Below are 54,391 nucleotides of genomic sequence, written 5' to 3' on the forward strand. Positions count from 1 at the left end.
CGCAGTAGCGCCAGTTCGGCCTGGATTGTTTCGTCGGCGGTGTCGCCGGCGATTATGGCAAGGCTGTCCAGAACGTCGCCGGTGTTTGCCTCGACGATGGTTATTGTCTGCACACCGTCGCCAATCGCACTGACCGGAACGTCAAAGGTCAGCCGCCAGGTGCCGTCGCCGGCGGGGCTGATGGACAGATCCTCGATCGATTTGTCGCGGAAGCGGGCGGCGATGCCGGGGCGGATGCCCTCGGGCACGTCCGAGATCACGCCTTCGTATCGGCCATTGTTCAGACGGGTGCGTGTCACCTTGAGAATGCTCATCGGGTCCTCCTGTCAGAATTCGGCGCGGGGGCAGCGGGCAAGGGTCAGGTCGCGCAGGGTGACCTGGTTCATCTCGGGGCCTTCAAAGATCAGGTCCAGCCAGGCGTTTTCCAGCCGGTCCTCGTTCAGGTCGGCATAGGCCAGGTCGAATTCGATCATGTTCTCCTCGGCCGGGGTGTGACCCGGGGCCGGGGCGTTGATCGGAAATTCGCGCACGATCTGTTCGGTGTTGGGCCCGTGCTTGATGTTGAGCCGGGCAAAGATTTCCAGCGGCTTTTCCAGTTCGACCCGCATGGTCAGGCGGATCAGGTGCGAAGCCTTCAGGCCCTGAAGCGCCTCGGGCGGCAGTTCCACCACCAGCGACAGGAAGGATCCGTCGAAGGCAAAGACATCCATGCGCAGCCCGAAGGGGGCCAGATCCTCGGCCCGGGTGTTGCGGATCTGGCGAAGGGACAGTTCCGACCGGATGCAATCGTGGTGCAACGTAATCTCGTGTCCCAGGCGCGATTTCGACGGGGCCGAGGCGATGCCATGTTCGGCGATCGGGCCGCGCCAGAGCTCGGGCCGCCAGGACCAGTCGGTGCCATGGGGCAGGGGAAAGACGTTGGAACCAATCACCGGCAGAGCCAGCCGGGATTCGGCGGCATGCAGCAGGTCGTCCAGCGGCTGGCGCAGGCTGCGGGCACGGGCGCGGGTGGCGCGCAGATCGGACAGCGGCATGGTGCGGGCCGCGCGGGCCGTGGTCTTCCAGCGGCGAAGCTCGGCCTGGGTGCGCCAGCGGTCCAGCAGAAGTTTGAGTGCGTTCACCATGGATGCCCGATGTACTGCCCGAGTTCGGTTTCCAGACCCCGCAAAAGGCCCGTGTCCCGTGTTCTTGATCCCTGTGACCCTTATAGGTGAATGGTTAACATCCGGCCACAGCTTTGCACGTCAGCCGCCGGGGGCGGTCTTGACCCCGTCTTTCACCCCGTCGCCCGTGGCCGCCAGCGCCCCGCTGTCGTTGCGGATGTTGCGGGCCAGGCGCAGCAGAAGGTTGCGCCCCTCCAGCCCCGCGCCGGATCCGTCCTGCATGGAATAGGCGGCAAGCCCGATGGCATGGCCGTTGGCATTCAGCACGCCGCGCCAGTGCACCGGGTCGGCCTGATCGGTGGCCGAGGTGCCGCCGGCGTTCAGCTGCACGATGCGGATGTCGTCGATCACGGCGGAATAAAGAACGGTGGCCGGGCCGAAGGTCTTGGCGATGCTCTCGGCCGAGGGCAGGGGCGCGTCGGCCTCGGCCCGGACGGCGGTCACCGTGATGAAGGCAAGCGAGGTGACGCCCGCCACCTCGTTCGACCGCAGCAGGTCGCATTGCGCCAGCAGGGCGAATTGCTTGGGCCCCCGGTCGCGCAGCGACGTGCCATCGACGCAATAGCCCGCAGGTCCCTTGATGCGGATCGACCCTTCGTCCAGCGTGGCGCTGTCCAGCACCGCGCCGGGGCGGGCACCGGGTGCCCCGAATGAATCGTCGCAGGCCGCCAGACCCAGAAGCGCCAGCGCCGCAAAAAGGGCCGGGGCGGTTCCTGCCCGCCCGGCCCCTTGCGATGTCGGGATGATACGATCAGAGATCGGCATAGATGTGTTTTTCGGCCTTGCCGCCGGGATGCGTCACGGCACCCAGGTAGGTCTTGCCGACCAGCTGGGCGTACTTCCACAGTGCACCGCTGGCATAGATCGTGTCGCGCGGGCCTTTCCAACTGGCCTTGCGGGTCGCCATCTCGTCCTCGCTCAGCGCGACCGAGATTTCGCCGCTGACCGCGTCGATGGTGATCATGTCGCCGTTTTCCAACAGGGCGATCGGGCCGCAATGGGCGGCCTCGGGTCCGACATGGCCAACGCAGAAGCCCCGTGTCGCGCCCGAGAACCGGCCATCGGTGATCAGCGCGACCTTCTTGCCCATGCCCTGACCGGACAGGGCCGCGGTGGTGGCCAGCATTTCGCGCATGCCGGGGCCGCCTGCGGGGCCTTCGTTGCGGATGACGATGACCTCGCCTTCCTTGTATTCGCGCTTTTGCACGGCGGCAAAGGCGTCTTCTTCGCATTCGAAGACGCGGGCGGGGCCGGTGAAGACCTGTTCTTCGGCCTTCATGCCGGCGACCTTCACGATGGCGCCTTCGGGGGCCAGGTTGCCCTTGAGGCCGACCACACCGCCGGTCTTGGTGATCGGCGTTTCGATCGGGTAGATGACCTTGCCGTCGGCCTTGCGGGTGACGGTGTCCAGCTCTTCCCCGATGGTCTTGCCAGAGGCGGTGATGCAGTCTTCGTGGATCAGGCCGGCCTTGCGCAGTTCGTTCATGACGACGGGAATGCCGCCCACGTCGAAGAGGTCCTTGGCGACGTGATCGCCGCCGGGCTTGAGGTTCACGAAATAGGGCGTGTCGCGGAAGATCTCGCAGACGTCATCCAGGTTGAAGTCGATGCCGGCCTCATGGGCGATGGCGGGCAGGTGCAGACCGGCGTTGGTCGAGCCGCCGGTGCAGGCCACGACGCGGGCGGCGTTTTCCAGCGATTTGCGGGTCACGACGTCACGGGCGCGGATGTTCTTTTCGATCAGGTTCATGACAGCGCGGCCCGAGGCCTCGCCATATTGGTCGCGGGATTCGTAGGGCGCGGGCATGCCGGACGAGTTCAGCAGCGCCAGGCCGATGGCTTCGGACACGCAGGCCATGGTGTTGGCGGTGAACTGGCCGCCGCAGGCCCCGGAGGACGGGCAGGCGACGCGTTCCAGGATGTCCAGCGCGGCGTCGGACATGGTGCCGTTCTGGTGGCGGCCGACCGCTTCGAACATGTCCTGCACGGTCAGGTCGCGGGTGCGGAAATCTTCCGGGATCTCGTCGATCTGGGGCGCTTTGCCCGGCAGGATCGACCCGCCATAGATGAAGACCGAAGGCACGTTCAGACGCACCATTGCCATCATCATGCCCGGCAGCGACTTGTCACAGCCCGCAAGGCCCACGATGGCGTCATAGCAATGGCCGCGCATGGTCAGTTCGACCGTATCAGCAATGGCTTCGCGCGAGGCCAGCGACGACCGCATGCCTTCGTGGCCCATGGCGATGCCGTCGGTCACGGTGATGGTGGTGAATTCGCGCGGCGTGCCGGACGCGGCTTTCACGCCCAGTTTCACGGCCTGGGCCTGACGGTTCAGCGCGATGTTGCAGGGGGCGGCTTCGTTCCAGCAGGTGGCCACGCCGATCAGCGGCTGGTGGATCTCTTCCTCGGAAATGCCCATGGCATAGAGGTAGGAGCGGTGCGGCGCGCGCTCTGGCCCTTCGGTGACGTATCGGCTTGGCAGCCGGGACTTGTCGAACTTGGTCATCTTTGCCCCCCCCGGGATGTCTGGCTGAATTGGGGATAAATGACGCGATCCGACCAGACAAGGCTGTTTGCTGGCGGTTCGTCTGGCGTGCGCATTTGCGCGCGGCCCGGCAGGGGTGAGGGGGCTTTCGTTGCGGTCGGTCGCGCGGGCATGATTGCGGGCGGCGGCGGCTGCCTATAGCAAGGAGCCATGACCTACGCGGCGCAGCAGACCCTTTCCGACCCCGCCCGCCCCCGGAGCGAGCTGTGGCGCACCCTGCTGGGGCTGGCGCTGATCACCGGGCTGAGCCTGGTGTTCGCGCTGATCTGGCTGCTTGGCCAGCAATGGGCGTCGCGCCACGTGGATCTGAGTTTTCTGCACCCGGCGGCTTCGCCCCAGGGGCTGATCTGGACGCTGTCGACCTTCCTGTGTCCGACCCTGGCGCTGTGGATCGTGATGCGGCGGCTGCATCGGCGCAGGGTCCGGTCGCTGATCGGGTCTTTTGCCCTGGCGCGGCATCAGTTCGTGCGGGTCATGGCGGTGCAGGCGGTGGTGGTCGCGCTGGCCATGCTGCTGCCCACACCGGGCGGGGAGGATCCGGTGCTGCATCTGTCACCGCTGGTCTGGCTGCGCTGGCTGCCGTTGGCGCTGGTCATGTTGGTCGTGCAGATCGGGATCGAGGAGCTGGTCTTTCGCGGCTATCTGCAATCGCAGCTGGCGGCGCGGTTCCGGTCGCCTGTGGTCTGGCTGACGGTGCCAGCGGTGATCTTTGCGCTGCTGCACCTTGATCCATCCATCGGCCCGAACCGGTGGCTGGTGATCGGCGTGACGCTGGCCTTTGCGCTGGCGGCGGGGGACATCACCGCGCGGGCGGGCACGCTTGGCCCGGCCATCGCGATGCACCTGGTGAACAACTTCACCTCTCTCTTTCTGGTGGGCGCGGCGGGGCAGATGGAGGGCATGGCGCTGTTCATCGTTGCCATCGACCTGTCGGACCCGACGATCTGGCCCGTCTTCCTGATTGAAGCGATGCTGATCCTGATCACCTGGCTGGGCGCACGGATCGTGCTGCGGGTCTGATCGTGAAATCCTACGCCCCCCATGATCTGCTGGCGGCCCCGGCGCTGCGCACGAAGTCGCTGTTCCTGACCCTGGTCGGCTTCATCGCGATCGAATTCATGTACCAGCTGGGCCGCGACCTGCTGGACTACCTTCTGGTGAACCTGGCCCCGGGCGTCGCCCCGGTGATCTTTGACGGCATCGCGCCGATTGCGGTGCTCTACGATCTGTTCGGCTTTGCCGTCCTGGGGCTGTTGGTGGTCTTCGTGGCGCGGCGCAATCACGATCGCGGGCTGCGAACCCTGGTCGGGCCATTCGGCCTTGCGAAAGAGGATTTCCGCCGCGCCGTCCTCGCCGCGGGGGTGATGCACCTGATGCTTCTGGCCATCGTGCCCTGGGGGCTGGACCAGGCCGACATGATCCCGCTGGATCACTGGCTGCGGGTGGCCCCGGTCGCCATCGTGGCGCTTCTGGTGCAGACCGGCGCGGAGGAGCTGTTCTATCGTGGCTACCTGCAACAGCAGCTGGCGGCGCGGTTCCGCAATCCGCTGATCTGGATGGTGCTGCCGAATATCGCCTTTGCCTGGGTGCATTGGTCCAATGGGGCGGATTTCACCGATTCCGTCTATTACGTCGGATGGGCCTTCATCTTCGGGCTTGCCGCCAGCGACCTGACCGCGCGCAGCGGATCGCTTGGCGCGGCCATCGGGTTCCACCTGATGAACAATGTCTTTGCCTTCATGGTCGCGGATGTGGCGGGTTTTCCGGGCAGCGGGCTTGCCCTGTTCCTTTTCCCGGGCGATCCCCTGCCGCTGTCGCCCGACGACGGTGCCGCGCTGGTGCCCGACCTGACCGACAGCTGGCTGATCTGGCAGATGGCCGTCGATCTGGCGGTGATCGGTGTGACCTGGCTGGCCGTGCGGGTCGCGATCCGCCGTTGATTGCAATTCACCGGCCAAGGCCCTATCTGGGGGCGAAGCCCAACGTCCCGGAAAGGTCCCGGAAAGCGATATGAACTGGATCACCAATTACGTTCGCCCGCGCATCAACTCGATCTTCTCGCGCCGCGAAGTGCCCGAGAATCTCTGGTCCAAGTGCAGCGAATGCGGCACGATGCTGTTCCACCGGGAACTGGCCGACAATCTGAACGTCTGCACCTCGTGCGGGCATCACATGGCGATCACGCCGCGTGACCGGTTCAAGGCGCTGTTCGACGGCGGCATCTTCGTCGAGGTGAAGGTGCCGGAACCCGTCACCGACCCGCTGCATTTCCGCGACCAGAAGAAATATCCCGACCGGATGAAGGCCGCGCAGAAGAACACCGGCGAACACGAGGCGATGCTGGTCGCCGAAGGCGAAATCGGCCAGACCCCGATCGTGGCCGCCGCGCAGGACTTTTCCTTCATGGGCGGGTCCATGGGAATGTACGTGGGCAATGCGATCATCGCCGCCGCGCAGCGCGCGGTGAAGCTGAAGCGCCCGCTGATCCTGTTCTCGGCCGCCGGTGGCGCGCGGATGCAGGAAGGCATCCTGTCGCTGATGCAGATGCCGCGCACCACCGTGGCCGTGCAGATGCTGAAAGAGGCCGGGCTGCCCTATATCGTCGTGCTGACCCATCCCACGACCGGCGGTGTCACCGCCTCCTACGCGATGCTGGGCGATGTGCAGATCGCCGAACCCAATGCGCTGATCTGTTTTGCCGGGCCGCGCGTGATCGAACAGACGATCCGCGAAAAGCTGCCCGAAGGGTTCCAGCGCGCAGAATACCTGCTGGATCACGGCATGCTGGACCGGGTGACCAAGCGCACCGACATGCGCGATGAGCTGATCCAGATCACCCGCATGCTGCTGGGCCTGCCGCCCGTGGTCGTGGGCAACCTGCCCGCGCCCGAACCGGCGGCCGAGGCCGTGGTGGATCCCGCCGCGCCCGAGCCCGCGAAGCCCGCCGCTGGCACCGAGGCAAAGCCCGGTTCCAAGAAGTGAGCGCAGGGTCCGACATCATCCTTGACCGGATGATGACGCTGCACCCGAAGGTCATGGACCTGGTCCTTGACCGGGTCTGGCGGCTGCTGGACGCGCTTGGCAATCCGCAGGACAACCTGCCGCCGGTGATCCATGTCGCGGGCACCAACGGCAAGGGATCGACCCAGGCGATGATCCGTGCGGGTCTGGAAGGGGCGGGCAAGCGCGTACATGCCTATACCTCGCCGCATCTGGCACGGTTCCACGAACGCATCCGCCTGGGGGGTGAGCTGATTTCCGAAGAGGCGCTGACCGCGCTGCTGGACGAATGCTATACCGCCAACAAGGGCGAACCGATCACCTATTTCGAGATCACGACCTGCGCGGCCATCCTGGCCTTTTCGCGGGCCCCTGCGGATTTCACCCTGCTCGAGGTCGGGCTGGGCGGGCGGCTGGATGCGACCAACGTGGTGGCCAATCCGGCGCTGACCCTCATCACGCCGGTGTCTCTGGATCACACCCAGTTCCTGGGCGACACGATTGAAGCAATCGCCGGTGAAAAGGCGGGGATCATCAAGCGGGGCGTTCCCTGCGTCGTCGGCCCGCAGGACGACAGGGCCGAACCCGTGATCGAAGCGCAGGCCGCCCGTCTGGGCGCGCCGCTGATCGCCCAGGGCCAGCACTGGCACGTCTGGGAAGAGGCCGGGCGGCTGGTCTTCCAGGACGAGGCCGGGCTGCTGGACCTGCCGCTGCCGGCGCTGCCCGGCGCGCATCAGATCGACAACGCCGGGGCCGCGATTGCTGCCCTGCGCGCGCTTGGCTTTGGTGAAAACGCGGCCGAGGCAGCGATGCGCAATGTCACCTGGCCCGCGCGGATGCAGCGCCTGCGCTCCGGGCCGCTGGTCGATCTGGCCGGCGGGGCCGAGCTGTGGCTGGACGGCGGGCACAATGCCGCTGCGGGTGAGGCGCTGGCGAAATACCTGGCCGGGCTGACGGACAAGCCGCTGCACCTGATCTGCGGGATGCTGAACACCAAGGACGTGCGCGGCTACATGCGGCCCCTGTCCGGGCTGGTCGGCAGCCTGACGGCCGTCTCGATCCCGGGAGAGGCCGCAACCCTGCCCGCGGATGAGACCGCACAGGCCGCCCGCGACGTTGGCATTCCGGCTTTTGAGGCGGGTAATGTGTCAGAAGCGCTGACCCGGATCGTGACGGAAACGCCACATGCGCGGGTGCTGATCTGCGGGTCGCTGTACCTTGCAGGGCAAATTTTGCGCGAAAACGGCTGATTTTCTTAACGCCAGCTTTAAGCAACCCCGCCCTGATCAAAATAAATGACCGATTCGGGATTTTCCGAATCAGCAGGCATTGACCGATTCGGTGTGATTCGCGTACGGTCGTGGCAGTTGTTGTACAGGCAATACAATCACCTTGGACCTCCGCCCTCCAGTCTTCAGATATGCGGCAGTCCGGACAGGGGTGGTACGCAGCTAAACCTCGGGCACAAGATGAGGGGACCGCTTCAACGGTCCCCCACTCGGGTGCCCGCCAGGTCGTTCAGCCTTCCGATTTTCCCCAATCCGCGTCCTGCATTTCGCGCAGGCGGCTGGCGGTGCGTTCGAATTCGAAGACGCCTTCGCCTTCGACATACAGCGATTCGGGCTGGTCGGCGGCAGAGCAGATCAGCCGCACCTTGGCCTCGTACAGGGCGTCGACCAGGGTGACAAAGCGCTTGGCCTCGTTGAAATTCGACCGGCCAAGGGTGGGGATGTTTTCTAGGATCAGCACGCGCAGCGCCTCGGCAATGGCCAGGAAGTCGCCCGGGCCCAGCATCTGGCCACATATGTCATGGAAGGACGCCCGCCCGACACCGTTGCGATAGGCGGGGATGGTGACCTTGCGGCCCTTCACGGTCAGCACCAGTTCTTCGCCCGTGCCGCCGGTGAGGTCGGTCCAGATTTCAGCGATGGCCGCGCGCGCCTCGGCGTTGACCGGGGTGAAATACACCTGGCTGCCGGACAGGCGGTTCTGGCGATAGTCCCGTGGGCTGGCCAGTTCATGCACCACCAGCCGATCCTTGATCAGTTCGATGAAGGGCAGGAACAGCTGCCGGTTCAGCCCGTGCTTGTACAGGTCGTCCGGCACCCGGTTCGAGGTGGTGACGATGACGATCCCACGCTTCATCAGTTCTTCGAACAGCCGGCCGACGATCATCGCATCGGCGATGTCGGTGATCTGCATTTCGTCAAAGGCCAGGACGCGCAGCCCTTCGGCGACCTTTTCGACAACGGGGGCCAGGCTGTCCTCGACCCCGGTCTTGCGGGCCTCGTGCAGGCCGTTCTGGATTTCCTGCATGAAGGCGTGGAAGTGCACCCGGCGCACCGGCACGTCCAGGCTTTCGACAAACAGGTCCATCAGCATCGACTTGCCGCGCCCGACACCGCCCCAGAGGTACAGGCCCTTCGGGGCCTCGGGGGTGGTTTTCTTGCGGAAGAAGCCGCGTTTCTGAGGGGCCTCGTTCAGGCCGGTCAGGATGCGGTCGAACTCCGGCAGGACGGTTTCCTGTGCCGGGTCTGGATGCAGGTCGCCGCTTTGCAGGCGTGCGGCGTAAAGGTCGCGCATGGTCTGGCTCATGCTGCCTGTTACCGCGCGGGCCCGACGGGGGAAAGAGCAGCGATGCAAATGCGCTACATCACAAACGGTGAATTGCGCCCGGGTCACATTTGCGCAGAATGCGGCGGACCAGAGAAAAGGCCAGATCCGACATGACCCCGAAGAACGCATTGCTGAACCCCGTCCTGATCGTGGGTTGTGTCATCATCCTTTTCGGCTTTGCCATTCGGGCGTCCTTTGGGGTGTTCCAGATCCCGATTTCGCAGGAATTCGGCTGGGCCCGGTCCGAATTTTCGCTGGCTATCGCGATTCAGAACCTGGCCTGGGGCATCGGGCAGCCGCTGTTCGGGGCCTTCGCCGAGAAGCTGGGCGACCGCAAGGCGATCCTGCTGGGCGGCGTGGCCTATGCCATCGGCCTGGTCCTGTCTTCGGTCGCGGTGACCCCGGCGCAGCACCAGCTGCTTGAGATCATCGTGGGCTTTGGCATCGCCGGCACCGGCTTTGGCGTGATCCTTGCGGTGGTGGGCCGGGCGGCCTCGGACGAGAACCGGTCGATGTCGCTGGCCATTGCCACCGCCGCCGGGTCTGCCGGTCAGGTCTTTGGCGCGCCGCTTGCGGAATACATGCTGGGCCTGATGCCCTGGCAGTCGGTCTTCCTGGTCTTTGCGGCCGCGATCCTTGCCGTGCTGGTGCTGCTGCCCCTGATGCGCGCGCCGGTTGCGGCGTCCAAGGCCGAGCTTGAGGAAAGCCTGGGTCAGATCCTGGTGCGCGCCGGCAAGGATCCGTCGTTTTCGCTGATCTTCATCGGGTTCTTTTCCTGCGGCTATCAGCTGGCCTTCATCACCGCGCATTTCCCCGCTTTCGTGACCGAGATGTGCGGCCCGATCATGCCCGGCGGCGTGCTGCATTCGCTTGGGATCACCACGACCTCGGCGCTTGGCGCGGTGGCGATTTCGCTGGTCGGCCTGGCCAATATCGGCGGCACGCTTCTGGCTGGCTGGCTGGGCAACCGCTATACCAAGAAATACCTGCTGGCGGGGATCTACACGCTGCGGACCATCGCGGCGGGGGCCTTCATCCTGATGCCGATCACGCCGATGTCGGTCATCGTCTTCTCGATCGTGATGGGATCGCTCTGGCTGGCCACGGTGCCGCTGACCAGCGGGCTGATCGCGCATATCTACGGACTGCGCTACATGGGCACGCTGTATGGGATCATCTTCTTCTCGCACCAGCTGGGCGGCTTCCTGGGCGTCTGGCTGGGGGGACGGCTGTACGACGTCTATGGCAACTACAACATGGTGTGGTGGATCGGCGTCGGTGTCGGTGCCCTGTCGGCGCTGGTGCATCTGCCGATCCGGGAAAAGCGCACGCCGATCGCGGTTCCGGCCTGACCGCAGCATCGCGGTATTGCGGCCTGTCGCGGGGCCGCGCAGGGTTCAAACCGGGATCAATCCGGGATCAATCTGCCGCGTCGGCAAAGGCGCGGCAGACCGCGTCGGGATGGGTCATGGGCAGAAGATGCGTCGCGCCTTCGACCTGAACCTGCACCGCGCGGCGGTTCCACTTGGTCAGGTTGCCCATGCCGGCTAGGGGGATGACCTCGTCCGCGGCGGCCCAGATCGAGATCACGTGCATCTCTTCCTTGAACAGCTTGCGGTGCTCGCGCTCCATCTCGTCGCGCAGGACATAGCGCAGCGAGGACAGGACACCGGGGATGAACCCCTGCCAGGTGACCTGGTCGGCCTGGGCCTGGGCGGCCTCGGCCAGATGGGGGTGTTTCTGCGCAAGGGCGTCACAGGCGGCGCGGTGCCTGCGCGGGAAAAGCGCATGGGCCAGGCGGTCGCCCAGGGCGGGATAGTCGCGGATCTGCTGCAGAAACCCCGTGGGAAAGCCGCCGAAGCCCGCGGGTGCCACAAGCACCAGCTGGCGCAGACGGTTGGGATGCTTGGCGGCAAAGCCCGAGGCAATGGCCCCGCCCATGGAATAGCCAAACAGCGTGATGTCATCGGCTACGGTCTGATCGGCCAGAAGATCTTCGAGCTGGCGAATGAAGAAGGCGTCGTTCTGCCGCCCCGGGGGACGGTCGGAATAGCCCCGGCCATAAAGGTCGTAGACCAGCACCCGGAACCCCTGACGGACCAGCCGCAGGGCAATCGCATCCCAGACGAATGACGGTGTCGTCAGCCCGTGCACACAGACCGCAACCGGCCCGCGATCGCCGCCATACCAGCGGTAATGGGTCGTGCCCTGCGACAGTTCGGCGAAATGCCCCGGCGCGTCCGAGCGGGCGGCGTCATTCATGACCTTGCGGCTGCGCTCGGCCAGGATCGGGAAGGCCCAGACAAGGACCGCGACCAGCACAAGCAGCCAGAAGATCATTTGGCATTCCTCCACGCGTTCAGAACATGGCGGGCCGTCATCAGGTCCAGATGTGCCCCGCCGCCGTTCTTGAACAGGGTAATGTCGTCAGGATCGCGGCGAAACTTCGACAGCTGGTAATAATCGGCAAGAATGTCACTTTCGCGGATCGCCCCGGTGTCCAGCGGAATGGCGATTTCGCCGATGTGGCCGATGGTCGTGTCGCGGCTGTCGACGAAGATCCGGGCGCGCTGAAGGGCGGTGTCGTCGGCCTCTCTCATGTCGGGGCGATAGGCCCCGATCAGATCGATATGCTGGCCCGGGCGCAGCCAGTCGCCGCGCAGGATCGGCGCGGTGCCGCTGGTCGAACAGGTGATGATATCCGCCTGCGCCACGGCCGCGCCCAGATCGCCTGCCACCTCGGTATCGGCAAAGTCGGCGGCCAGGGCCTTGGCCTTGTCAGGGGTGCGGTTCCAGATGGTGAAGCGCGCCTTGGGGAAGGCGGCACCATAGGCCTGACGCAGGGACCGCGCGACTGCGCCGGCCCCGACGATCAGGATGTGGTCGCTGTCGGGACGGGCCAGGCGACGGGCGGCCAGAAGGCTGTCGCCAGCGGTCTTCCACTTGGTCACCAGGTGAAAGTCGATCATCGCCTCAAGCGTGCCGTCACTGTCCGACAGCAGGCTCATCATGCCGTTGACGGTGCCCAGCCCGCGATCTGGATTGCCGGGAAAGATCGTTGCCGCCTTGATGGCCAGCCCCAGCCCGTCGATCCAGGCGGATCGGGTCAGCAGCGTGTCCTTGCCGCGATACAGGAAACTGTCCGCCACCTCGGCCTTGGGCAGGTCGTGCCCCCGGGCCAGGGCGTCGGTCAGGGCGATCCAATCCAGCACGGCCTCGCCAGCCTCGAATGAGATCGTCGGGATGGTCATGCGTCAGCCTTGTCTTGCGGAATGGGGGCCATCTGGTCGCGGGTCAGCAGGCCTTCGGCGATCAGCCGGTCGATCCAGCCTTCGGGGCCGTCGAACAGATGCGTCTGCCAGCCGCGTGCGGCGGCGGCAGCGATATTGTCGGCGCGGTCATCGGCGAACAGCAGCGCGCCGGGCGCTGTGCCGCTGTCGCTTTCAAGGATCTCGTAGATCCGGGCGTAGGGTTTGATTTCCCGCAGGTGGCCCGAGATATAGGGCCGGTCGAATTCGTGCAGGAAGTCGTAGACCTCTTGCGCCTGGGCAAAGGTTTCGACGCCGAAATTCGACAGGGCATAGACCGGCACGCCATTGGCACGCAGCGTGCGCAGGGCCTGGACCGATCGGTCTATGGCGGGTGAGGCCATCTCGATCCAGCGGTCGTGCCAAAGCCGGATGTGGTCGCCATGGTCCGGGTGGCTGTCGGCCGCGTGATAGATCGTCTGGCGGAAGTTCTCGCCCTGATCGACCCGTTCGTTGATCGCATGCAGGTCGACCGCATCGAACAGCGCGCGGCGGCGTTCGGGCCCGATTTCAGCGTCGTAGAACCGTTCGGGATTCCATTCGATCAAGACGTTTCCGATATCAAAAACAACCGCTTCGACTGCCATTCAGGTGCCTCATGTGTCTTTCTGCGCGCCGCGGATTTCGCCTTCCAGCGCATCCAGAAAACGAGAGCGGTCCGCCTTTGTAAACCCCTTGCCCGAGCCCTGGGTGAAGGGGTCGGCGGCACGGATATCGGCCATCAGGTCGCGCATCGCCAGCTGGGCGCCGATATTGGCCTGGGTCAGCTGTTCCCCATTGTGGCGCAGCACCCGCGCGCCGTTTTCCACACAGCGGGCGGCCAGCGGCATGTCGGATGTGACGACCACGTCCCCGGGGCCGGCATTGTCGGCGATCCACTTGTCGGCCTCGTCCGCGCCTTCGGCTACGATCACCAGCTCGACCAGAGGATTGGCGGGGGGCCGCAGCCCCCCGTTGCAGACCAGTTTCATCGGCACCTTGTTGCGGGTCGCGACCCGTTCGGCCTCGGCCTTCACGGGGCAGGCGTCGGCGTCGATGTAAAGAACCGTCACGCGTAGAGCGCCTCGGCGTGGAAGGCGACGTGGTCTTCCATGAAGCTCGAGACGAAGAAATAGCTGTGGTCATAGCCCGGCTGCATGCGGAACTGGATCTGCTGACGGCGCTTGGCGGCAGCCGCGGCCAGGGTTTCGGGCTTGAGCAGGTCCAGGAACTGATCCGAGGTGCCGGTGTCGACCAGCACAGGCCCGTCAAAGCCGGTCTCGGCCATCAGCAGGCTGGCGTCATGCCGGGCCCAAGTGGTTTCGTCGTCGCCCAGGTAAGCAGTCAGCTGCTTGCGGCCCCAGTCGGCCCCGGTCGGATTGCAGATCGGCGAAAAGGCCGAAACCGAACGGAAGCGCCCCGGCAGGGACATCGCCAGGGTCAGCGCGCCGTGACCGCCCATGGAATGGCCGGTGATCGCCTGACGGTCCATGTCGATGGCAAAATTCTCGGCCAGAAGCGCGGGCAGTTCTTCGGCCACGTAGTCCCACATCTGGAAATGCCTGGCCCAGGGGTCTTGGGTTGCGTTGACGTAGAAGCCCGCGCCCTTGCCCAGGTCATAGGCCTCGTCATCGGCCACGTCTTCGCCCCGGGGCGAGGTGTCGGGGAAGCACAGGGCGATGCCCTGTTCGGCGGCCCATTGCTGCGCGCCGGCCTTGGTCATGGCGTTTTCATGGGTGCAGGTCAGACCCGAGAGATACCACAGGATCGGAACCGGGCCGTCCTGCGCCTCTTCCGGCAGGAACAGACCGAAGGTCATGTCGCAGTTGGTGGTCGTCGCGGCGTGGCTATAGACGCCCTGGGTGCCGCCGAAGCAGCGGTTTTCGGAAAGGGTTTGCATTCAATTTCCTTGTTGATTGCGGTTTGGGTTGAAACTGAGGATCTGGTCCAGCGGCTTCTTGACGTTTGCGGCGGCGGGGATCGTCGCGTCCTGGGCGGCATGGCCAACGGCGAGGATCATCAAGGGTTTCTCGTGATCGGGGCGGCCGCAGATCTGGGTCAGGAACCGCATCGGATTGGGCGTATGGGTCAGGCAGTACAGCCCGGCGTGATGCAGCGCGGCGATCAGGAAGCCGGTGGCGATGCCGGTGCTTTCGGGCACGTAGTAATTCTTGTAGCGGGCACCATCGTCGGTCAGCCCATAGCGCTGCGCAAAGATGACGACTAGCCAGGGGGCGTCTTCCAGATGCGGTTTCGACACGCCGGTGCCGATCGGTTCCAGCGCAGCGATCCATTCGTCGCCGCCGCCACCGTCGTAGAAGCGCTGTTCCTCTTCCTCGGCAGCCTGGCGGATCTGCGCCTTGATCGCGGGGTCCGAGATCGCGACGAAATGCCAGGGCTGGTGGTTCGCCCCCGAAGGCGCAAGCCCGGCGGTGGCAATCGCGGTTTCGATCACGTCGCGGGGGACGGGCTGATCGGAAAAATCTCGCACCGTGTGGCGCGTGGCCATCCGGTCATGGAAAGCCTGGCCTCCGGCGCGGCTTTCGACCTCGGTCAGGTTCTGCCGGTCGGGCAGGGGGATCGGCTGATACCCCATCTTGCGCTTTTCGATCATGTCGGCTCCTCCTTGCACCGGGTTTGGTCCGGGCCCGTGATTGATGAAGGCCCGCCGGCACAGGGTCAACCCGTAGGAGAGGCCTTAGCCCGATCCGATCAGCACCCCGGCGGCAAAGACCAGCGCACCGCCCAGCACCACCTGGAAGGCCGCACGGAAGAAGGGCGTGTCCATGTACCGGTTCTGGATCCAGGCAATCGCCCAGAGTTCCAGGAAGACGACGACGAAGGCGGTGATCGTGGCGGTCCAGAAATGCGGGATCAGGTAGGGCAGGGCGTGGCCCAGCCCGCCGACGGTGGTCATGACCCCCGCCGCGATACCGCGTTTGACCGGCGACCCCCGGCCCGACAGTTCCCCGTCGTCCGAGGCCGCTTCGGTGAAGCCCATGGAAATCCCCGCCCCGACCGAGGCCGCGAGCCCCACAAGGAAGGTCGTCCAGGTGTTCTGCGTGGCAAAGGCGGTGGCAAAGATCGGGGCCAGGGTCGAGACCGAGCCATCCATCAGCCCCGCCAGCCCGGGCTGCACCCAGGTCAGCACGAATTGCCGTTTGGCGGAATTTTCTTCGCTCTCGCGGGCGGTGTCAGAGAGGTGTTCGTTTTCCAGATGCTCGGCCGTGGACTGATGCCCGGCCTCGGCGGCGGCCAGATCCCCCAGCAACTTGCGGGTGTCGGCGTCCTGAGTGCGTTCAGCGGCGGCCAGGTAGAAGCGTTCGGCCTGTTCCTCCATCCCTGCGGCCTCGGCGCGGATCCGGTCGAGCCCAAGGTTTTCCACCAGCCAGACGGGTTTGCGGGCGTAGAAGCCGGCGACATGTTCGCGGCGGATCAGGGGAATCGTGTCGCCAAAGCGGCGCTTGTGCAGGTCGATCAGGGCCTGGCGGTGCGTGTCCTCTTCCTCGGCCATGCCGTCGAAGATGCGGGCGGTGTCGGGGAAGTCGCCGCGCAGCATCTCGGCATAGCTGCGGTAGATGCGGGCGTCGTCTTCCTCGGACGAAATCGCAAGCGCGATGATTTCCTGTTCGGACAGGTCACTGAAGCGGCGGCGTTGAGCGGAAAGCAAAGTCAAAAAGCGCATGTTGCACCTATGTTTTAGAATTATTCTAAGTATGGGCGCGACATTCCGCAAATGCAATCCGTTCCGCTTGCTGACTTTCGGGTGCAGCGGCTATGAAGGATCAGGTTCAAACGAAGGGAAGCCCATGGGTGTCACCCGCACAGTGCTGCGGACCGGCCGCAAATTCGACCAGGTGCTGGAAGGGGCGACGCGTGTCTTCCTGGCGCAGGGGTTCGAAGGGGCCAGTGTCGACGAGATCGCGCGCGAAGCGGGCGTCTCGAAGGCGACGCTGTACAGCTACTTCCCCGACAAGCGCCTGTTGTTCATGGAGGTCGCGCGCGGCGAATGCCAGCGCCAGGCGGGGCAGGCCATGACCATGGTGCAGCCCGATCAGCCGCCGCGCGATGTCTTTCTGGCCGGGGCGCGGCAGATCGTCGATTTCTTCAACTCGCCCATGTCGCTGTCGATCTTCCGGCTTTGCGTGGCCGAGGCCGAGCGCTTTCCCGAGATGGCCCGCGAATTCTATCGCAACGGCCCGATGATCGCGCGCAACATGCTGGCCGATTACCTGCGCTGTGCAACCGAACGCGGGATCCTGAAGGTCGAGGACCCGGTGCTTGCCGCCGAACAATTCGCCGAGCTGTGCAAGGCGGGCATTTTCACGCAGCGGCTGTTCGGGATCGAGGACGTGATACCCGAGGACCGCTGCGACGAGGTCGCACGATCCGCCGTCGACATGTTCATGGCGCGCTACGGGGTCTGACGGCCCCGGGGGCCGCGGGCGCAGCCCTTAATCCAGGCGGCGCACCATCAGCTGATTGCCCGGCCCGCGTTTGGATTCCAGGATCTTCAGGTCGCCGATCAGGTCGGACAGCTTGCGCTTGCCATAGGACCGCGTGTCGAAGTCGGGATTCTCGGCCGTGAGGTATTGCCCCAGCTGGCCCATGGTCACCCATTCGTCGTCGGTGTCGATCTTGTCCATGGCGCGCAGGATCAGTGGCTGGGCCTCGTTCGGTTTCATCTTGCCGTCGGACTTTTCCCGGTTGCGCTGATCGGGGGTGTCATCGTCGATGATGTTCTCGATCAGGATGAAACGGTTGCAGACGTTGCGCAGGCTTTCGGGGGCCTTGGATTCCCCGATGCCGATGACGTCCAGACCCTGTTCGCGGACCCGGTTTGCCAGGGCGGTGAAATCACTGTCGGAAGACACCAGCACGAAGCCCGCAAAGCGGCCGGTGTGCAGGATGTCCATGGCGTCGATCACCAGGCCGATGTCGCTGGCGTTTTTGCCCTTGGTATTGGCGGTTTCCTGATGCGCGACCAGGCCAAGCGCACGGACCTGTTCGGTCCAGGGGCGCAGCCTTTCGCTGCCCCAGTCGCCATAGACGCGGCGCAGCGCCGGTTCGCCGAAGGTGGTGATCTCCTTCAGGATGGGCTGGGCGTATTTGGCCGGGATATTGTCGGCGTCGATCAGAACGGCGTAGAGCGGGCGATTTTCTGGCATGGGGCCTCCTGCCGGTCAGATAGCGCCCATTGGGCGGCGGGCCAAGGGCAGACCTTGGCGGATGGGGCATCACGCGGCGGGAAAGCGGGCGTGGGTGCGGGCGATATGGGCGGTCAGCGCCTCGGCCAGGTGGTCGAAGACCAGACGCATGCGCCGGGCGGAATGCAATTCGCGGTGCGTGACCAGCCAGATCGGATAGCGAAAGGCCGGGTGGCGCGGGAACAGCAGGTCCACATCGGGGCTGCGCAGGCCCATGTCCGCGCTCATCAGCCCGATGCCCAGGCCCTGGCGCACCATTTCCCACATCGCCAGCCCGCTGTCCGACCGGTAGCGGATGTTTTCCGCCGGCACCTCGATCCCGAAGTGTGTCAGCTGCGCCACCATCTGATCGGCGTCGAGAAAGCCGACCAGGTCGTGGTCCTTCAGGTCGGCGGGGGTCTCGGGCGTGCCGCGGCGGGCCAGGTAGGCGGGCGCGGCGTAGAAATAACCCAGCCCCTCGCCCAGCAGGCGGGCCGTCAGATGCGGTTCGGTCGGGCGGACGTGGCGCAGGGCGATGTCGGCCTCGCGGCGCGACAGGTCGCGCAATTCGTTCGCGGCGATCAGCTCGATGTCGATTTCGGGGGCGCTGCGGGCCAGATCGGCGATGATCGGCGGCAAAAGCAGGGTCGAGAAGATGTCGCTGGCGGTGATGGAGACGGTGCCGCGCAGCGCCTGGCTCTGGCCGCTGGCGGTCAGGGGGATGCGTGCGGCGGCCTCGGCCATGTCGCGCACGTGCATCAGCAGTTCGCGGCCCGCGTCGGTCAGGATCAGCCCGCGCCCAGCCCGGTCAAACAGCGCGACGCCCAGATCTTCCTCCAGCGCGGCGACCTGGCGGCCCAGGGTTGGCTGGGTCTGGCCGAGTTCACGCGCGGCGGCGGACAAGGACCCGTGTTCTGCCGTCGCCAGAAAGGCGCGGGCCTGGTTCCAGTCGAAGGATGCGGCGGACCAACTCATGCGTTTATGTATGGCATTTCTGCGGAAAGGGGCAATTCTTATGTGATTTCGGTTTGGGTATGGTCGGGTCAGACAATTGGAGCGGGTTATGGACAGCAAGACATTCTGGAACGGCGTGGCCGAAAGCTATGCCAAGCGGCCAATCGAGAACATGGATCAGCATGAACGCACGGTGGCGCGGGCGGCGTCCTATCTGACGCCCGGCGCGCGGGTGCTGGAGGTCGGCTGCGGCACCGGCACCATCGCGATCAAGCTGGCCCCTCATGCGGGCGACGTGCTGGCCACCGATCTGAGCGACGCGCTGATCGACATTGCAAGGGATCGTGCGGCCGAGGCCGGGGCTAAGAACGTGCGCTTCGAGGTCGCCGATATCGCCGGCCTGCCCGAGGGGCAGTTCGAGGCGGTCATGGCCTTCAACGTGCTGCACCTGATCCCGGACCGCGCGGCGGCAATCCGGGCGATGGCGGACCGGGTCGCGCCGGGTGGTGTTCTGGTGACCAAGACCGGCGTGCTGGGCGAGACCTGGAAAAGCCGCCTGCTGCGGCCGGTGATCGGGGCGATGCGTTTGATCGGCAAGGCCCCTTACGTCGGGTTCTTCCGCATCCGGGATCTGGAGGCCGAGATGGAGGCCGCGGGGCTGGAGATTGTCGAGGCCGAGACCATGGGTGGTCTGGCGGGAGTGCGGTTCCTGGTGGCGCGCAAGCGGTGAGCGGCAGGGGGGCTGCCTGCCCCCCTGACCCCCAGGAATCAAATGGTGCGGATATTTTTGAAAACCAAAGAGGGGGGGCGGTTTTTGGGGAGGGATATGTAGGGAATAGGAAAGGGGCGCGGCCGGGTGGCGCGCCCCTTTGGTTGTGTGCGGTGCAGATGGTTCAGTAGGTGACGACCGAGCGGATCGATTCACCGGCGTGCATCAGGTCGAAGCCCTTGTTGATCTCGTCCAGCGACAGTGTGTGGGTGATCATCGGGTCGATCTCGATCTTGCCCTCCATGTACCAGTCGACGATCTTGGGCACGTCGGTCCGGCCGCGCGCGCCACCGAAGGCGGTGCCTTTCCAGACGCGGCCGGTGACCAGCTGGAAGGGGCGGGTCGAGATCTCGGCCCCGGCGGCGGCCACGCCGATGATGATCGATTCACCCCAGCCGCGGTGCGCGCATTCCAGCGCCTGGCGCATGACCGTGGTATTGCCGGTGCAGTCAAAGGTGTAGTCGGCCCCGCCGATCAGGTCGCCCCGACGTTTCGTCAGGTTGACGAGGTAGGGCACGATGTCTTCGTCCAGCTCGCTCGGGTTGACGAAATGGGTCATGCCGAAGCGTTCCGCCATTTCCTTCTTGCCCGGGTTCAGGTCGACGCCGACGATCATCTCGGCCCCCGCAAGGCGCAGGCCCTGGATCACGTTCAGACCGATGCCGCCCAGGCCGAAGACCACGGCGGTCGAACCGACCTCGACCTTGGCGGTGTTGATCACGGCACCGATTCCGGTGGTGACGCCGCAGCCGATGTAGCAGATCTTGTCGAAGGGCGCGTCTTCGCGGACCTTGGCCAGCGCGATTTCCGGCAGAACCGTGTGGTTCGAGAAGGTCGAGCAGCCCATGTAGTGCAGGATCGGATCCCCGTCCAAAGTGGTGAAGCGCGAGGTGCCGTCGGGCATCACGCCCTGGCCCTGGGTCGACCGGATCGAGGTGCAGAGGTTGGTCTTCTGCGATGTGCAGGAATAGCATTCACGGCATTCCGGCGTGTAAAGCGGGATGACGTGATCGCCGGGCTTCAGGCTGGTGACGCCTTCGCCCACTTCCATCACGACGCCCGCGCCTTCATGGCCCAGGATCGCGGGGAACAGCCCTTCGGGGTCGGCCCCGGACAGGGTGAATTCGTCGGTGTGGCAGATGCCGGTGGCCTTGATTTCCACCAGGACTTCGCCCGGCTTCGGGCCGGCCAGGTTCACGTCCATCACTTCAAGGGGTTTGCCGGCCTGGGTGGCGACGGCGGCACGGGTGCGCATCGAATATCCTCCTGCGGAATGGTTGGCGGGACCATGGGCAAGTTTTGGCCTGCGATCAATGGTCAAGCTTGTGCGGGGACTTAATTTTCCTACATCTCAACAAGGTTTCCCGCACTCGCATCCTGTTCGGAAAGGTCGGAACATGACACGTTTTCTACGCACCGCTCCCCTGATGGCCCCCCTCTTTGCCCTGGCCGTGGTCGGGGGCACATCCGCGACCTGGGCCGAGGCCGCGACCGATCCGACCATGGATCAGTGCAAGGCGTCCGAGTACCAGACCCTGGTCGGTCAGCAGGTGTCTGCCGCGCTGGAGGCGGGGCTTGAGCCGGGGCCGGATGTGCGGATCTTCCAGTCCGGTGCCGTGCTGACGATGGATCAGCGGATGGACCGGCTGAACGTCGAATTCGACAGCCTGGACGAGATCATCGGGATCTATTGCGGCTGAGCGGCGCCGGCTGCGGCCCGCAGGGGCTGACGTCAGCCGCAGCGGGCCCGCGCAACTTCGGTTAGTCGCGATAGGGCTTGTGGCAACCGCCGCAGGCCCCGCCGATCCCGGCCATCCCGGCGGCCACGCCTTGCGGCGACGTGGGGTCCAGCGCCTCGGCAGCAGTGGTCAGGGCCACGGCGCGGGCGGCGAAATCGTCCCAGTTGTTCCAGATCGCGGGCCGAGCTTCGGATTTCGGATCCATGGCCTTTGTGGTGAACGAGGGCGCGACCTTCTTTGACAGGCGGATCAGGTCGCTGCGGGCGGCGCGGGCTTCGTCCGCGTCGTGGCTGGCGGGATGCTTGGCCATGCTGCCCAGGACACCGGTGGCCGCCTTGATCTGCTTCATGATCTGCATTCTTTCCTTCACCTTCGGATCCTTAACGCCGTCATGGGCAAGGCTGGCGGTGGCGGCGATCAGTGCTAGGGGCAAAGCGAGAGTCAGGCAAAGGCTGTGTCGGGGCATCGGGTGTCGGCTCCTTGGTCTGATGTCTGGGTTCGGGTCTGGGTCCGGGTCTGGGGCAGGATGACAGCTGGAGGATGGGCTGGCCAGCGGACTCGACTCTGGTTCACGGGAAGGTTAGATCTGGAACATATGGTGAACAAGCTCCGCCAATAGTCCCGCCAATAGTCCCGCCAATAGTACCCGTCCAAGGTTCCTGCCATGCCCCCGCCGTCCCGCCGGATCCTGTCGCTGTGGTTTCCCCGCCTTGGGGCGGAACGCCTGATCCGCCGGTTCCGCCTGGACCCGGAACAGCCCTTTGCCGTGGTCGCCACGCAGGGGGCGGCGCAGATGCTGCATTCGCTGTCGCCCGGGGCCTCGGCCGCGGGGCTTCAGCCGGGTCAGCCGCTGCGCGATGCCATGGCCATGTGCCCCGACCTGATGACCCGGCTGCGCAACCCCCAGGCCGAGGCCGGGTTCCTGGGCGTTCTGCGCAGATGGGCCGGGAAATATTCCCCCTGGGTCGGCGAGATGGGGGACGAGGGGCTGAGCCTGGACATCACCGGCTGCGCCCATCTGTTCGGAGGAGAGGACGGGCTGCTGGAAGCGATCGACGGCGATTGCGCCCACGCCGGGCTAAGCGTGCAGGCGGGGGTGGCAGATACGCTTGGCGGGGCCTGGGCGCTGGCGCGCTTTGCCGGGCGCGGCGTGGGCCATCACCGCAGCGGCGATGCCGTGGATCAAGAGGCGCGGGCGACCCGGTCGCGCGCGGCCAAGCGGCGGCACTGGGAACGCGGCGGGGCGGCCCCGGCGCTGCCTGCGGCCGCCCGCACCCAGGCCGGGATCGAGGCGCGGCGCATCGCCCCCCGGGATCAGCTGCGCGAGGTTCTGGGCCCGCTGCCGCTGGCCGCGCTGCGGCTGGATCCGGACGTGGTGGCACAGCTGTCGCGGCTGGGGGTGCGCCGGGTGTCCGAGCTGCTGGACCAGCCGCGCGCGCCGCTGTCGCGCCGCTTTGGTCCCGGGGTGGTGCTGCGGATCGACCAGGCCCTGGGGCAGGTGCCGGAACCGGTGTCGCCGGTGGCCGAGGCGCGGCCCTATGCGGTGCGCATGACGCTGCCCGATCCCATTGGCCTGGCCGAGGATGTGCTGGCCGGGCTGGACCGTCTGCTGCCCCGGCTGTGTGACACGGTGCACAAGGCCGGGCGCGGGGTGCGGCAGATCCGGCTTCAGGCCTTCCGCACCGATCACACGATGCAGTGGATCAGCGTCGGGCTGGCCCGGCCCTCGGCCGATCCTGAACGGATCCGCCCGCTGCTGGCGATGAAAGTCGATGATCTGGACGCAGGGCATGGCATCGACATGCTGCGGCTTGAGGCGGTGCAGACCGAACCGGTGTCCGCCCGCCAGCCGGTCGGCCATCTTGAGGCCGGGAAGATCATCGCGGATCGGCTGGCCGCGACCACGGCGCATGACGATCTGGTGGCGCGGATCGGGGCGCGCGTCGGGATGGATCAGATCACCCGCTGGCACCCGGCCTCGTCCCATATCCCGGAAAAGGCGGTGCAGGTCATGGCCGCCGCCTGGTCCGAGCCTGCGAAGGACTGGCCCGCGCCCCATGCGCCGCGCCCCCTGATGCTGTGGCGACCCGAACCGGTGATGGCCCCGGACAAGCCGCGCCTGACCGGGGGGCTGCGCTGGCGCGGGCGGGACTTCACGCCGCATGCCTGTGTCGGCCCGGAACGGATCGCCCCGGAATGGTGGCTGGACGATCCCGAATGGCGCAGCGGGGTGCGGGATTACTGGCGGGTCACGATGACCAGCGGGGAAAAGCTGTGGCTGTTCTATGCCCACGGGGGGGCGCTGTCCTCGGGGTGGTTCTGCCAGGGGCAGTTTGCCTGAGGTTCGGGGTGCGCGGGCGGCCCCCGCAAGGATCAGCCCCGCAACAGGGTCATCACCGTGTCGCCATAGGTCTTGTGTTCCAGCAGGGTGAAGCCCTCGGGCGGGTCCTGGGGCCCGCGTTCTTCCCAGACGATCAGCGCATCGGGGGCAATCCAGCCCTGGGCGCGGGCGGCGGCCAGCGCCTTGGGGCCAAGGTCCTTGCCATAGGGCGGATCGAGGAAGATCAGCTGCGCCGCATATTCCGCCGGGGGCAGCCGCAGGGCCGAGGCGCGGATGACGCGGGTCACGTCACGCAGGCCAAGGCTCGCGATATTCTCGGCCAGCAGCTTCTGCGCCACGCGGCCGTCGTCGACAAAGGTAACTTGGGCAGCACCACGCGACAGGGCCTCCAGCCCAAGCGCGCCGGTGCCGGCAAACAGATCCAGCACGCGGGCCCCGTCGATCGGATCGCCGAACCGCCCGCCCTCGAGCATCGAGAACAGGCTTTCGCGCACCCGATCCGAGGTGGGGCGCAGATGCGCGCCCGCATCGCCCTTGCCCAGGGCGGCCAGCCGCCGCCCCCGGAATGTGCCGCCGACGATCCGCATTCAGCGCAACAGGGTCTTCAGCTCGGTCGCCGGGTCGGCGATGGCATCGGGGTCGGGCGATTTGCCCGCCGCCAGCAGCCGCTTGGCGACCATGAAGCCGCGCGGATCGTTCATCGCATCGACGGCCAGCAGGGTGTCGCCGGCGTAGTACCAATGGGACCGGGCGTCTTCGACATGGCGGATCACCACGCGGTCATAGCCGGTGTTCAGTCCCGCGATCTGCAGTTTCATGTCGTATTGATCCGACCAGAACCAGGGTTCGGGCACGTAGTCCTTGGCGGCCCCCAGCATGTTGGCGGCGACGCATTCGGCCATGTCGATGGCGTTCGGCACCGATTCCAGCCGCAGACGGTCGCCGGTGTGACGCCCCTGATGCGGAAAGGACGCGCAATCGCCCGCCGCCCAGATGCCGGGGGCAGAGGTCTGGCCATGGGCATCCACCGCGATGCCGTTGTCGCAGGTCAGCCCGGCGGCCTCGGCCAGGCGGGTGTCGGGCAGGATGCCGGCACCGACGATGGCGAAATCCACGTCCAGCGTCGATCCATCCGACAGCTCGGCCCCGGTCACGCGGGCGTCGCCCAGCAGGCGGGTCAGGCCGGTGCCTTCGCGGATGGTCACCCCATGGGCGGCATGGAGATCGCGGAAGAAAGCCGAGGTTTCGGGCGCGGCGACACGTTGCAGGATGCGGTCGGCCATTTCGACCAGCGTGACCTTCAGCCCCTGTTTGGCGGCCACCGCCGCGGCCTCGAGCCCGATGTAGCCGCCGCCGACGATCAGCACGTGGCGACCGGGGCGGAACTCGGGCTCCATCCGGTCGACGTCGGCCAGGGTGCGGACGCAATGCACGCCCTCCAGCCGCCCGCCGATGGCCTCGGGCAGAAGCCGCGGGATAGATCCGGTGGTCAGGGCCAGCTGATCAAAGGCGATGGTGTCGTCCCCCAGCTGCAGGGTCTTGGCTGCCGGATCGATCGCGGTGACGGCTGCGCCGGTGCGCAGGGTGATGTCGCGTTCCGCGTAGAAGCTTTCGGGGCGCAGGAACAGGCGGTCGCGCGGCATGTCGCCCAGCAGATAGGCCTTGGACAGCGGCGGGCGTTGATAGGGCGGGGCGGTTTCGTCACCGATCAGGGTGATCTGGCCGTCAAACCCCAGCTCGCGCAGCTTGACCACCAGGGAAGATCCGGCCTGACCGGCCCCCACGATCACGAAATGAGACATCTCCTACCCCTCTTTTGCGCTGGCGGCTGCAAATGCGCGCGCTATCCTGCCGTTCGAGCCAATTGGATAACGAGAGGAACCTTCAATGGCAATTTCGAAAGGCGACCAGCTGCCCGACGCCACCCTGGTCGAACTGACCGACAAGGGCCCAGCCCAGATTTCGCTGAAAGAGCGTCTGGCCGGCCGCAACGTGGTGATCTTTGCGCTGCCCGGTGCCTATACCGGCACCTGCACCACCGCCCATGTGCCCAGCTTCATCCGCACCGCGGACCAGTTCCGCGACAAGGGCGTGGACGAAATCGTCTGCCTGTCGGTGAACGATCCCTTCGTGATGGGGGCCTGGGGCAAGGACACCGGTGCCGACAAGGCCGGCATCACGATGATGGGTGACCCGGACGCGGAATTTACCAAGGCCGTCGGCATGGATTTCTCGGCCCCGCCCGTGGGTCTGATCAACCGGTCCAAGCGCTATGCGATGTACGTTCAGGACGGCACGGTCAGCGTGATCCAGGCCGAGGAAAACCCCGGTCAGTGCGACATCTCGGGCGGCGAAGCGCTGCTGGATGCGATCTGATCTGCTGATTGGATTGTGATCCGGTCCCGGATCGGATCCGCTTTCCGATCCGTTTTCCGATACGAGGCCCGCAGGACTTCTGTCTCGCGGGCCTCAGGTCACTCTGGAAGCGACTATCCGACTTCCTGGAACCGATGTGCCTGTCCGAAGCTTCTGCTTCGCGAAGGCCGGTTCCGGTCAATCTGGACCCATCGACCCGAGCGAGCCGGGCCGACATAGGCGCACTATGCGAATCATCCTATTGCGGGTCAAGATTGTGTGGTTCAAGCTTTAACTCCCCCGAAATCTTTTGCAGGAAGATGAGCTGATTTTCGCTCTCGACCGCTTCTGAGAAGCCTTCGCGCACCTTTGCGACGGCCTGATCTGCGGTCAGACCCTGTTCGATCAGCATCAGCGCGGCCATCGTGCCCGACCGTCCGGCCCCGTGCTGGCAGCAGAAGGCCAGGGTGCCGCCGTCGCGGGGCAGCGTGTCGATCCCATCGGCCAGTCGGTGCCAGGCGGCAAGGATCGTGGCGTCGGGGGCGTGGTAATCGGGGATCGGCAGATAGGACAGGTTCAGCCCGGCCTGCGCGGCCCCGGCCTGAAGGAAGGCAAAGGCCCCTTCGGGCAGTTCCGCCTCTTCGGTCAGGACCACAAGCCGCGTGGCCCCTGCGCCCATTATGTCTGAAAGGGTCGCCTCTAGGTTGTGTGGGTCGAGATAGGGCTCTCCGTCGACGCCGGTGGCAAGGCCGGGGAAGCCGGACATGACACAGGCCCCGGTTTTGGGGCATGAGATCTTGGCGCGGAAAGAACTCTCACTGTCGCACATGGGATTTACCGTCTGTTCGTCCAAAGGTGACTTGGAAGGGAAGTTTCGTTTTGACGGGCCAGTTTGAATTGGCCATAGTCGGACCTGCTCTTCCTAGAGTAGATTTTACACATGTATACAGGCAATGCAAGTCGGAGGACGGATGCTCATTCGTAAGGACGGATCGGAGATCGCAGCCGAGTTGCGCAATCGCATCTGCATGATGCAGTCGGCGACAGAGACCATCACCCTGCACGAAGGCGCATTGGCCACCGAATTCGGCGTGTCCCGGACCCCGATCCGGCAGGTGTTGCAAAAGCTGGCCTATGAACGGCTGGTGGAAACGCGGTCGGGCGTGGGCACGATCGTGTCGCCGCTGAACCCGGACAATCGCGATCGCGACGTGCTTGTGCTGAAGGCGCTGTTCGAAGCCGCCGCGATCTGCGGGAGGGGAGAGGACGTGTCGCCCCTGTTGCGCGAAAGGCTGGTGGTGGCCGAGGCGATTTCGGAAGCGACCGACCCCAGCAAGGACAGCTATCTGGAACTGCGGGTGCAGCTTCTGGACCTGTCGGCCAGCGCGGTGGCCGATGACATCCTGTCCGACGCGCTGCGGGCGGCGCATTGGCGGCACATCCGCTGGCGCATGTCGGAAAACGCCTGGTCCGAGCCCGAGGCGCAGAATCGGTTGCACGACACGCTGGTCGCCTGCGTGGCGGCGGCGCGCAAGAACGATCTGGGCGGGGTCTACAAGGAACTGTCGGACCGCCTGGTCTGAGGGCTGCCTTCGCACGGCTCCCGCGACGTTTCCCCGCGACGGGACCCCTGGCCGTCGGCAACGGACCTGGCAAACGGGCCTTAGACCAGCGCGTCCATCTGTTGCGCCAGGCGCAGGTCCAGTTCCGTCAGACCATCCGCGTCATGGGTGGTCAGCCGCACCGTGACTTTGGAATAGACGTTCGACCATTCCGGGTGGTGATCCCATTTCTCGGCATAAAGCGCGGCACGGGTCATAAAGCCCATGGCCCCGACGAAATCGTCGAAACGGAAGGTGCGGGTGATGGCCTTGCGGCTGTCCTCCAGCGTCCAGCCGGTGGCGATCAGGGGGTTCAGTTGCGCATCAAGCTGGTCGTCGGGAATACGGGCGGGGCGGGTCATCACTCTTGCTCCTCGATCTGGTCGCGGCGGAAGGGGCCATAGCTGGTCAGGATCTCGATCTCCTCCTCGACGGCCTCGGCCTCGGCTTCGAGGTATTGCGCGATGGCGCGGGCAAAACCGGGATCGGCGACCCAATGCAGCGAATGGGTGGGGTGGGGCAGGTAGCCGCGCGCCAGCTTGTGTTCGCCCTGCGCCCCGGCCTCGACCCTTGCCTGGCCACGGGCGATGGCGGCGTCGATGGCCTGATAGTAGCACAGCTCGAAATGAAGGCAGGGGTGGTGTTCGGTGCAGCCCCAGTAGCGGCCATACATCGTGTCGCGCCCGATGAAGTTCAGCGCCCCCGCGACCGGCACGCCATCGCGTTCGGCCAGGACCAGCAGCACGTCGTCGCGCATGGTCTGCTGCACCTGGTCAAAGAAGGCGCGGGTCAGATAGGGCGTGCCCCATTTTCGGCTGCCGGTGTCCTGGTAGAAACGCCAGAAGTGGTCCCAATGGTCGGGCTGGATCTGATCGCCGGTCAGTGCGCGGATTTCACCGCCAAAGGCCTGCGCCTGCTGACGTTCCTTGCGGATGTTCTTGCGCTTGCGCGACGACAGAGAGGCGAGGAAATCGTCGAAACTGTCGTAGCCGTCGTTCAGCCAGTGGAACTGCTGGCTGGCGCGGTGCATCAGCCCCATGGCGCTGCCCGGGGCGACCTCTTGTTCGGCGCAGAAGGTGATGTGCAGCGATGACAGCCCGTGCTGTTCCGCGATCTGCACTGCCCCCTGCACCAGCGCGGACTGGCCCGCGGCCTCAAACCCCGGACGGGTCAGAAGGCGGCGGCCGGTGGCGGGTGTGAAGGGCACGGCGATCTGCAGCTTGGGGTAATAGCTGCCGCCCGCGTTCTCATAGGCATGCGCCCAGGAGTAGTCGAAGATGTATTCGCCCTGGCTGTGCCCCTTGGCATAAAGCGGCGCGGCGGCGATCATCTGGCCGTCGGCATGGGCGGTCAGGTAGCGCGGCTGCCAGCCGGTGCCGGGGCCGACCGACCCGCTTTGTTCCAGTGCCAGAAGGAAGCGGTGCGTGGTGAAGGGATCAAAGGGCGGGTCGCCGTCCACGGCCTCGGGGCAGGCGCAGGCATCCCAGTCGCTGGCCGCGATCCGGGTCAGGCTGTCATGCGCGTGAACTTCGATCACAGTCTCGGATCTGTCTTCTGCACCATCCATGGGATCAGAGTTGATGCATCCCCGCGCACATTCAAGCCGGGATCACCGCATCGTAGCCTTCGAAGGTCACATTGTCGGCAATGCGCCGCGCCTCGGCCTCTTCCCGGGCAGATCGGATGGTCCAGCACAGCACGGGCAGGCCCTTATCCTTCAGTCGCGCCACGTGGGGCGAATGCAGGTCGTTGCGGTCGTGGCTGATGAACTTTGCGCGCGACGCTTTGATGTCGGGCAGGGTGGCCAGGCGGTCGCGCCGGGCCTTGGGCACCAGCGGCCAGTCGGTGGCGTTGAAGTCGCAGGTGGTCAGGCCCACGGGCACGTCCGGGGCCAGGCCGCCGAAGACGCGCACGGAATTGGGGTTGAAGGACATCACGGCCACGTCGCCGCGATACCCCTTCAGCGCGGCGGCGGTGGCCTGTTCCAGCCGGCCCACGGCGGGGCCAAGCGCACCGTCCTGATCCTTGATCTCGATCAGCAGGGGGACGCGGCCCGCGACCTCTTGCAGGATCAGGTCCAGCGTCGGGATCGGATGGCTGCCGCCGGTCAGCGGGATCTGCACCAGATCCGCCGCCTTGCGCATCTGGACGGGCCCCCGTTCCCCGGTCAGCCGGGCCAGGTCGTAATCGTGAAAGACGATCGCCTCACCGTCCTGGGACAGCTGCAGGTCGATCTCGATCCCATATCCGGCGTCGACGGCGGCGCGCACCGCCTCGACCGAGTTTTCCGGCCGCCCTGCCTGAAGATCATGCAGGGCGCGATGCGCAATGGGCGTGGTCAGGAAGGCGGCCGGCAGGGTCATGCGTCGATTTCGAAGATGCCTTCGATCTCGACCGCGACGCCAAAGGGCAGGGCCGCAGCCGACACGGCCGAGCGGGAATGACGGCCCGCATCGCCCAGCACCTCGACCATCAGGTCGGAACAGCCGTTGACCACCTTGGGCTGGTCACCGAAATCGGCGGTGGAATTGACAAAGCCGGTCAGCTTGACGACGCGCTTCAGCCTGGACAGGTCGCCGCCCAGGGCCGATTTCACCTGCGCCAGCAGCGACAGCCCGCACAGTTTCGCGGCGGCAGCACCTTCTTCGGTGGTCATGCCGTCGCCCAGCACGCCCTTGATCAGACCATCGGCGTCCATGGACACCTGGCCCGAGACGAAGACCAGGTTGCCGCTGATCACAAAGGGCACGTAGTTGGCGGCGGGGGCGGGGCTGTCGGGCAGGGCAAGGCCCAGCTCGGCCAGGCGGGTTTCGATGGCGTTGGTCATGGCACGCTCCTTTTCAGAATTCGCCGCGACGCTATAGGGCGCAGCGGCGAATGCAAAGGGGCATCATGCTTCGCGGAAGGCCTTGGCGAAGTAGGTCATGAACGGCTCCATGAAATAGGCCATGGGGGTGCGTTCACGGGTCTTGATGAAGGCCTCGACCGGCATGCCGGGGATCAGGATCGACCCCTGGGGCAGCTTGGCCAGCTCACCTTCGTTCAGCTCGACCTCGGTCCGGTAGTAGGAGCGTCCGGTGGCCTCGTCCACGAAGGCGTCGGCCGAGATCTGCACCACATGGCCTTCCAGTTCCGGCGTCGTGCGCTGGTCAAAGGCAGAGAAACGCAGGGTAACCGGCTGATCCATGTGCAGTTGGTCGATGTGGATCGGTTCCACACGGGCGGCGATGATCAGCGGACGATCTTGCGGCACGATATAAAGCACCGGATCAGCAGGCCGCAGGACCGAGCGTTCGGCATAGACCTGAAGGCCATAGACCACGCCGCCCACGGGGGCGGTGACGTCCAGGCGGTTCAGCTGTTCCAGCAGGGCGCGGCGCTGTTCCTTCAATTCCAGCTCGCGGTATTGCAGGTCGCGCAGGCGGGTGATCGCCTCTTCCCGGCGGGTGGTGTCGAGCTTGAGGATCTCGATCTCGATCTCGGTGATGCGGCCTTCGGCCTGGGCGCGCTGAGCGCCCAATTCACCCATCGACCCGCTGAGGCTGGAGTTTTCGCGGCGCAGGGCCGACACGCGTGAGGCCTGGGCCAACCCGCGATCCAGCAGGGATTGCTGGTCGGCCAGTTCGTCCTGGATCAGTTCCAGCTGTTCCGACATGGCCTGACGCTGCGCGTCGATGCCTTCGATCTGGCTGTCGATCTGGCTGCTGCGTTTCTCAAGCTGTTCGATTTCCTTTTCCAGCGACTCGCGGCGGGCTTCGGCCAGGCGGGACTGCCCGTCCATCAGCTCGCGCGGTTCTTCGCGGGTGGCGGCGGCCTCGATCAGCAGGGGGTCGAATTCCAGCGTCTCGCGGCCGTCGCGTTCGGCCTCAAGCCGGCCACGGCGGGCCATCAGTTCGAACAGCTGCCCTTCGGCGATTGCCAGCTGCGACCGCAGCTGGGTGTCATCCAGACGGATCAGCAATTGTCCGGCTTCGACCCGGTCGCCTTCGTCCACGAGGATCTGGGTGACCACGCCGCCGTCAAGGTGTTGCACCACCTGGCGGTTGCGGTCGACCTCTAGCTGGCCCGAGGCGATGACGGCACCCGAGATCTTGGTGAAGACCGACCAGACGCCAAAGCCGCCGACCAGGGCAAAGATGGTCAGCGCGCCGACGATCAGGGGCGTCTTTGCGGACCAGGATTTGGAGGTTTCGTTGCTCATCTCAGACCGCCTTTGCCGCCTGCGCGGACCTGTTCGTGGTTCTGCAGCACCTGTTTCAGTACCTCGTCCCGCGGGCCAAAGGCTGCGCGGCTGCCGCCGTCCAGCATCAGGATGGTGTCGCATTCCTGGATCGCGGCCGGGCGGTGCGCCATGATGAGGCAGGATTTGCCCTCTTCCTTCATCTTGCGGATGGCGCGGTTCAGGGCCTGGCTGCCTTCGTTGTCGAGGTTGGAGTTCGGTTCGTCCAGCACAAGGATGACCGGATCGCCATACATGGCGCGGGCCAGGCCGATGCGCTGGATCTGACCGCCGGACAGCCGCCCGCCGGTGGAATCGATGCGGGTGTCGTAGCCGTCGGGCATCTTCAGGATCATTTCGTGGGCGTCGGCCTTTTTCGCGGCCTCGACCACGGCGGCGGCGTCAGGCTGCTCGGCCAGGCGGGCGATGTTGTCGGCGACGGTGCCTTCGAACAATTGCACCCGCTGCGGCAGATATCCGATGTAGCTGCCCAGGATGGCGGGGTCGTAATTGTCCAGTGCGGCCCCATCCAGGCGGACCTTGCCGCCGGCGGGACGCCAGACGCTGGTGATCGCACGGGCGAGGGTGGATTTGCCCGCCCCCGAGGCCCCGATGACACCCACGGCCTGGCCGGGTTCGACGGTGAAGGACAGCATCCGCAGCGAGGCGACGCTTTCGCCCGGCGGCACGATGGTCAGCTGCATGACCTCAAGCTTGGCCTTGGGTTTCGGCAGGGCGGTGCGCTGCGCCTCGGGCGGGGTTTCGCCCAGCAGGATCGCCAGCGAATGCCAGCCGCGCACGGCGCGCTGCACCACGGGCCACTGGCCGATGGCCAGTTCGATCGGGGCCAGGGCGCGGCCCATCAGGATCGACCCGGCGATCATCGCGCCCGGCGACATTTCGCCCAGCAGCACGAGATAGGCGCCAAGGCCCAGCATCGCGGACTGCAGGAACATGCGGAAGGTCTTGGTGGTCGAGCTGAAGCCGCCGGTCAGGTCCGAGGCCGAGATCTGCGTTTCAAGCGCGCGGTTGCGCAGTTTCTGCCAGCGGGTGAAGGCCGCGTCCCGCATCCCCATGGAGGTGACCATTTCGGATTCGGTGCGGATCTGTTCGGCCATCTTCTCGGACGAGATCATGGCGTGCATGGCTTCGTTCTGGGGTGTCTTGGTGGTGATCTGGTTGAAGATCGTGACGATGACCAGGAACCCGCCGCCCGCCAGCGCCAGGATGCCCAGCCAGGGGTGGAACAGCGCGATGCCGGCCAGGAAGAAGGGTGTCCAGGGGATGTCGAACATGGCGATCAGGGCCGGAGAGGACATCAGTTTTTGCACGCCTTCCAGGTCGCGCAGGCCGGTCTGGGATACCTCGTCGGGCTTGATCGCGGCGCGGCGCACCACGGCGTCAAAGACCCGCCGGTCCAGCCGGGACTGGAACCGGGCCGCAGCGCGCGACATCACGCGGTTTCGCACCAGTTCAAGCAGCCCCATGATCAGGAACAGGAAGGCGACGATCAGCGACAGGCCGATCAGCGTTTCCACCGACCCCGATCCCAGCACGCGGTCATAGACCTGCAGCATGTAGATCGGGCCGGTCAGCATCAGCAGGTTGGAAAAGACGCTGAATATCCCGACGGCCCAGTAAAGCGACCGGTTGGACCGCCGCGCTGCGCGCAGTTCGGCATAGCCCGCCTGGGTTTTCTGACTGATCATTTAATTGTCCAATGCTCGCCCATATTGTTTACCAAAAGCTCTAGCCCGCGGGTTATGCCGTGTAAATCAAAGCTTTTGGCCTTTAGATCACAATTCCGGCCTGTGCCGGTTGCCGCTATGGTATCGCGTGGATACCAATGTTAAGCCCCGTTTTAGCCAGTCACCTTTGGTGTGTAGCATGAAAGTTTCTTTCAAATCCTTTATCCTTCGCGGTGTTCTTGTCGGCGCGGTGCTGGGGCTTGCCGCCTGTGCGCCCCGACCGACCGAGACCGGCATCAACGACCCGTGGGAGGCCGCGAACCGCCGCACCCATGCCTTCAACAAGTCGCTGGACCGGGCCGTTCTGCGCCCGCTTGGGCGCGGTCTGGCCAGGGACGGGTCTGATCCCCTGATGGCAACTGTCGGAAATGTCGCCGGAAACCTCGCCACGCCCGGTCTGGTCGTGAACAACCTGCTGCAGGCCGACGGCAAGGGTGCGGTCACGAATACCGCCCGCTTCCTGCTAAATTCGACCCTTGGCTTTGCCGGGCTATTCGACGTGGCAACCATGGCCGGCATCTACGAAGCCGACACCGATTTTGGCGAGACGCTGCATGTCTGGGGGGCCTCGGAAGGCGCCTATGTGGAGCTTCCGGTCTTCGGCCCCTCGACCGAGAGGGATGCGCTTGGCCGTGTGGTCGACATGTTTACCAACCCGCTGAGCCACGTCCTGGACAAGCCCGAAAAATACGTGGCACCTGTGGCAAGCGTGACATCAAAGCTCGCCGATCGGGGGAAATACGCGCAAACGGTGGATTCCGTCCTATATGACTCGGCGGACAGCTACGCGCAAAGCCGCTCGACCTACCTGCAGAACCGCCGGTACGAGTTGGGGGGCGATGTCGCATCTGACCCCTATGGCGATCCTTACGGTGCCGATCCTTACGATGACCCCTATGCAGCAGGTGATCCCTATGACGACCCCTATGCGCAATAAGACCTCTCGCCGTGCCGTTCTGGCCGGGATCTCGGCGCTTGCGGTGGCCCCGCTGCCCGCACTGGCCCTGAGCGAGGGCGAGGCCCGTGCGCTGGTCGACAAACTGGTGGCCGAAATCAACCGGGTGATCGACCGGGGCGGATCGCTGAACGGCATGATCGCCGCCTTCGAGAAGATCTTTGCCCGCTATGCCGACGTGCCGATCATCGCGCAATCGACGCTTGGCCCCGATGCCCGCCGCGCCAGCCCGGCGCAGATGCGCGCCTTCATCGAAGCCTTCCGCGGCTATATCTCGCGCAAGTACGGCAAGCGGTTCCAGGAATTCGTCGGCGGTCGCATCGAGGTCAACGGCGTGCGTCAGGTGAAGACCTGGCAAGAGGTCATCGGCACCGTCTACCTGCGCGGCGAAAAGCCGTTCGAGGTGAAGTTCCTGATCTCGGACCGGTCGGGGCAGGATCTGCTGTTCGACATGGTGATCGAGGGGATTTCCATGCGCCTGTCCGAAAAGACCGAGATCGGCGCCATGCTGGACCGCAACCGGGGAAATATCGACGCCCTGATCGCGGATCTGCGCACGGCGGGGTAAGGTTCGGGCCGGTCAGGCCATCACCTCACCGACATTGAAAAAGCCCGGCGGTGTCGCCGGGCTTTTTTGTTTTGGTCTAGTTGCGGATGCCGAAGAGGTTGCGCAGCAACCGTTCGATCGGGTCCTGGCGCTGCGGTTGCTGACCCTGGTTGCCGTTGGTAAAGCCCGGCGCATCGGCGGGGCGTTCGGGGCGGGCCATGGGAAGAGGGCGCGGCTCGACGCCCTCGTGTACGCGGACCATGACCTCGTGCCAGATCTCGGCCGGAAGGCCCGATCCGGTCACCCCGGTCAGGGGCGTGTTGTCGTCATAGCCCATCCAGACACCGGCCACGTAATCGGCGGTAAAGCCGATGAACCAGGCGTCCCGCGCCGCCGAGGTGGTGCCCGTCTTGCCCGCCGCCTGGTGGTTGGGCAGGGCCGCACGGCCACCGGTGCCCTGGGTGACGACATTGTTCATCATCCAGATCAGTTCGCGCGCGGCGGCTTCGCGGATGACCCGTTCGCCAATGCCGCCGGTGGCGTCCATCAGCGGCTCGGACTGGCCCTGAAGCCGCAGTTCAACCAGGCCGTAGGGCGTGACCGAAGACCCGCCGTTGAGGATGCCGGCATAGGCGCCGGTCATCTCGATCAGGGTGGATTCCGATGCGCCAAGCGCCAGGGCGGGGCCCTGCGCCAGGTCGGACTGGATGCCGAAATCGGCGGCGATCTTGCGCACGTTCTCAAGCCCGACGCTTTCGGCGATCCGCACGGCGGGGATGTTCAGCGATCCCTGCAAGGCCTGCGCCATGGTCACGGTGCCGCGGAACTTGCGGTCGTAGTTGTCCGGCGACCAGGGGCCGGATCCGGGAATATTGATCGTCAGCGGCGTATCTTCGACGGTGTCGTACCAGTGATAGCCCAGTTCCAGCGCGGTGGCGTAGACAAAGGGCTTGAAGGCCGATCCGGTCTGGCGCAGCGCCTGGGTGGCCCGGTTGAACGCGCCCGAGACCTTGGTGCGGCGTCCGCCGACCATGGCGCGCACAGCGCCATCGGCGCTCATCACCACGACGGCGGCCTGGGCCTTGGACCCTTCCTTCACCTTGTTCTCGAAGATCGCCTTCATGCCGTCTTCGGCGGCCTTCTGAAGCCGCTGGTCCAGGGTGGTGCGGATCACCACGTCCTCGGTGGTCTTGCGGGTCAGGTATTCCGGCCCCGAGGACATCACCCAATCGGCGAAGTAGCCGCCGGCCTTGGCCTCGGCGGCCTCGGACAGTTCGGCCGGGTTGGCGATGGCGGCGTCGGCCTGGGCGGCGGTCAGGTAGTCCTGTTCCTCCATCAGGCGCACGATCACCCCGGCGCGGTTCTGCGACCGCGCCAGATCGGCGGTCGGCGCATAGCGCGTGGGCGCGACCAGAAGACCGGCCAGCATCGCGGCCTCTGCCGGGGTCACGTCGGCGGCGGATTTGCCGAAATAGCGCTGGCTTGCGGCCTCGAACCCACGGGCACCGGCCCCCAGGAAGGCGCGGTTCATGTAGATGGTCAGGATCTCGTCCTTGGAATAGGCGGTCTCCAGCCCCATGGCATAGATGGCTTCGCGGATCTTCCGCCACAGGGTCGTCTGGCGGCAGTCCGATTCATAGGCGGTTTCGTTGTCCCAGAGGTCCGGGTCATAGGGATCGCCCAGGCACAGCAGCTTGGCGGTCTGCTGGGTGATGGTCGACCCGCCGTGCCCGGACAGCGGCCCGCGCCCTTCGCGCAGGTTGATGCGGATCGCACTGGCGATGCCGCGCGGCGAGATGCCGAAATGGCTGTAAAAGCGTTTGTCCTCGGTCGCGACGATGGCGTTCTTGAGGTGGGGCGACACGGTTTCCGCCGTCACCACGCCGCCGAACTGGTCGCCGCGCCAGGCAAAGACCTGGCCTTCGCGGTCCAGCATGGTCACCGACCCGCGCGCCCGTCCGTCTAGCTGCGCTTCAAGCGGCGGCATGGTCGAGGCGGAATAGGCCACGGCCAGGGCGATGATCAGCACGATCACCAGCGACAGCCGCCAGGCCATCCCGAAAACCAGGCGGAAGATCCAGCGGATGAAGGCGGTCAGAAGCCCCAGGGGGCCGCGCGGACGTCTGGGGGCGGGGCTGCGCCGGCGGGACTTGGATCCACCGCGCCCGGACGAGGCCTTGCGGCCCCCTCCGGTCCTGGACTTGCCCTTGGCAGGCCCCTTGCCCTTGCCGCCGGCAAAGCGGCGGTCCGCCACCAATGGCGGCTTGCGACGTCCTGAATCACTCATTGAATGCTGCCCGGTCCCGGTTCTTTTGGTCAGATATACGCGCTGAGACGTCAGATGTTGAGCGCTTTGCGAAGATTTGATCGTTCTTCGCTTGCCTGAAAATTGTGCACCTGCGGCGTGATGCCTGAATATTGTGCAGATTCCCAGATCACCGGAACCGATTCCGCCCGTTTACCTTCCGATAACCGCCCTGCGCCGCATTAGCTGTCCCTGCCAAAGGCGGGGTTCGCGCCCCGAGATACGGAAGGGAAAATCAGTGAAACTCATCATTGCAACAATCAAGCCGTTCAAGCTCGAGGAGGTCCGCGAGGCGCTGACCGAAATCGGCGTGCGCGGCATGATGGTGACCGAAATCAAAGGGTTCGGATCTCAGTCGGGACATACCGAGATCTACCGTGGCGCAGAATATGCCGTGAATTTCGTGCCCAAGATCAAGCTTGAGATCGCCGTGGCGGCCGAAATGGCCGACCAGGTCGTCGAGACGATCACCAACACCGCCAAGACCGGCAAGATCGGCGACGGCAAGATCTTCGTGCTGGATATCCAGCAGGCGGTCCGTGTGCGGACCGGCGAAACCAATTCGGACGCGCTGTAAGGCCTGCGGACAGGGAAAGGAATCACCCCATGAAAACTCTCACGAAACTCGGCCTGGCCGCCGCGCTGATCGCGACGCCCAGCCTTGGCCTGGCGCAGGACGGCCCGACCCCGGGCGTAAACGCGTCCACGGACAGCGTGTTCATCTTCAACTCCCTGCTGTTCCTCATCGGCGGCTTCCTGGTCTTCTGGATGGCCGCGGGCTTTGCGATGCTCGAAGCAGGCCTGGTGCGGTCCAAGAACGTGGCCATGCAGCTGACGAAGAACATCGCGCTCTTCTCGCTGGCGGCGATCTTCTACTACCTGATCGGCTACAACCTGATGTACCCGCTCGGCACCTGGTCGATCGAAGGCGTTCTGTCGGGCGTCTGGGGCCCCGGCGCGCTTGAAGCCGTTGGCGTGACCGCCGACGCGGCCGACGACTACGGCTATGCCTCTACCGGTTCGGACTTCTTCTTCCAGCTGATGTTCTGCGCGACCACCGCTTCGATCGTGTCCGGCACCCTGGCCGAGCGCATCAAGCTGTGGCCCTTCCTGATCTTCACGATCGTTCTGACCGCCGTGATCTACCCGCTGCAGGCGTCGTGGAAATGGGGCGGTGGCTTCCTGGACGAAGCCGGCTTCCTGGACTTCGCAGGTTCGACCGTCGTGCACTCTGTCGGTGGCTGGGCAGCCCTGACCGGCGCGATCATCCTCGGCCCGCGGATTGGCAAGTTCAACAAGGACGGCAAGGTCGTTCCGATCCCCGGTTCCAACCTGACGCTCGCCACCCTGGGTACGTTCATCCTGTGGCTGGGTTGGTTCGGCTTCAACGGCGGTTCGCAGCTGGCCATGGGCACCGTGGGTGACGTTGCCGACGTGTCCCGCATCTTCGCCAACACCAACACGGCAGCTGCCGGTGGTGCGATCGCGGCCCTGCTTCTGACGCAGATCCTGTACAAGAAGGTCGACCTGACCATGGTGCTGAACGGTGCTCTGGCTGGCCTGGTGTCCATCACCGCAGAACCGCTGACCCCGACCCTGGGTGCAGCCACCCTGATCGGTGCCGTGGGCGGTATCATCGTGGTCTTCGCTGTCCCGATGCTGGACAAGATGAAGATCGACGACGTTGTCGGCGCGATCCCGGTTCACCTGCTCGCCGGTATCTGGGGCACCATCGCGGTTGTCCTGACCAACTCCGACGCCTCGCTGGGCACGCAGCTCTACTCCATCGTCGTGGTCGGTATCTTCACCGTCGTGACCTCGGGTGTGGTCTGGTTCATCCTGAAGGCCACCATGGGCATCCGTGTCGGCGAAGAAGAAGAGATCACGGGTCTCGACATGGCCGAGCTGGGCATGGAAGCCTACCCGGAATTCTCCAAGGGCTGATCTGTCCTTCGGAGGGAATGAAAAGGACCCGGGCGGTTTTGCCCGGGTCTTCTTTTATGTGCAGCTGTTCGTGACGGGCGAGGCCGGCATGTCAGGGCCGGACGAGCAGCGGGTCAGCCCTTGTCGCCGACGTTCTCGGCAAAGGATTTGTCAAAGGCGGCCTTCTGGTCATCGCTGGCTTCGGTCTGATGCTGCGCCTTCCAGTCGTCATAGGGCATGCCATAGAAGATCTCGCGCGCCTGCTCCTTGGTCATCTCGAAGCCGCGTTCATTGGCGGCCTCCTGCATCCAGCGCGACAGGCAGTTCCGGCAAAAGCCCGCAAGGTTCATCATGTCGATGTTCTGCACGTCCTTGCGATCTTCCATCAGGTGATTGCGCAGGGTACGAAAGGCAGCAGCTTCGATTTCGATTTGGGTCTGTCGGTCCATGTGTCACCTTATGTTTACCGATTTCGGGGCAGGCTGACAGGCAGGCGGGGTGGCGTCAATCACCCGCCTCCGCCCCGCAAGGACCGGTATTGGATAGGGATCGGACACGGGGCAAGCTACGGGATCGGGTGGCCAATTCCGGCGGTGCCTGATAGCGTAAACATCACTTAGGTTCTGCGATGCAGAAAGGACTAGCATGAAGCGCCAGCGCAATACCAAGATCGTCGCAACCCTGGGCCCGGCCTCCTCGGATCATCAGATGATCCGCAAGTTGCACGAAAGCGGCGCGGATGTGTTCCGCCTGAACATGAGCCATGGCAGCCACGAGGAAATCCGCGAACGTCACCGGATCATCCGCGAGGTCGAGAAAGAGCTGGACAGCACCATTGGCATCCTCGCCGACCTTCAGGGACCCAAGCTGCGTGTCGGTGTCTTTGCCAACGACTCCGAGGAACTGGCCGAGGGCGCGCGCTTCCGTCTGGACCTGTCGGATGAACCCGGCACGCAGGACCGCGTGACCCTGCCGCACCCCGAAATCTTCGCGGTGCTCGAGGCGGGCGCGAACCTGCTGGTCAACGACGGCAAGATCCGGCTGAAGGTGCTCGACTGTGGCGCTGACTTCGCCGAATGCGAGGTGATCGCGGGCGGCACGATTTCCAACCGCAAAGGCGTGAACGTGCCCGACGTGGTGCTGCCGCTGGCGGCACTGTCGGAAAAGGACCGCAAGGATCTGGAATTCGTCTGCCAGCTGGGCATCGACTGGCTGGCGCTGTCCTTCGTGCAGCGACCCGAGGATGTCGCTGAGGCGCGCGACCTGGCCCAGGGCCGCGCCGCGATCCTGTCCAAGATTGAAAAGCCCGCCGCCGTGAAGGCCTTCGACGAGATCCTCGAGGTGTCGGACGGGATCATGGTCGCGCGCGGCGATCTGGGGGTCGAACTGCCCGTGCAGGCCGTGCCGCCGATCCAGAAGCGCCTGATCCGCAAATGCCGCGCCGCCGCCAAGCCGGTGATCGTGGCGACCCAGATGCTGGAATCGATGATCGAAAGCCCGATGCCGACCCGGGCCGAGGTCTCGGACGTGGCCGCCGCCATCTATGAAGGCACCGATGCCGTCATGCTGTCCGCCGAATCCGCCGCCGGCCAGTATCCGGTCGAGGCCGTGACCACCATGGACAAGGTCGCGCAAGAGGTCGAAAGCGATCCCACCTACCGCGAGGTGATCGAGGCTTCGCGCAACAACGTCAAGGGATCGGTCGCCGACGGCATCGTTGCCGCGGCCCGGGAAATTGCGGAAACCACCGACATCAAGGCGATCTGCTGTTTCACCCAAAGCGGCACCACCGCGCTGATCACTGCCCGGGAACGCCCCCGCGTGCCGATTATCGCGCTGACCCCGCTGCGCGGCACCGCCCGCAAGCTGGCGCTGAGCTGGGGGGTGAACTGCTACATGACGGCCGAGCTTGAGCGGTTCAAGCAGGCCGTGGTCAATGCCGCCCGCACCGCCCGCAGCAAGGGTTTCGCGACCGAGGCCGACCAGATCGTCGTGGCCGCCGGCGTGCCCTTCAATCAGCCGGGCACCACGAACATCCTGCGTGTCGCCCCTTGTGAGGAACGTTTGATTTACGCCTCTGACCCAGAATAGGATCATGCCATCGGGGGACTGATGGATACGGACCTTATTCTTGTGGCCGGGCTTGCGGTGCTGATGCTTTCGGTGCCCTCTGCCGTGTCGGCCTTTGCGAAACGGCGGGCCGGCTGGACCGCGCTGGTCGTCACGGTGATCGGCGCGGGCATCTTCGGCTATGGCTGGGTCAACGCCCCGCCGCCCATGACGCTGGCCGAGGTGCCGCATGCCATCATCCGCGTGCTGGCGCGGGTGATCCCCTGAGGGCCCGCCAGTATGGGTTCACCAGGTCCTGCACCTGGAAAGGCCCCGGCGCGCTAACCCTGCAAGGCGGGCGGGGGCGTTTTTCCCCTTGCCATAGAGGCGATGGCGGCCTATACGGCCCGCTCATCCGCGCGGCCGGTTCAAGTGGCATACCGAGTCGCGTTTCGACCCCTTCAAATTCAAGGAGACGGAAATGCCCAAGATGAAGACGAAATCGAGCTGCAAAAAGCGGTTCAAGATTTCGGCCAAAGGCAAGGTCATTGCCGGTCAGGCCGGCAAGCGCCACGGCATGATCAAACGTTCCACCAAGTTCATTCGCGACGCACGCGGCACCACCGCGCTGTCCGAGCCCGATGCACGCATCATCAAATCGATGATGCCCTACAACCGCTGATAGGGAAGGATAGAACATGTCTCGCGTTAAAGGCGGTACGGTAACCCACGCACGTCACAAGAAAGTCCTGAAGGCAGCAAAAGGCTACTACGGCCGTCGCTCCACCACCTTCAAGGTCGCTTCTCAGGCCGTCGACAAGGCCAACCAGTATGCAACCCGCGACCGGAAAGCGCGCAAGCGCAGCTTCCGCGCGCTGTGGATCCAGCGGATCAACGCAGCGGTTCGCGCCCACGATGAAGCGCTGACCTATTCGCGTTTCATCAACGGTCTCGGCAAAGCCGGTATCGAGGTGGACCGTAAGGTTCTGGCCGATCTGGCCGTGCACGAACCCGATGCGTTCAACGCAATCGTGGACAAGGCAAAGGCCGCTCTGGTCTGATCCTGATCCAACCGGATTGAACGAAAGGCCGTCCCTTGGGGCGGCCTTTTGCTTTGTGTCGGTGGCGTTTGGTGTGCAGGGCAGGGTGGCGTAGATCGAACCTAAGCCTGATCGCGGACCCCCGGGGGCCGGATCAGTCCGAGATCTGCGCGCCTTCCAGCCCGATGGCGATATGCCGTCCGGCGGCGATTTCCCTGGCAAAGGCCTCGGCCACGGCGTGCAGGATCTTGGCTTCGGTCCAGCGGCCGCCCCAGACGTCGGGCATCACGGGGCCAAGCGCAACCCGGGTCAGATCGCAGAACAGCGCGCGCAGGTGCTGGCGCAGCTCTCGCAGGGCGCGGGTTTCGCGGCTGGCCTCGATATAATCGTCTGAACTGGCTTCCCAGAGCACGCGCAGGATGGCGTTGCAGGTCAGATCGGGATCGTCGCTGCACTGCATCATGTCGATCAGCCCGGTACGGAAGGTGGCCCGATCCATCTGCAGCCCGGCCTCCAGGTCGTTTTCCAGCGCCGAAAGGTAGGCGGCAGCATAGGGGGCCGCGCCAAGTGTCTGGCTCATCCGCATCCACGAGGCCGATGCGTAATCCTCCAGCGATGTCTCCCTTCCGTACCAGCGCGGCAGCAGGTGCAGCCCGTGGGTGGCGAAGGGCACCAGCGATCCGGCGTCGCAGATCGACCAGCGGAAGGCGGCCCGGGTCAGGTTTTCCTCGGTCGTGCCGGCGGCGGCGCGAATCCGGTATTCGATTTCGCTGAAGTACCCGGAATGCGGGGCCTGTGGGGCGATGCGATCCAGGATGGCCCCGGCGGCGCGGAATCGCGCCTCGGCCGAGTTCAGGGATTCGTCCAGCGCATAGTCGGCATAATCGTCGCCGTGCCGGGCCCAGCCCATTTCCAGGTGGAACTGCGCGGCCAGGAAATGCAGCGTCGGGTCGATCTGCATCTGCGGCAGGATCCGCAGCAGGGGCGAAAACAGGTCATCGGGCAGGTCCGAAATGCCCAGGCTTTGGCCTCGGTCCATCGCGGCACAGGCGGCGGGTCCGGCCAGGTGCCGGAACAGCGCGCGGCCCAAGGCCGGGGCGATCCGTTCCCCCGAGGGCAGCGCCTTGTGCGCCCGGTCAAAGCTGAACAGATGCATGCCCAGGCGTCGCCAGTCATGGTTGCGCCAGTCCTCGACCGCCTGTTGCAGGTGCGGTTGCAGGGCTTTCTGATCCGGGTGGCCGGTCAGCACCGTCAGGCTTAGCTGGTTCGACAGTTTCTCGGTGGACAGCCGTCCGCTGCGACGGTGCAGGGGCGCGGGATCCTGGGGTGGTGGCGATTTGCGGAACAGGGCACTGGCGGTCCGGGCCAGCGGGCGCAGCGCCCGTGGCAGAAAGGGAATCGCGATTTTGTCTGGTGCTACCTGATGGCTCATCGGCCTGGTCCCGAAAATTGTGGCCCCTGTTGTGCCAGCGGAGTCGGGCCAAATTAGGGCAGGTTCAGGGGCAGCCTGTGGCGTGCTGCTGTGCAATGCAGCGCTAGCCGTGGACCGAATAGCGCAGAACGGCCCCGCATCCGCGAGGCCGTGTCTGTCTGGCAAAAGGTGTCGTCCCGGCCCTTAGCCCCCCAGCATCGGCGGGCATTTCGCATGGGCGTTCGGCTTGCCGATGTGGTGCGGGTTCAGGATCAGCACCCATTGCACCGGATAGCCGGGGGCCTGTGTGCGGGAATAGGAACAGCCGTCGGCGGTGGTGATCCACTGGCTGCCGTGCTGCTGGACCGATGCGGGGACCTGCGGGGCCTTGTAGGTCCCGGCGGCCTGGGCTTCGGGCGCGGCCAGTCCGAGGGCCGAGGCGATCAGGGCGATTTTCAGAAGCGTCATGGCTTTGTCCTTTGCTTGCGGGTTTGGGGTCAAGGTGCCGCCTGACTGCGGCGTTTGACCCGTTGTGACCTGTGGCCCGGGTCGACGCGGGGCGGGAATGTGGCACCGCATGGCCGCTTTGATCGGATTTTCGGTGGTTTCTAAGGGCTGTCGCATGGGGCAGAGCGCGTGCAGCGGCTTGCCCTTTGGCTCAGGTCTGGGTAGCAGGTTGCTGACGGGGTGGGCCCCGGTGCCGGCCCCCAGGAAAGAAGCCCGAGATGGAAGGACGCGTCGCATGGACGATCTGAAAGCCAAGTATCTGGACGCCATCGGCCAGGCCGCGGATGAAACCGCGCTGGAAGAGCTGCGGGTGCAGGCCGTCGGCAAGAAGGGCGAAATCAGCCTGAAGATGCGCGAGCTTGGCAAGATGACCCCCGAGGAACGCCAGGTCGCAGGCCCCGCGCTGAACGCGCTGAAGGACGAAATCAACTCGGCCCTGGCGGCGAAGAAGGTGGCACTGGCCGATGCCGCGCTGGACGAACGTCTGCGCACCGAATGGCTGGACGTGACCCTGCCTGCGCGCGACCGCCGCGTCGGCACGGTGCATCCGATCAGCCAGGTCTGGGAAGAATGTACGGCGATCTTCGCCGACATGGGGTTCTCGGTCGCGGAAGGTCCGCAGATCGAAGAAGACTGGTACAACTTTGATGCGCTGAACATCCCGTCGCACCATCCCGCGCGCGCCGAGATGGACACCTTCTATATGCACCGCGCCGAGGGCGATGATCGCCCGCCGCACGTATTGCGCACCCATACGTCGCCGGTGCAGATCCGGTCGATGCAGGCGCAGGGCGCGCCGATCCGCACGATTTCCCCCGGCCGCGTCTACCGGGCGGACTATGACCAGACCCATACGCCGATGTTCCACCAGGTCGAAGGCCTGGCGATCGACCGCGATATCTCGATGGCGAACCTGAAATGGGTGCTCGAGGAGTTCTTCTCGGCCTATTTCGGGCGCAGCGTGAAGACCCGGTTCCGCGCCTCGCACTTCCCCTTCACCGAACCCTCGGCCGAGGTCGACATCCAGTGTTCCTGGGAAGGTGGCACCGTGAAGGTGGGCGAGGGCGACGACTGGCTCGAGGTGCTGGGGTCCGGCATGGTCCATCCCAAGGTGCTGGCGGCCGCCGGTGTCGACCCCGAGCAATGGCAGGGCTTTGCCTTTGGCATGGGGATCGACCGGATCGCGATGCTGAAATACGGCATCCCCGATCTGCGCGCCTTCTTCGACAGCGATCTGCGCTGGCTGCGCCACTATGGCTTCAGCGCGCTGCAGGTGCCGACGATCCGCGGCGGCATCTGATCCCAGACCTGATGTCTTGTCTTACGGCCCGGCCACGCATCTGTGTGGCTGGGCTTTTCCTTTTGCGGGCCTAGCTGTGGGGTGTCCGCCCCCGGACCCCAGATCGCGAAAGGAGCCCCCGATGAAATTGTTTCAACACGCGCAACGGCAAAGGTCCAAGGCCAGCCGGGATCTCTATGCAAGGTTCGAGCTGCTGTACACCTTCGTGGATTTTAGCGCGGCTCTGTGTTTCCTAGTCGGGTCGACCCTGTTCTTCCGTGAAAGCCTGATGACCCCGGCGACCTGGCTGTTCGTCGTGGGGTCGGTGCTGTTCGCAGCCAAGCCAACCCTGCGGCTGCTGCGCGAGGTGCGGCTGTATCGGATGGGGGATTACGCGGATCTGGCCGAGCGTCTGGAGGACTAACATCGGCATCGGACATGAAGCATGTCCGGGCATGAAAAAAGGCCCTTGCGGGCCTTTTAACGATACTGTGGGGAATTCAAGAAATCCGATCAGGATTTCTTGCGGCGGCGAGCCACCAGTGCGCCCAGACCGGACAGCAGCATGACGCCAGCGGGGGCGACGGGAACTGCGGAGACGGTCAGGTCGATGTCGACGGTGCCGCCACCTTTACCGGAAACGCCGTTGATGTAGAACGTCAGCACGCCGGGGGTGAAGACTTCGTTGCCGAAAGCAAAGGCCAGAACCGGGTTGTTCGCGGGTGCGCCGGTCAGGTCGATGTTCATCAGCGGACCACCTTCGAAGCTGTATTCGATGGTGACGTAGTCAGGCGACTGCGGGTTCATGTTGTAGGGGTTCACGGTGAAGGAACCGAAAACGCGGGACTCCTGCATCACGTTGAACGAAACAGCAGTGTTGCCGAAGGATTCGTAGCCGACGGTTTCAACGCCAACCGAAACTTCATCGCCGATGTAGAGGTCAGCGTCGTAGCTGGACACGGAGACGGCCGAAGCGGTCGTCGCAGCGAACGCCAGACCGGCACCCAGTGCCATAGTCTTGAGGAAATTGGTCATGTTTAAATACTCCCAGTATCAGACCGTTGGTCCTAAAGAAATTGCAGCAAAATTGGGGCAAAGCAAGGGCAACCGTGTGTTGAGGCCCTGTTAACACCTAATTAACCTTTGTTTGCGGGCACTGTTTTCGGTCTGCGAACAATCGGGCGGAATCATCCACAGATTTCCAGACAGGATGACGCGGAACAGCCCCGGAGAAACATGATGTCTGCATGTAATCTCAACATGATTCGCATGCGCAACACCAGCTTTGCCGCATTGCGGCGCGGGTCTGGGCGGGATTGCGCCGCCCTTGCGCTTTACGCGCTTTTTTGACACTCCGGGGCTGATCATCCGGGCGACCGGCCCCTGACGATATCCTGACGACAAACCCGACAACAAACTGGCGGATGCGATGAAATTCACCCTGTCCTGGCTCAAAGACCACCTGGAGACCACCGCGTCCCTGGAGGAAATCCTGGAAACACTGACCGACATCGGTCTGGAAGTGGAAGGTGTCGAAGACCCCGCCGCCAAGCTGAAGGGCTTTACCATCGCCAAGGTCACCTCGGCCCAGCAGCACCCGGATGCGGACAAGCTGCGGGTCTGCATGGTGCAGACCGACGAGGGCGAAAAGCAGATCGTCTGCGGTGCGCCGAACGCGCGCGAAGGCATCACCGTCGTGCTGGCCAAGCCGGGCATGTATATTCCGGGGCTGGATATCACCATTTCCGTCGGCAAGATCCGCGGCGTGGAAAGCCACGGCATGATGGCGTCGGAGCGCGAGCTGGAGCTGTCGGACGAACATGACGGTATTATCGAGCTGCCTTCGGGCGAGATCGGTGAGGAATTCGCCCATTGGCTGGCGCAGAACCGGCCTCAGGCCGTGGACCCGGTGATCGAGATCGCCATCACCCCGAACCGGCCCGACGCGCTTGGGGTGCGGGGCGTGGCGCGGGATCTGGCGGCGCGGGGCCTTGGCACGCTGAAGCCCATGCCCGACTACACCCTGAGCGCCGGCGGCGACTGCCCGGTCAAGGTGACGATTGCCGAGAGCGCCAAGGACGGGTGTCACGTCTTTGCCGGCCGGCTGATCCGTGGCGTGAAGAACGCGCCCTCGCCCGAGTGGCTGCAGACCAAGCTGAACGCCATCGGACTGCGTCCGATCTCGGCCTTGGTGGATGTCACGAACCTGTTCACCCATGACCTGAACCGCCCGCTGCACGTTTTCGATGCGAACCGGGTGTCGGGCGACCTGGTGGTGCAGCGCGCCGCCGGGGGCGAGGCCTTCAAGGGTCTGGACGAAAAGGATTATATCGTCCCCGAAGGCACGCTGGTGATTTCCGACGACAAAGGTGTCGAAAGCATCGGCGGCATCATGGGCGGGTTGGAAACCGGCTGTCAGATGGACACCACGGATGTCTTCGTCGAGGCCGCTTTCTGGGATTTCGTGTCGATCGCCCATGGCGGGCGCGGGCTGAAGATCAATTCCGACGCGCGCTATCGCAACGAACGCGGCATCGACCCGGGCTTCAACATGGAAGGACTGGACCGGGCCTGTGCCCTGATCGTCGAGCTGTGCGGCGGCGAGGTGTCGGACGTGGTGATCGCGGGCGAGGTGCCGGACGTGTCGCGCGCCTATCGCCTTGATACGGCACGCTGTTCTTCGCTGGTCGGGATGGATATTCCGGCGGATGAGCAGCGCGCCACGCTGGAGCGTCTGGGGTTTGTCATGGAAGGCGACATGGCGCATGTGCCGTCCTGGCGCCCCGATGTTCTGGGCGAGGCCGATCTGGTCGAGGAAGTGGCGCGCATGGCGTCGTTGACCAAGCTGGAAGCCAAGCCGCTGGCGCGGCCGTCGACCGGCGTTCCCGCCCCGGTTCTGACCGTGCAGCAGAAGCGCGAACAGGTGCTGCGGCGCACGGCGGCGGCCCTGGGTTACAATGAATGCGTGACCTATTCCTTCATCGACCAGGCCTCGGCCACGTTGTTTGGCGGCGGGTCTGATGCCTCGATGGTGGCGAACCCGATCAGCCAGGAGATGAGCCACATGCGCCCCTCGCTGCTGCCGGGCCTTCTGCAGGCGGCGGCACGCAACCAGGCGCGCGGGATGAGCGACATGGCGCTGTTCGAAGTCGGCGCCACCTGGAGCGGCGGTGAACCGACGGATCAATCCGAGGCCGTGGCCGGGATCCTTGTGGGCCGCACCGGGCCCAAGGACGTGCATGGCGCGTCGCGCGGTGTGGATCTGTATGATGCGAAGGCGGATATCGAGGCGCTTCTGGCGTCGATCGGGGCCCCGGCGAAAGTGCAGATCATGCGCAGCGGCGACACCTGGTGGCATCCGGGCCGTCACGGCGTGATCTGCCTTGGTCCCAAGAAGGTGCTGGGCGTCTTTGGCGAACTGCACCCCAAGGTGCTGCGCGACATGGATGTGAAGGGCCCGGTCGTGGGCTTCACGATCTTCCCGGGTGAAGTGCCGCAGCCGCGCAATGCGAGCGGGTCGCGCGGCGCGGTCGAGATCCTGGATCTTCAGCCGGTCGAGCGTGATTTCGCCTTTGTCGTCGATGCGCAGGTCGAGGCGCTGACGCTGGTCAATGCCGCCGCCGGTGCCGACAAGGCGATGATCGCGGATGTGCGCGTCTTTGACGAATTCATCGGCGGCTCGCTTGGCGAGGGCAAGAAATCCATTGCCGTCACGGTGACGATCCAGCCCAAGGACAAGACCCTGAAGGAAGCCGAGATCGAAGGCATCGCCGGCAAGGTGGTCGAGAAGGTTTCCAAGGCCACAGGCGGCGTGCTGCGCGGCTGATCCGGCGGAGCGCGCGCCGCGGCGCGCGCAAGGTATCTATTTGCCCTCCCCCATGGGGGAGGGCGGTGCCTCCGGCGGGGATATTTGGGAAAACCAAAGAGGGGGAGAGGTGCGCGCGTTTCTGGCGCTGCGTGTCGGCCGTGTGTTTCTGGGGCTTGAAATCCGGACTTGCGGGGATTAGGTAGCCCGGTGAGAGGTTGGCGCGGGCGAGCGCCTCGCCAACCCGGTCAGATCCGGAAGGAAGCAGCCGTAACGAGCCCCGCTTGGGTCGTTGTCCAGCCTCTCACCCCATCCCCTTACTGTGTCGTATGCCTGAAAGGTCAGGCAGGCCTGTTCAGGTCAGCATGGCAAAGGCGATCACGCCGGCGAGGCCCAGCACCAGGGCCCCGCACAGGGCCACCGGCAAGAGCGAGAGCCCCGAGAGCGGGCCGCGCCGGGGACGCACCAGCAGGATCAGGAAGGCCATCAGGCTGGCCGCGAATTGCAGCGACAGGAAAGTCAGCACGCGATCCGCGCCGCGGGTGAAGCCGTCGCCCGTGGGGGCCATGTTCATCGGGACAACGACGGACAGTGCGTAGAGCAGGATCCAGAGACCGAGGAAAAGCCAGAGCGTGGTCTTGCGGGTCATCATCACGGTCAGAGCCGATCGGTCGAGAAGGTGTCGCAGGCGGCGATCCGGCCGGAGTTGTAGCCGGTGGCGAACCAGCGCGCCCGCTGTTCCGAGGTGCCATGGGTGAAGGTATGGGGTTGCGGCACGCGGCCGGCCTGGCGTTGCAGGTGGTCGTCGCCGATCATGCGGGCGGCGTTCAGGGCTTCTTCGATATCGCCGGGATCCAGCAGACCGTCGACCTGGGAGGCCCAGACACCCGAGAGGCAGTCGGCCTGGAGTTCCAGCCGCACGGTCAGGGCATTTGCCCGGGCCTGGCTGGAGGATTGCCGCGCCTGGTGCACCTGGCCCAGGATGCCGAGTTCGTTCTGCACGTGGTGCGCGACCTCATGGGCGACCACATAGGCGGCGGCGAAATCGCCCCGCGCACCCAGGCGCTGTTCCAGGGTCGCGAAGAATTCCGTGTCGAGATAGGCCTTGCGGTCCGCAGGGCAGTAGAAGGGCCCCGTCGCGCCGGAGGCTCCGCCGCAGGGGCTGGCCGTCTGGCTGGAGAAGAGCACGAGAACCGGGGGGCGGTAGTCACGGCCGACCTGGGCGGGGAAGATGTCGGCCCAGACGTCTTCGGTCGTGGCGAGGACCGAGGCGGTGAAGGCCCCGGCCTGCTGTTCCTGCGCGCTAAGCTCGCGCGGGGTGGAGGAGGAGGACGTGGGCGCGCCGTTCAGAAGCGGCGTGACGTCGATGCCGGTGAAATAGCCGATGGCCAGGACCAGCAGAACGCCGCCGATGCCAAGCCCGCCCACGGCACCGCCCCGGCCGGAGGTGCGGCGGCGGTCTTCGATATTGCTGCTTCGCCGGATGCCGCGCAGACGCATGGGAACCCTCTTACCTAGGTGACCGTCTCATCGGGCGCGCGTTCTGCAGACCCGAGAGCTACCCGAAAGACTATAGCGCAGGCGCAGCATCGGGCAAATGCGATGTGTTCCGAGGGCGGTGCGGGGCGGTTTCATGCGGGTCTGTCGCCTGCGGTGCGGGCGGTGCCCCCGGCCGGGGTTCGGATCCGGGGGGGCGGATCGACCGGGGCGGAAGGGCGCAGGCCGGGGCAATTGTCCTGCCGTGGGCGCTGGACCTCGGGCCGTGGCATGCCTAGATTGGGGCGAAGGAAAAGAGGCCCCATGAGCGACGCAAAACCCGCCTATCAAGTGCTGGCCCGGAAGTACCGGCCCGAAACCTTTGCCGACCTGGTCGGGCAGGAGGCCATGGTGCGCACCCTGCGCAACGCCTTTGCCGCGGACCGGATCGCCCAGGCCTTCGTGATGACCGGCATCCGGGGCACCGGCAAGACCACCACGGCGCGGATCATCGCCAAGGGGATGAACTGCATCGGGCCGGACGGCAACGGCGGGCCGACCACCGATCCCTGCGGGCAATGCGAACATTGCGTGGCGATCATGGAAGGCCGCCATGTCGACGTGATGGAGATGGACGCGGCATCCAACACATCCGTCAACGATATCCGCGAGATCATCGATTCGGTGCATTACCGGGCGGCCTCGGCCCGGTATAAGATCTACATCATCGATGAGGTCCACATGCTGTCGACCAGCGCCTTTAACGCGCTGCTGAAGACGCTTGAGGAACCGCCCGCGCATGTGAAGTTCATCTTTGCTACGACCGAGATCCGCAAGGTCCCGGTGACGGTGCTGTCGCGTTGTCAGCGCTTCGACCTGCGCCGGATCGAGCCCGAGGTGATGATCAAGCTGCTGCGCAAGATCGCCGATGCCGAAGGGGCCGAGATCGCCGAGGATGCGCTGTTCCTGATCACGCGGGCGGCGGAGGGTTCGGCCCGGGATGCGACGTCCCTGCTGGACCAGGCGATTTCGCACGGAGCCGGGGAAACCACGGCCGAACAGGTGCGCGCCATGCTGGGGCTGGCGGATCGCGGCCGGGTGATGGACCTGTTCGAGATGGTGATGCGCGGCGATGCCGCCGGGGCCATCGGAGAGCTGGGGGCGCAATATGCCGACGGGGCCGACCCGATGGCGGTGCTGCGCGATCTGGCCGAGATCACCCATTGGATTTCCGTGGTGAAGATCACGCCCGTCGCGGCCGAGGATCCCACGATCGCTCCGGACGAACGCGCCCGGGGCATGACGCTGGCGGAAACCCTGCCGATGCGGGCGCTGACGCGGATGTGGCAGATGCTGCTGAAGGCGCTGGAAGAGGTCGCCGCCGCACCAAACGCCATGATGGCCGCCGAGATGGCGGTGATCCGTCTGACCCATGTGGCCGAGCTTCCCTCGCCCGAGGAACTGGTGCGCAAGCTGAAGGATCAGAGCCCGCCGCCGTTGCCCTCGGGGCCGTCGGGCGGAGGTGTGCCCGTGGGCCAAGGCGGCGGGCATGGTCCCGCCGGGGGGGCGACATCTGCCATTGGCGGGCCCGCGCCCGGTGGTGGCGGGCGGGTGCATGGCACCGTGGCCCAGCTGGCCGAGGATGTGGATCAGGCGCTGGCGCGCTATCCCACCTTCGAACATGTGGTCGAGCTGATCCGCACCAAGCGCGACGGGGTCCTGCTGGTCGAGGTCGAGAACAACCTGCGGCTGGTCAGCTATCGCCCCGGCCGGATCGAGTTCGTGCCGACCGAGACCGCGCCGCGCGATCTGGCGCAGAAGCTGGGGCAGCAGTTGCAGGCCTGGACCGGCAACCGCTGGGCCGTGATCGTCGCCAATGACGGCGGGGCGGAAACCATTGCGGAAAAGCGCGACGCGAAAGAGCTGGCGCTGAAGGCCGAGGCCGCGGCGCATCCGCTGGTGCAGGCGGTCGTGGCGGCCTTTCCAAAAGCGAAGATCAAGACCATCCGCACGGCCGAGGACGTGGCCGCCGCCGCCGCAACCGACGCGCTGGCCGAGGTCGAGGACGAATGGGATCCCTTCGAGGAAGACTGACCGGATCCCGCGATCAATCCCCGGGTGCCATGAGGCAACCGACAGAGTTTCACGAACGACAGGAGTAGAAGATGTTCAAGGGCTTGGGCCAGATGGGCGACATGGCGAAGATGCTGAAATCCGCACAGGAGCTTCAGACCAAGGTCGTCGCGCTGCAGGAAGAAATGGATCGTATGACGGTTGAAGGCCAGTCCGGTGCCGGGCTGGTCAAGGCGACCGCCACCTACAAGGGCGAGCTGAAGGGCCTGGACATCGATCCGTCGATCTTCAACCCCGACGAAAAGGAAGTGGTCGAGGATCTGATCCTGGCCGCGATCAAGGATGCGCAGCAGAAGGCGCAGGCCGCCAATCAGGCCGAGATGGCCAAGCTGACCGAGGGCCTAGGCCTTCCGGCCGACTTCAAGATGCCCTTCTGAGGCTATCCCGGCGGTGAGCAGCAGCGGCGATATCGAGGCGCTGATCGAGATGATGGCGCGTCTGCCGGGGCTTGGCCCCCGGTCGGCGCGGCGCGCCGTACTGCAGATGATCCGCAAGAAGGAATTGATGCTGATCCCGCTGGCGGACCTGATGCACCACGTCGGGGCCAGCGTGCGGGACTGCGTGGAATGCGGCAATATCGGATCCTCGACGATCTGCGACATCTGTGCCAATGAAAAGCGCGCCACCGGCGAGATCTGCGTGGTCGAGGATGTGGCGGATCTTTGGGCGCTGGAACGTTCCGGCGTGTTCCGTGGCCGCTATCACGTGCTGGGTGGGACGCTTTCGGCGCTGGATGCGGTCGGGCCGGATGAGCTGCGGATCCCGAAGCTGATCCAAAGGGTTCAGGACGAGGCGGTGTCGGAGGTGATCCTGGCGCTGAATGCCACGGTGGATGGCCAGACGACCGCGCATTACATTGCCGACCAGCTGGAGGGGCGGGTGCGCCTGACCTCGCTTGCGCAGGGGGTGCCGATCGGCGGAGAGCTGGATTACCTGGACGACGGCACGATCACGGCAGCGCTGCGGGCGCGCAAGGATCTGTGATTGGGCTGTGGTCGGGCAGTGGCGGAGAGCCAGTGTCGCCGGCGGGATCCAGACGAGCGCGCGGGGCGCGCGCACACGATTTTATTTTGCATTTTAATATGAACTGGGCCGCAACGGCCCTTTTTTGTTTTCGGGCCAGAGGCCCGAGTGAGGGCGCTGCCCTCTGCGACATTCGGGGAATGTCGCATTCACCCGGGATATTTTTGAAAACCAAAGAGGGGCGGGGTCAGTCCGGGGTGGTGGCCCAGTCCGGCAGGCGCGCGCCGGTGGCGAGCAGGGCGCCGAGGCGGCCCAATTCGTCCGAGTTCTTGGCACCGCGACCACAGCCGCCGATGGCGGTGAAGACACGCGGAGAGAGAGTGGTGAGCGCGGGGCGTTCGTCGGGTGTATAGGTGGTGACGCAGGGCAGGGTGGAGGTTGAGAGGATCTGCAGGTCGGGCATGCGGGCGCG

The 54,391-nt window shown here is 65.3% G+C and carries 58 protein-coding genes and 1 other RNA gene (2 of these 59 running past the window's edge); 26 read left to right on the plus strand and 33 right to left on the minus strand.

Annotated elements, in window-relative coordinates; translation table 11 throughout:
* The 4 genes from BMX99_RS08200 to ilvD form a co-directional block, all read right to left on the minus strand.
* Positions 1–314, minus strand: partial view of a hypothetical protein gene (locus BMX99_RS08200; RefSeq protein WP_093449900.1) — the 5' portion only. It extends 58 nt beyond the left edge of the window; the window shows 314 of its 372 coding nt (coding positions 1–314); the start codon lies at positions 312–314; its stop codon lies off the left edge, out of view.
* Positions 315–326: 12 nt separating this feature from the next.
* Positions 327–1,124, minus strand: a complete 798-nt coding sequence (locus tag BMX99_RS08205; RefSeq protein ID WP_093449903.1) for a DUF6478 family protein — start codon at positions 1,122–1,124, stop codon at positions 327–329.
* 120 nt (positions 1,125–1,244) lie between these two features.
* Positions 1,245–1,928 (minus strand): hypothetical protein, encoded by a 684-nt coding sequence (locus BMX99_RS08210; protein WP_093449905.1) that lies wholly within the window; start codon positions 1,926–1,928, stop codon positions 1,245–1,247.
* A complete protein-coding gene (gene ilvD, locus BMX99_RS08215) occupies positions 1,915–3,672 on the minus strand; it encodes a dihydroxy-acid dehydratase (RefSeq protein ID WP_093449908.1) in 1,758 nt (585 codons plus the stop codon). Before ilvD ends, BMX99_RS08210 begins: the two co-directional genes overlap by 14 nt.
* Positions 3,673–3,861: 189 nt before the next feature.
* On the opposite strand from ilvD, the gene BMX99_RS08220 reads away from it, so the two are divergent.
* The 4 genes from BMX99_RS08220 (at position 3,862) to BMX99_RS08235 (ending at position 7,961) form a co-directional block, all read left to right on the plus strand.
* The gene (locus BMX99_RS08220) at positions 3,862–4,731 is read left to right on the plus strand and encodes a CPBP family intramembrane glutamic endopeptidase (RefSeq protein WP_093449911.1); all 870 of its coding nucleotides are present in this window, start codon (positions 3,862–3,864) and stop codon (positions 4,729–4,731) included.
* Between the two features lie 2 nt (positions 4,732–4,733).
* Positions 4,734–5,651, plus strand: a complete 918-nt coding sequence (locus BMX99_RS08225) for a CPBP family intramembrane glutamic endopeptidase (RefSeq protein ID WP_093449914.1) — start codon at positions 4,734–4,736, stop codon at positions 5,649–5,651.
* 70 nt (positions 5,652–5,721) lie between these two features.
* Complete coding sequence (accD, locus tag BMX99_RS08230) at positions 5,722–6,693, plus strand: acetyl-CoA carboxylase, carboxyltransferase subunit beta (protein WP_093449916.1); 972 nt, start codon at positions 5,722–5,724, stop codon at positions 6,691–6,693.
* 32 nt (positions 6,694–6,725) lie between these two features.
* Positions 6,726–7,961, plus strand: coding sequence for a bifunctional folylpolyglutamate synthase/dihydrofolate synthase (locus BMX99_RS08235; RefSeq protein WP_244525502.1), 1,236 nt, complete (start codon positions 6,726–6,728; stop codon positions 7,959–7,961).
* Between the two features lie 268 nt (positions 7,962–8,229).
* On the opposite strand, the gene zapE is transcribed toward BMX99_RS08235, so the two are convergent.
* On the minus strand, positions 8,230–9,306 hold the full coding sequence (gene zapE, locus BMX99_RS08240) for a cell division protein ZapE (RefSeq protein ID WP_093449922.1): 1,077 nt from the start codon (positions 9,304–9,306) through the stop codon (positions 8,230–8,232).
* 131 nt (positions 9,307–9,437) lie between these two features.
* Between zapE and BMX99_RS08245 the strand changes: the two genes are divergently transcribed.
* Positions 9,438–10,679 (plus strand): MFS transporter, encoded by a 1,242-nt coding sequence (locus BMX99_RS08245; protein ID WP_093449924.1) that lies wholly within the window; start codon positions 9,438–9,440, stop codon positions 10,677–10,679.
* A 67-nt stretch (positions 10,680–10,746) separates the two neighbouring features.
* Here BMX99_RS08245 and BMX99_RS08250 read toward each other — a convergent pair whose 3' ends face one another.
* From BMX99_RS08250 to mbfA, 7 genes are all read right to left on the minus strand, one after another.
* Positions 10,747–11,667: an alpha/beta fold hydrolase gene (locus BMX99_RS08250; RefSeq protein WP_244525503.1), complete on the minus strand. Its 921-nt coding sequence runs from the start codon at positions 11,665–11,667 to the stop codon at positions 10,747–10,749.
* On the minus strand, positions 11,664–12,578 hold the full coding sequence (locus BMX99_RS08255) for an ornithine cyclodeaminase family protein (protein ID WP_093449927.1): 915 nt from the start codon (positions 12,576–12,578) through the stop codon (positions 11,664–11,666). Before BMX99_RS08255 ends, BMX99_RS08250 begins: the two co-directional genes overlap by 4 nt.
* Positions 12,575–13,222: an HAD-IA family hydrolase gene (locus BMX99_RS08260; RefSeq protein ID WP_093449930.1), complete on the minus strand. Its 648-nt coding sequence runs from the start codon at positions 13,220–13,222 to the stop codon at positions 12,575–12,577. The genes BMX99_RS08255 and BMX99_RS08260 overlap by 4 nt, the downstream gene beginning before the upstream one ends.
* A 9-nt stretch (positions 13,223–13,231) precedes the next feature.
* Positions 13,232–13,687, minus strand: coding sequence for a YaiI/YqxD family protein (locus BMX99_RS08265; RefSeq protein ID WP_093449933.1), 456 nt, complete (start codon positions 13,685–13,687; stop codon positions 13,232–13,234).
* A complete protein-coding gene (gene fghA, locus BMX99_RS08270; protein WP_093449936.1) occupies positions 13,684–14,514 on the minus strand; it encodes an S-formylglutathione hydrolase in 831 nt (276 codons plus the stop codon). Before fghA ends, BMX99_RS08265 begins: the two co-directional genes overlap by 4 nt.
* Positions 14,515–15,228, minus strand: a complete 714-nt coding sequence (locus tag BMX99_RS08275; RefSeq protein WP_093449939.1) for a nitroreductase family protein — start codon at positions 15,226–15,228, stop codon at positions 14,515–14,517.
* An 84-nt stretch (positions 15,229–15,312) separates the two neighbouring features.
* Positions 15,313–16,299: an iron exporter MbfA gene (mbfA, locus tag BMX99_RS08280; protein ID WP_093449942.1), complete on the minus strand. Its 987-nt coding sequence runs from the start codon at positions 16,297–16,299 to the stop codon at positions 15,313–15,315.
* Between the two features lie 124 nt (positions 16,300–16,423).
* Between mbfA and BMX99_RS08285 the strand changes: the two genes are divergently transcribed.
* A complete protein-coding gene (locus BMX99_RS08285; protein ID WP_093449945.1) occupies positions 16,424–17,041 on the plus strand; it encodes a TetR/AcrR family transcriptional regulator in 618 nt (205 codons plus the stop codon).
* A gap of 27 nt (positions 17,042–17,068) precedes the next feature.
* Here the strand turns inward: BMX99_RS08285 and BMX99_RS08290 are convergent, their stop codons facing one another.
* Together BMX99_RS08290 and BMX99_RS08295 are read right to left on the minus strand one after the other, a co-directional pair.
* Positions 17,069–17,782, minus strand: a complete 714-nt coding sequence (locus tag BMX99_RS08290; RefSeq protein ID WP_093449949.1) for an NYN domain-containing protein — start codon at positions 17,780–17,782, stop codon at positions 17,069–17,071.
* Positions 17,783–17,851: 69 nt separating this feature from the next.
* Entirely contained in the window at positions 17,852–18,775 is a 924-nt protein-coding gene (locus BMX99_RS08295; RefSeq protein WP_093449952.1) for a LysR family transcriptional regulator, read from the minus strand.
* Positions 18,776–18,863: 88 nt separating this feature from the next.
* Here BMX99_RS08295 and BMX99_RS08300 point away from each other — a divergent pair, with 88 nt between their 5' ends.
* Entirely contained in the window at positions 18,864–19,484 is a 621-nt protein-coding gene (locus tag BMX99_RS08300) for a class I SAM-dependent methyltransferase (RefSeq protein ID WP_093449955.1), read from the plus strand.
* Positions 19,485–19,647: 163 nt separating this feature from the next.
* Here the strand turns inward: BMX99_RS08300 and BMX99_RS08305 are convergent, their stop codons facing one another.
* Positions 19,648–20,778 carry an S-(hydroxymethyl)glutathione dehydrogenase/class III alcohol dehydrogenase gene (locus tag BMX99_RS08305; protein ID WP_093449958.1) on the minus strand — a complete coding sequence of 377 codons (1,131 nt, stop codon included), beginning with the start codon at positions 20,776–20,778 and terminating at the stop codon, positions 19,648–19,650.
* A gap of 142 nt (positions 20,779–20,920) precedes the next feature.
* On the opposite strand from BMX99_RS08305, the gene BMX99_RS19640 reads away from it, so the two are divergent.
* Positions 20,921–21,223 carry an I78 family peptidase inhibitor gene (locus BMX99_RS19640; RefSeq protein WP_170848682.1) on the plus strand — a complete coding sequence of 101 codons (303 nt, stop codon included), beginning with the start codon at positions 20,921–20,923 and terminating at the stop codon, positions 21,221–21,223.
* A 61-nt stretch (positions 21,224–21,284) separates the two neighbouring features.
* Here the strand turns inward: BMX99_RS19640 and BMX99_RS08315 are convergent, their stop codons facing one another.
* A complete protein-coding gene (locus BMX99_RS08315; RefSeq protein ID WP_170848683.1) occupies positions 21,285–21,695 on the minus strand; it encodes a c-type cytochrome in 411 nt (136 codons plus the stop codon).
* A 231-nt stretch (positions 21,696–21,926) separates the two neighbouring features.
* Here BMX99_RS08315 and BMX99_RS08320 point away from each other — a divergent pair, with 231 nt between their 5' ends.
* Positions 21,927–23,603: a Y-family DNA polymerase gene (locus tag BMX99_RS08320; protein WP_093449967.1), complete on the plus strand. Its 1,677-nt coding sequence runs from the start codon at positions 21,927–21,929 to the stop codon at positions 23,601–23,603.
* Positions 23,604–23,635: 32 nt separating this feature from the next.
* Here BMX99_RS08320 and rsmD read toward each other — a convergent pair whose 3' ends face one another.
* A complete protein-coding gene (gene rsmD, locus BMX99_RS08325) occupies positions 23,636–24,190 on the minus strand; it encodes a 16S rRNA (guanine(966)-N(2))-methyltransferase RsmD (RefSeq protein ID WP_093449970.1) in 555 nt (184 codons plus the stop codon).
* Positions 24,191–25,405 (minus strand): NAD(P)/FAD-dependent oxidoreductase, encoded by a 1,215-nt coding sequence (locus tag BMX99_RS08330; RefSeq protein WP_093449973.1) that lies wholly within the window; start codon positions 25,403–25,405, stop codon positions 24,191–24,193. It abuts the gene before it with no gap.
* 85 nt (positions 25,406–25,490) lie between these two features.
* Between BMX99_RS08330 and BMX99_RS08335 the strand changes: the two genes are divergently transcribed.
* Positions 25,491–25,979, plus strand: coding sequence for a peroxiredoxin (locus BMX99_RS08335; RefSeq protein ID WP_093449976.1), 489 nt, complete (start codon positions 25,491–25,493; stop codon positions 25,977–25,979).
* Positions 25,980–26,217: 238 nt separating this feature from the next.
* Here BMX99_RS08335 and BMX99_RS08340 read toward each other — a convergent pair whose 3' ends face one another.
* A complete protein-coding gene (locus tag BMX99_RS08340; RefSeq protein ID WP_093449979.1) occupies positions 26,218–26,724 on the minus strand; it encodes a protein-tyrosine phosphatase family protein in 507 nt (168 codons plus the stop codon).
* 205 nt (positions 26,725–26,929) lie between these two features.
* Between BMX99_RS08340 and BMX99_RS08345 the strand changes: the two genes are divergently transcribed.
* A complete protein-coding gene (locus BMX99_RS08345; RefSeq protein ID WP_212632859.1) occupies positions 26,930–27,541 on the plus strand; it encodes a GntR family transcriptional regulator in 612 nt (203 codons plus the stop codon).
* A gap of 80 nt (positions 27,542–27,621) precedes the next feature.
* Here the strand turns inward: BMX99_RS08345 and BMX99_RS08350 are convergent, their stop codons facing one another.
* The 6 genes from BMX99_RS08350 to BMX99_RS08375 all read right to left on the minus strand — a co-directional run bounded on the left by BMX99_RS08350 (position 27,622) and on the right by BMX99_RS08375 (position 33,487).
* Positions 27,622–27,921 carry a 4a-hydroxytetrahydrobiopterin dehydratase gene (locus tag BMX99_RS08350; RefSeq protein ID WP_093449983.1) on the minus strand — a complete coding sequence of 100 codons (300 nt, stop codon included), beginning with the start codon at positions 27,919–27,921 and terminating at the stop codon, positions 27,622–27,624.
* Positions 27,921–29,126 carry a GNAT family N-acetyltransferase gene (locus BMX99_RS08355; protein ID WP_093449986.1) on the minus strand — a complete coding sequence of 402 codons (1,206 nt, stop codon included), beginning with the start codon at positions 29,124–29,126 and terminating at the stop codon, positions 27,921–27,923. The genes BMX99_RS08350 and BMX99_RS08355 overlap by 1 nt, the downstream gene beginning before the upstream one ends.
* 31 nt (positions 29,127–29,157) lie before the next feature.
* Complete coding sequence (locus BMX99_RS08360) at positions 29,158–29,922, minus strand: glycerophosphodiester phosphodiesterase family protein (RefSeq protein ID WP_093449989.1); 765 nt, start codon at positions 29,920–29,922, stop codon at positions 29,158–29,160.
* Entirely contained in the window at positions 29,919–30,386 is a 468-nt protein-coding gene (locus BMX99_RS08365) for a RidA family protein (protein ID WP_093449992.1), read from the minus strand. Before BMX99_RS08365 ends, BMX99_RS08360 begins: the two co-directional genes overlap by 4 nt.
* 63 nt (positions 30,387–30,449) lie before the next feature.
* Positions 30,450–31,760, minus strand: coding sequence for an HlyD family type I secretion periplasmic adaptor subunit (locus BMX99_RS08370; protein ID WP_093449995.1), 1,311 nt, complete (start codon positions 31,758–31,760; stop codon positions 30,450–30,452).
* Positions 31,757–33,487 carry a type I secretion system permease/ATPase gene (locus tag BMX99_RS08375; RefSeq protein WP_093449998.1) on the minus strand — a complete coding sequence of 577 codons (1,731 nt, stop codon included), beginning with the start codon at positions 33,485–33,487 and terminating at the stop codon, positions 31,757–31,759. The genes BMX99_RS08370 and BMX99_RS08375 overlap by 4 nt, the downstream gene beginning before the upstream one ends.
* A 178-nt stretch (positions 33,488–33,665) precedes the next feature.
* On the opposite strand from BMX99_RS08375, the gene BMX99_RS08380 reads away from it, so the two are divergent.
* Positions 33,666–34,463 carry an MlaA family lipoprotein gene (locus BMX99_RS08380; protein ID WP_093450002.1) on the plus strand — a complete coding sequence of 266 codons (798 nt, stop codon included), beginning with the start codon at positions 33,666–33,668 and terminating at the stop codon, positions 34,461–34,463.
* The gene (locus tag BMX99_RS08385; RefSeq protein WP_093450005.1) at positions 34,441–35,049 is read left to right on the plus strand and encodes an MlaC/ttg2D family ABC transporter substrate-binding protein; all 609 of its coding nucleotides are present in this window, start codon (positions 34,441–34,443) and stop codon (positions 35,047–35,049) included. The genes BMX99_RS08380 and BMX99_RS08385 overlap by 23 nt, the downstream gene beginning before the upstream one ends.
* Before the next feature lie 76 nt (positions 35,050–35,125).
* On the opposite strand, the gene BMX99_RS08390 is transcribed toward BMX99_RS08385, so the two are convergent.
* Positions 35,126–37,315 carry a transglycosylase domain-containing protein gene (locus BMX99_RS08390; protein WP_093450008.1) on the minus strand — a complete coding sequence of 730 codons (2,190 nt, stop codon included), beginning with the start codon at positions 37,313–37,315 and terminating at the stop codon, positions 35,126–35,128.
* 256 nt (positions 37,316–37,571) lie between these two features.
* Here BMX99_RS08390 and BMX99_RS08395 point away from each other — a divergent pair, with 256 nt between their 5' ends.
* Together BMX99_RS08395 and BMX99_RS08400 are read left to right on the plus strand one after the other, a co-directional pair.
* Positions 37,572–37,910: a P-II family nitrogen regulator gene (locus BMX99_RS08395; protein WP_093450012.1), complete on the plus strand. Its 339-nt coding sequence runs from the start codon at positions 37,572–37,574 to the stop codon at positions 37,908–37,910.
* A 29-nt stretch (positions 37,911–37,939) separates the two neighbouring features.
* Positions 37,940–39,277 (plus strand): ammonium transporter, encoded by a 1,338-nt coding sequence (locus BMX99_RS08400; RefSeq protein ID WP_093450017.1) that lies wholly within the window; start codon positions 37,940–37,942, stop codon positions 39,275–39,277.
* Between the two features lie 113 nt (positions 39,278–39,390).
* On the opposite strand, the gene BMX99_RS08405 is transcribed toward BMX99_RS08400, so the two are convergent.
* On the minus strand, positions 39,391–39,705 hold the full coding sequence (locus BMX99_RS08405; protein WP_093450024.1) for a DUF1244 domain-containing protein: 315 nt from the start codon (positions 39,703–39,705) through the stop codon (positions 39,391–39,393).
* Between the two features lie 196 nt (positions 39,706–39,901).
* On the opposite strand from BMX99_RS08405, the gene pyk reads away from it, so the two are divergent.
* The 4 genes from pyk to rplT all read left to right on the plus strand — a co-directional run bounded on the left by pyk (position 39,902) and on the right by rplT (position 42,366).
* Entirely contained in the window at positions 39,902–41,347 is a 1,446-nt protein-coding gene (pyk, locus tag BMX99_RS08410; RefSeq protein ID WP_093450027.1) for a pyruvate kinase, read from the plus strand.
* Between the two features lie 21 nt (positions 41,348–41,368).
* A complete protein-coding gene (locus BMX99_RS08415) occupies positions 41,369–41,593 on the plus strand; it encodes a hypothetical protein (protein ID WP_093450030.1) in 225 nt (74 codons plus the stop codon).
* Between the two features lie 193 nt (positions 41,594–41,786).
* Entirely contained in the window at positions 41,787–41,987 is a 201-nt protein-coding gene (gene rpmI, locus BMX99_RS08420) for a 50S ribosomal protein L35 (protein ID WP_093450032.1), read from the plus strand.
* A 16-nt stretch (positions 41,988–42,003) separates the two neighbouring features.
* The gene (gene rplT, locus BMX99_RS08425; protein WP_093450034.1) at positions 42,004–42,366 is read left to right on the plus strand and encodes a 50S ribosomal protein L20; all 363 of its coding nucleotides are present in this window, start codon (positions 42,004–42,006) and stop codon (positions 42,364–42,366) included.
* Between the two features lie 133 nt (positions 42,367–42,499).
* Here rplT and BMX99_RS08430 read toward each other — a convergent pair whose 3' ends face one another.
* Positions 42,500–43,777 (minus strand): hypothetical protein, encoded by a 1,278-nt coding sequence (locus tag BMX99_RS08430; protein ID WP_093450036.1) that lies wholly within the window; start codon positions 43,775–43,777, stop codon positions 42,500–42,502.
* A 183-nt stretch (positions 43,778–43,960) separates the two neighbouring features.
* Positions 43,961–44,224, minus strand: a complete 264-nt coding sequence (locus BMX99_RS08435; protein WP_093450038.1) for a hypothetical protein — start codon at positions 44,222–44,224, stop codon at positions 43,961–43,963.
* Positions 44,225–44,498: 274 nt separating this feature from the next.
* Between BMX99_RS08435 and pheS the strand changes: the two genes are divergently transcribed.
* The gene (pheS, locus tag BMX99_RS08440) at positions 44,499–45,563 is read left to right on the plus strand and encodes a phenylalanine--tRNA ligase subunit alpha (protein WP_093450041.1); all 1,065 of its coding nucleotides are present in this window, start codon (positions 44,499–44,501) and stop codon (positions 45,561–45,563) included.
* Between the two features lie 121 nt (positions 45,564–45,684).
* The gene (locus BMX99_RS08445; protein WP_093450043.1) at positions 45,685–45,966 is read left to right on the plus strand and encodes a YrhK family protein; all 282 of its coding nucleotides are present in this window, start codon (positions 45,685–45,687) and stop codon (positions 45,964–45,966) included.
* 89 nt (positions 45,967–46,055) lie between these two features.
* Here the strand turns inward: BMX99_RS08445 and BMX99_RS08450 are convergent, their stop codons facing one another.
* A complete protein-coding gene (locus BMX99_RS08450) occupies positions 46,056–46,577 on the minus strand; it encodes a VPLPA-CTERM sorting domain-containing protein (RefSeq protein WP_139199466.1) in 522 nt (173 codons plus the stop codon).
* A 394-nt stretch (positions 46,578–46,971) separates the two neighbouring features.
* On the opposite strand from BMX99_RS08450, the gene pheT reads away from it, so the two are divergent.
* A complete protein-coding gene (gene pheT, locus BMX99_RS08455; RefSeq protein ID WP_093450048.1) occupies positions 46,972–49,368 on the plus strand; it encodes a phenylalanine--tRNA ligase subunit beta in 2,397 nt (798 codons plus the stop codon).
* 191 nt (positions 49,369–49,559) lie between these two features.
* Positions 49,560–49,656: signal recognition particle sRNA small type (gene ffs, locus BMX99_RS08460), an RNA gene on the plus strand.
* Positions 49,657–49,702: 46 nt separating this feature from the next.
* Here ffs and BMX99_RS08465 read toward each other — a convergent pair.
* Both BMX99_RS08465 and ypfJ read right to left on the minus strand, forming a co-directional pair.
* Positions 49,703–49,996 (minus strand): hypothetical protein, encoded by a 294-nt coding sequence (locus BMX99_RS08465; protein ID WP_139199468.1) that lies wholly within the window; start codon positions 49,994–49,996, stop codon positions 49,703–49,705.
* Between the two features lie 8 nt (positions 49,997–50,004).
* On the minus strand, positions 50,005–50,847 hold the full coding sequence (gene ypfJ / locus BMX99_RS08470) for a KPN_02809 family neutral zinc metallopeptidase (protein WP_093450055.1): 843 nt from the start codon (positions 50,845–50,847) through the stop codon (positions 50,005–50,007).
* 300 nt (positions 50,848–51,147) lie between these two features.
* Here ypfJ and BMX99_RS08475 point away from each other — a divergent pair, with 300 nt between their 5' ends.
* The 3 genes from BMX99_RS08475 to recR all read left to right on the plus strand — a co-directional run bounded on the left by BMX99_RS08475 (position 51,148) and on the right by recR (position 53,940).
* A complete protein-coding gene (locus tag BMX99_RS08475; RefSeq protein WP_093450058.1) occupies positions 51,148–52,917 on the plus strand; it encodes a DNA polymerase III subunit gamma/tau in 1,770 nt (589 codons plus the stop codon).
* Between the two features lie 71 nt (positions 52,918–52,988).
* Entirely contained in the window at positions 52,989–53,333 is a 345-nt protein-coding gene (locus tag BMX99_RS08480) for a YbaB/EbfC family nucleoid-associated protein (protein WP_093450061.1), read from the plus strand.
* Positions 53,334–53,346: 13 nt separating this feature from the next.
* Positions 53,347–53,940 (plus strand): recombination mediator RecR, encoded by a 594-nt coding sequence (gene recR / locus BMX99_RS08485; protein WP_093450064.1) that lies wholly within the window; start codon positions 53,347–53,349, stop codon positions 53,938–53,940.
* 226 nt (positions 53,941–54,166) lie between these two features.
* Here recR and BMX99_RS08490 read toward each other — a convergent pair whose 3' ends face one another.
* Positions 54,167–54,391, minus strand: partial view of an NAD(P)/FAD-dependent oxidoreductase gene (locus BMX99_RS08490; RefSeq protein WP_093450067.1) — the final stretch only. 912 nt of this gene lie beyond the right edge of the window; only the last 225 of its 1,137 coding nucleotides appear in the window; the start codon falls outside the window, past its right edge — the gene reads right to left on this strand; it ends in the stop codon at positions 54,167–54,169.

The organism is Pseudooceanicola nitratireducens (assembly GCF_900109195.1).
GTDB classification, from domain to species: domain Bacteria; phylum Pseudomonadota; class Alphaproteobacteria; order Rhodobacterales; family Rhodobacteraceae; genus Pseudooceanicola; species Pseudooceanicola nitratireducens.

Bases quoted from the DNA above. Each gene is read 5' to 3' on its own strand.
- zapE (WP_093449922.1), bottom strand. From the start codon at position 9,306: ATGAGCCAGACCATGCGCGACCTTTACGCCGCACGCCTGCAAAGCGGC.
- pyk (WP_093450027.1), top strand. From the start codon at position 39,902: ATGAAGCGCCAGCGCAATACCAAGATCGTCGCAACCCTGGGCCCGGCC.
- BMX99_RS08340 (WP_093449979.1), bottom strand. From the start codon at position 26,724: ATGTCCGGCTTCCCCGGCCTTGCCACCGGCGTCGACGGAGAGCCCTAT.
- fghA (WP_093449936.1), bottom strand. From the start codon at position 14,514: ATGCAAACCCTTTCCGAAAACCGCTGCTTCGGCGGCACCCAGGGCGTC.
- accD (WP_093449916.1), top strand. From the start codon at position 5,722: ATGAACTGGATCACCAATTACGTTCGCCCGCGCATCAACTCGATCTTC.
- BMX99_RS08330 (WP_093449973.1), bottom strand. From the start codon at position 25,405: ATGTCTCATTTCGTGATCGTGGGGGCCGGTCAGGCCGGATCTTCCCTG.
- BMX99_RS08255 (WP_093449927.1), bottom strand. From the start codon at position 12,578: ATGACCATCCCGACGATCTCATTCGAGGCTGGCGAGGCCGTGCTGGAT.
- BMX99_RS08345 (WP_212632859.1), top strand. From the start codon at position 26,930: ATGCTCATTCGTAAGGACGGATCGGAGATCGCAGCCGAGTTGCGCAAT.
- BMX99_RS08465 (WP_139199468.1), bottom strand. From the start codon at position 49,996: ATGACCCGCAAGACCACGCTCTGGCTTTTCCTCGGTCTCTGGATCCTG.
- BMX99_RS08360 (WP_093449989.1), bottom strand. From the start codon at position 29,922: ATGACCCTGCCGGCCGCCTTCCTGACCACGCCCATTGCGCATCGCGCC.
- BMX99_RS08370 (WP_093449995.1), bottom strand. From the start codon at position 31,760: ATGAGCAACGAAACCTCCAAATCCTGGTCCGCAAAGACGCCCCTGATC.
- BMX99_RS08235 (WP_244525502.1), top strand. From the start codon at position 6,726: ATGACGCTGCACCCGAAGGTCATGGACCTGGTCCTTGACCGGGTCTGG.
- BMX99_RS08480 (WP_093450061.1), top strand. From the start codon at position 52,989: ATGTTCAAGGGCTTGGGCCAGATGGGCGACATGGCGAAGATGCTGAAA.
- BMX99_RS08205 (WP_093449903.1), bottom strand. From the start codon at position 1,124: ATGGTGAACGCACTCAAACTTCTGCTGGACCGCTGGCGCACCCAGGCC.
- BMX99_RS08375 (WP_093449998.1), bottom strand. From the start codon at position 33,487: ATGATCAGTCAGAAAACCCAGGCGGGCTATGCCGAACTGCGCGCAGCG.
- BMX99_RS08405 (WP_093450024.1), bottom strand. From the start codon at position 39,705: ATGGACCGACAGACCCAAATCGAAATCGAAGCTGCTGCCTTTCGTACC.
- ilvD (WP_093449908.1), bottom strand. From the start codon at position 3,672: ATGACCAAGTTCGACAAGTCCCGGCTGCCAAGCCGATACGTCACCGAA.
- BMX99_RS08390 (WP_093450008.1), bottom strand. From the start codon at position 37,315: ATGAGTGATTCAGGACGTCGCAAGCCGCCATTGGTGGCGGACCGCCGC.
- BMX99_RS08250 (WP_244525503.1), bottom strand. From the start codon at position 11,667: ATGATCTTCTGGCTGCTTGTGCTGGTCGCGGTCCTTGTCTGGGCCTTC.
- pheT (WP_093450048.1), top strand. From the start codon at position 46,972: ATGAAATTCACCCTGTCCTGGCTCAAAGACCACCTGGAGACCACCGCG.
- BMX99_RS08275 (WP_093449939.1), bottom strand. From the start codon at position 15,228: ATGATCGAAAAGCGCAAGATGGGGTATCAGCCGATCCCCCTGCCCGAC.
- BMX99_RS08220 (WP_093449911.1), top strand. From the start codon at position 3,862: ATGACCTACGCGGCGCAGCAGACCCTTTCCGACCCCGCCCGCCCCCGG.
- rplT (WP_093450034.1), top strand. From the start codon at position 42,004: ATGTCTCGCGTTAAAGGCGGTACGGTAACCCACGCACGTCACAAGAAA.
- BMX99_RS08365 (WP_093449992.1), bottom strand. From the start codon at position 30,386: ATGACCAACGCCATCGAAACCCGCCTGGCCGAGCTGGGCCTTGCCCTG.
- BMX99_RS08355 (WP_093449986.1), bottom strand. From the start codon at position 29,126: ATGGATGGTGCAGAAGACAGATCCGAGACTGTGATCGAAGTTCACGCG.
- mbfA (WP_093449942.1), bottom strand. From the start codon at position 16,299: ATGCGCTTTTTGACTTTGCTTTCCGCTCAACGCCGCCGCTTCAGTGAC.
- BMX99_RS08290 (WP_093449949.1), bottom strand. From the start codon at position 17,782: ATGCCAGAAAATCGCCCGCTCTACGCCGTTCTGATCGACGCCGACAAT.
- BMX99_RS08300 (WP_093449955.1), top strand. From the start codon at position 18,864: ATGGACAGCAAGACATTCTGGAACGGCGTGGCCGAAAGCTATGCCAAG.
- BMX99_RS08450 (WP_139199466.1), bottom strand. From the start codon at position 46,577: ATGACCAATTTCCTCAAGACTATGGCACTGGGTGCCGGTCTGGCGTTC.
- BMX99_RS08285 (WP_093449945.1), top strand. From the start codon at position 16,424: ATGGGTGTCACCCGCACAGTGCTGCGGACCGGCCGCAAATTCGACCAG.
- rsmD (WP_093449970.1), bottom strand. From the start codon at position 24,190: ATGCGGATCGTCGGCGGCACATTCCGGGGGCGGCGGCTGGCCGCCCTG.
- BMX99_RS08400 (WP_093450017.1), top strand. From the start codon at position 37,940: ATGAAAACTCTCACGAAACTCGGCCTGGCCGCCGCGCTGATCGCGACG.
- BMX99_RS08380 (WP_093450002.1), top strand. From the start codon at position 33,666: ATGAAAGTTTCTTTCAAATCCTTTATCCTTCGCGGTGTTCTTGTCGGC.
- BMX99_RS08435 (WP_093450038.1), bottom strand. From the start codon at position 44,224: ATGACGCTTCTGAAAATCGCCCTGATCGCCTCGGCCCTCGGACTGGCC.
- BMX99_RS08305 (WP_093449958.1), bottom strand. From the start codon at position 20,778: ATGCGCACCCGTGCCGCCGTCGCCACCCAGGCCGGCAAACCCCTTGAA.
- BMX99_RS08335 (WP_093449976.1), top strand. From the start codon at position 25,491: ATGGCAATTTCGAAAGGCGACCAGCTGCCCGACGCCACCCTGGTCGAA.
- BMX99_RS08430 (WP_093450036.1), bottom strand. From the start codon at position 43,777: ATGAGCCATCAGGTAGCACCAGACAAAATCGCGATTCCCTTTCTGCCA.
- BMX99_RS08475 (WP_093450058.1), top strand. From the start codon at position 51,148: ATGAGCGACGCAAAACCCGCCTATCAAGTGCTGGCCCGGAAGTACCGG.
- BMX99_RS08245 (WP_093449924.1), top strand. From the start codon at position 9,438: ATGACCCCGAAGAACGCATTGCTGAACCCCGTCCTGATCGTGGGTTGT.
- BMX99_RS08350 (WP_093449983.1), bottom strand. From the start codon at position 27,921: ATGACCCGCCCCGCCCGTATTCCCGACGACCAGCTTGATGCGCAACTG.
- BMX99_RS08210 (WP_093449905.1), bottom strand. From the start codon at position 1,928: ATGCCGATCTCTGATCGTATCATCCCGACATCGCAAGGGGCCGGGCGG.
- BMX99_RS08260 (WP_093449930.1), bottom strand. From the start codon at position 13,222: ATGGCAGTCGAAGCGGTTGTTTTTGATATCGGAAACGTCTTGATCGAA.
- BMX99_RS19640 (WP_170848682.1), top strand. From the start codon at position 20,921: ATGACACGTTTTCTACGCACCGCTCCCCTGATGGCCCCCCTCTTTGCC.
- BMX99_RS08415 (WP_093450030.1), top strand. From the start codon at position 41,369: ATGGATACGGACCTTATTCTTGTGGCCGGGCTTGCGGTGCTGATGCTT.
- BMX99_RS08445 (WP_093450043.1), top strand. From the start codon at position 45,685: ATGAAATTGTTTCAACACGCGCAACGGCAAAGGTCCAAGGCCAGCCGG.
- ypfJ (WP_093450055.1), bottom strand. From the start codon at position 50,847: ATGCGTCTGCGCGGCATCCGGCGAAGCAGCAATATCGAAGACCGCCGC.
- BMX99_RS08295 (WP_093449952.1), bottom strand. From the start codon at position 18,775: ATGAGTTGGTCCGCCGCATCCTTCGACTGGAACCAGGCCCGCGCCTTT.
- rpmI (WP_093450032.1), top strand. From the start codon at position 41,787: ATGCCCAAGATGAAGACGAAATCGAGCTGCAAAAAGCGGTTCAAGATT.
- BMX99_RS08320 (WP_093449967.1), top strand. From the start codon at position 21,927: ATGCCCCCGCCGTCCCGCCGGATCCTGTCGCTGTGGTTTCCCCGCCTT.
- BMX99_RS08385 (WP_093450005.1), top strand. From the start codon at position 34,441: ATGACGACCCCTATGCGCAATAAGACCTCTCGCCGTGCCGTTCTGGCC.
- pheS (WP_093450041.1), top strand. From the start codon at position 44,499: ATGGACGATCTGAAAGCCAAGTATCTGGACGCCATCGGCCAGGCCGCG.